Consider the following 55,888-nt stretch of genomic DNA (forward strand, 5'->3'; position numbering starts at 1 on the left):
CGCACCAGGAAGCCCAGAAATCGACGAGTACCACGTCGTTGCCGGTGACTACATCATCGAAATTCTGCTGCGTCAGTGTCTGGGTGGCCATGACGTCCTCTCGTGGTCGGTTTCAGGCTGTAACGCCGGCCCCGGCCGCGGTGTTCCACGGCGGTGTCGTACGCCACCGGCCCCCACCCTACGTGGCGGTGCCGGGCCGCGTGTCCGCCTCCGCTCAGCCGTGTTCGGCGACCGGCCACGCCCGGCGCTGGTCGCCGTCCCAGCGCCTGATCCCCGTCACGGTCGCGGTGCTGTCACGGTCCGTCGCGATCGCCGCGACCGCCGCGCCGATATGTTGCGGCAGGATCCGGCGGGCGAGCGTGACATGCGGTGTCCAATGGTTGGGGCGCACATTCGCCGGTACATCGGGGCACGGCTCCACCACCTGGTGGATACGCCGGTGCCAGGCCAGCAACTGTTCCGAGGGGACCACTGCCCGCACCAGAATGGGCCGTCGCGCCCCGAACACCAACACCCCACCGAGGCGCACCGGGAACGGCCGGAACGGCAACCGGTCGAGATCCTGTTCGATACGCGGCCAGATCTGCCGGGCCACCGCCACGGTGATATGCGGCCGGTGACTTTCGGTATCTCCGTCGCGCCTGCCCTGCCCGAGTCCGGGCAGTCCCGCTTCGGCGAGCAGCTCCCACTGCCGCCGGATGCGTTGCTCTGCTGCTTCGTCGAGCAGTAGTTCCACCGACTGCACCATGACTGCAGACGGTAGCCGGTTCCCACACCCGAGCACTCCAGGCGACCGTTACGCCGCCGCGCCCGGAGATCAATATCGGGTTACTCGGGGTGTTCCACGGCTCACTCTCGCCTACTGTGCCTGACAACGTCGACGATCGGTCGAGGGCCGACGATTCTTCACGAGCGGCAGGTGGTGGCGTGTGGTGTATCGATCCGGTGCCCGGGTGCGGCGGCTACTGTGCGGCCTGGCCGGAGTGCTGCTGGTGGCCGGATGTGTGACCAATATCGAGGACACCGGCCCGGTGCCGCCGAAAGTGCCGGTGCGGACCGTGCCCGAGCTGGCCGCCCGGGTGCCGCCCGATATCGCGGCGGCCGGTGAGGTGGTGGTGGGGGTGAATGTGCCGTACCAGCCGAACGAGTACCGCGACCGGCACGGTGCGATCGTCGGCTTCGATATCGACCTGATGGACGCGGTCACCGCGGTCCTCGGTATCCGGGCCCGCTATGCCGAATCGGCCTTCGAGAAGATCATTCCCGCCGTCCAGGCCGGTACCTACAACATCGGCATGTCCTCGATCACCGATTCGCTGGAACGGGAGGAACAGGTCGATTTCGTCACCTACTTCAGCGCCGGAGTGCAATGGGCGCAGCGGACCGGTCATCCCGTCGATCCCGGGAACGCCTGCGGGAAGCGAGTCGCCGTCCAGGCCACGACTGTCGAGCATATCGACGAGGTCCCGGCCAAGAGCGAGGCGTGTATCGCGGCGGGGCAGGATCCGATCATCATCGATGCCTTCGACGAACAGAGCGCGGTGACCAACGCGCTGGTTCTCGGCCAGGTCGACGCCATGTCGGCGGATTCCCCGGTCACCGCGTATGCGATAAGACAGACCGACGGCAAGATCGAACCGGCGGGCCCGGTCTTCGATTCCGCGCCCTACGGCTGGGCCGTGGCGAAAGGGTCGCCGCTGGCTCCGGTGTTGCGCGACGCGGTGCAGTACCTGATGGACAACGGGCAGTACCGGCAGATCACCGAGAACTGGGGTGTCCAGGAGGGCGCGCTGCGTACCTCCTTGATCAACGGCGCGAGGGAGTCCGCACGATGACCGCCGATCCGAATCCGGCCGCCGGTACCGAACCCGAACCCATCGCCGCGGTACCGCTGCGCCGGCCCGGCCGCTGGATATCGGCCGTGGTGATCCTGGCGCTCGCCGGGCTCTTCGTCTACGGCGCGGCCACCAATCCCGCCTACCGCTGGGACGTGTACTGGAAGTACCTGCGCGACACCCGGATCGCGGCAGGCGCGGTGGTCACCCTCGAACTGACGGTGCTCGCGATGCTCATCGCGGTCGTCCTGGGGACACTGCTCGCGGTCATGCGCCTGTCGCCGAATCCGGTGCTGCGCGCTTCCGCCTGGGCCTACCTGTGGGTTTTCCGCGGTACGCCGGTGTATGTGCAGCTGGTGTTCTGGGGGCTGGTCCCGTCGCTGTACCAGAACGTCGCGTTCGGTGTGCCGTTCGGTCCGCGCCTGCTCGAGGTCGATGTGCAGAGCCTGCAGGCCGGATTCGCGTTCGCCGTGATCGGGCTCGGGCTCAACGAGGCCGCGTATATGGCCGAGATCGCACGGGCCGGTATCAACTCGGTCGGCGAAGGCCAGCGCGAAGCCTCGATCGCCTTGGGAATGTCCTGGTCACAGACCATGCGCCGCACAGTTCTGCCACAGGCCATGCGGGTGATCATCCCACCGACCGGTAACGAACTCATCAGCATGCTCAAGACCACCGCGTTGGTCACCGCCATCCCGCTGAGTACGGATCTGTTCGGTCGTGCCCGCGATATCTACGGGGTGAACTTCTTGCCGATCCCGCTGTTGCTGGTCACCGCGACCTGGTATCTGGCGATCACCAGTGTGCTGATGGTCGGCCAGTACTACCTGGAGAAATTCTATTCGCGCGGTATCTCCCGGCAGCTGACCGCGAAACAACTCCAGGAGCTTGCCGACGCGCGCGGAGAGGTACAGGCGAAATGACGACCACGGGTTCGGAACCCATGATCCGTGCCGAACGGGTCTGCAAGAGTTTCGGGGCGTTGCGGGTGCTCAACGGAATCTCGCTGGAGGTGCGGCACGGGCAGGTGCTGTGTCTCATCGGGCCCTCGGGTTCGGGGAAGTCCACCTTCCTACGGTGTATCAACCACCTCGAACAGGTCGACGCGGGCCGCCTGTACGTGGACGGCGAACTCGTCGGCTACCGCGAGAAGGGCGGCAAACTCTATGAAATGCCCCCGCGCGACGCCGCTCGGCAGCGCCGCGAGATAGGTATGGTGTTCCAGCATTTCAACCTCTTCCCGCATCGCACGGCACTCGCCAACATCATCGAAGCGCCGACCCAGGTGAAGAAGGTGCGTAAGGCCGACGCGGTGGCGCGGGCGAGAGAACTTCTCGACCGGGTCGGGCTGGCGGACAAGGCCAATGCGTATCCGGCACAGCTGTCCGGCGGCCAGCAGCAGCGGGTGGCGATCGCCCGGGCGCTGGCGATGGACCCGAAGTTGATGCTGTTCGACGAGCCGACCTCCGCGCTGGATCCGGAACTGGTCGGTGAGGTGCTCACCGTGATGCGTGAGCTCGCCGCGTCCGGGATGACGATGATCGTGGTCACCCACGAGATGGGTTTCGCCCGTGAGGTGGCCGACCAGCTGGTGTTCATGGACGGGGGAGTGGTGGTCGAGGCCGGGACACCCGGCGATCTGCTGACCCGGCCGGAACACGAGCGCACCAGGGCATTTCTGTCACGATTGCTGTAGTCGCCGCTCACGCGCGGTGCCGACGGAAATCGGAGACGCGCAGCGGCCGTTCGTATTCCGGCCGCGGGTGCGCGCGGCGCCGGGTCGGGCCGGTGCGCCGGGACTGTGTCACCGGCGGTGGATACGTGCGGTGACCTGCTCGGTGAATTCGCTCGTCGATGCCTGGCCACCGAGATCGGCCGTCGCGATTCCCGCGGCGAAGGTCGCCGCGACCGCGCGTTCGATCCGCTCGGCCGCCCGGCTCAGCGCGGCCCGATCGTGCCGGGCGGCCAGCCAGCGCAACAGCATGGCCGCGGACCGGTGCAGGGCGACCGGGTTCGCCCGGTTGTGACCCGCCAGATCGGGCGCTGCGCCGTGCACCGCCTGCGCCATGGCCCGGTCGGCCGAACAGTTCAGGGACGCGGCGGTACCCAATGACCCGCCGAGCTGGGCGGCGAGGTCGGAGAGGATATCGCCGAACAGATTCTCGGTGACCAGCACATCGAAATCACCGGGTGCGCGGACCAGATGGGCGGCGGCCGCGTCGACGTGTTCGTCGTCGACGGTCACGCCGGGGTATTGCGCGGCCACGGCATAGCAGCTGTCGCGGAACAGTCCCATCGTCAGCGGCAGCACGTTGGCCTTGTGCACGATGGTCACCCGCCCCCGCCGGCCGGCGGCCAGCCGGAACGCCTCGTGCGCGATCCGCTCGGAGGCTGCGCGGGTCACCAGCCCGATCGACAGCGCGATATCCGGGGTGGGGCAGAACTCGCCGGATCCGACGGCCATGTTCCGGTCGGCGTAGAACCCTTCGCTGTTCTCGCGGACCACCACCAGATCGATATCCGCCGCGGCCGCCGCGATTCCGGGGAACGCCCGGACCGGCCGGATATTGGCGTACAGGCCGAAATGGCGACGGATCGCGCCGCCGGGCGCGCTGCGGTGCTCCGGTGGATAGGAGGCGTTGTCGTGCGGGCCCAGCAGCCATCCGTCGGTGTCGAACAGGCCGGCGAGGGTGGATTCCGGTAGCGCGGTGCCGAATTCGTCGATCGCGCGGTGGCCCATCGGCAGCGGGACCCAGTCGATCGCCGAGGCTCCGGCCGCGGCCAGGGCCTCGTCCACCACCCGCCGGGCCGAACCCACCACCTCCGGTCCGATCCCGTCGCCCTCGATCAGCCCCAGTTTCAGCCGCTCACCCTGTGCCTGCTCCATTAGCACATGGTCGCAGGGCGCGGGCGGAGCCCGGCCGAGGGCCCGGGCCGCCACGTCGATCGTCGACTATCGGCCTTCGTTGGCAAGATGCTATCTTGGTGATATCACTTTGATAGAGGGAGGATGTCATGACATTCCGGAACGCCGCACGGGTCAACGGGTTCGTCGTACTACTGATCTGGCTGGTGCTCACGATCGCTCTGGCGGCGGTGGCGGTCGCGGGGTTCGCGGCATTCGCCCAGCATCAGAACGCCGTGGCGCTGGTCGGGGCGATCGTCGCGTGCGTGGTGGGGACCGTCCTGTTGCTCGGCATCACCGGCCTGACCGTGGTGAACCCGAACGAGGCCAAGGTCGTTCAGTTCTTCGGCCGCTATATCGGCTCGGTCGGCGAACCCGGATTCTTCTCGGTGCTGCCGCTGACCGACCGGCGCAGTATTTCGCTGCGGGTCCGGAACTTCGAGACCCAGAAACTGAAGGTCAACGACGCGGACGGTAATCCCGTGGAGATCGCGGCGGTGGTCGTCTACAAGGTGGTCGACAGTTTCAAGGCCGCCTTCGCTGTCGACGACTACGAGGAGTACGTCGAAACCCAGTCCGAGGCCGCGGTCCGGCACCTGGCCACCACCCACCCCTACGATGCGCACGATGCCGGCCGCACCAGCCTGCGTGACGGCGCCGAGGTCGCCGAGGAGCTCACCGTGGAACTGCGCGACCGCACCGATACCGCGGGTATCGAGGTGATCGAGGCCCGGATCACCCATCTCGCGTACGCGCCCGAGATCGCGCAGGCGATGCTGGTCCGTCAGCAGGCCGCGCAGGTGGTGGCCGCCCGGACGCAGATCGTCGAGGGTGCGGTGGGCATGGTCGGGCTGGCGCTCAACCGGCTCACCGCCGAGGGCATGGTGGAACTCGACGAGGAACGCAAGGCCACCATGGTCTCGAACCTGCTGGTTGTGCTGTGCGGTGACCGGCCGACGCAGCCGGTGGTCAATGCGGGATCGCTGTACAACTGATGGCCGAACGCAAAAAGGTTCTGCTCCGACTCGACCCGGCGGTCTACGACGCGGTCGCGAAATGGGCGGCCGACGATCTGCGCAGCGTGAACGCGCAGATCGAGTTCGCCATTCGGCGGGCGCTGGAGCAGGCGGGGCGCCCACCGCGCCCGGCCCGCGACGAACCCGGGCCGGGTTCCTGAGCCCGGAGAGTCTGTCCGGGTGCCGAGCAGTCGAACGAGTCGGTGCTCACGCGAAGAAGATCGTGCCGGTGCGATGGACGTAGGAGAGCCGCCACAGCGCCCCGTCGATGGCGCTGTCGCTGAAACGCAGGTCCTCGAGCGCACTTCCCATCCGGTCCGGTGTGATCGCGCCGACTCGTTGCAGCAGCTCGTGGGGAAATTCCTTGCCCGCAAAATTGCGGTGGAAATCCGATCTGAACGAGAATCCTTCGGGCCCCCGGCGGAAGTCCGGCGACTCGGGGAAGGTGTACGCGAGGTCGTAGAGGACCAGATCGTCGGCCGGGTGCTGTGCGTGATTGTCACCCTGGAGTTTCGGGCGACAGTTCCCCGAATGCCCGTCTCCGTTACCGACGAGGAAATGCACCATGGCGCCTTCCGGCTGCTGTTCCGGCCGGTACAGCTTCCAGTTCTTGCTGGCTTTCATCGGAATGTAGAGTTTCGCCGATCCTGGCCCCATGGGGCCGTCGACCAGTGCCGTGGGCGGCACCAGCCGCGAACCCATCAGTTCGGAAACCCGGTAGCCACCCACCTCCCGGAGCGCCAATTGCCCGGGCACCGGTGGGATCCAGTCCCGGCCGTCGAAGATCTCGTGCCGGGCAGGCTTGTACACGTACAGGATCCCGGTGGCGTCCCGGGCGACGTAGACACCGTTCGCGCTGCCCGGCAGCGCCGAGGACATCTCCCAGTCGATGGTGAGGTCCCGGGTCGCTACATGGGCTTCCGTAGCGCTCGGAGAATAGGCGGAGAAGCGTCCGCTCGGCGAAACGGCTCCGCGTGCGCCCGGTGGGGCCGGATCAGTGAACCCCAGCACCAGGGTCCGATCGTTGTCGTCGTGCTGCCGGGCGGCTTCCCGCAGCCTGGACGCGGCGCCACGATTCGTACGGGCACGCTGTTGCGCGACCTCCTCGGTCGCGGTCCGCAGTCGCAGGGTCAGATCGTTCTTTACCCCGGTCCAGCTCCCCAGCCCGCTCACTCGGGCCGGTCCCGCGGGCGGGGGCGCCCTGAACTGCCGGGCGAGGCCGGGATGCTCCCTTCCGGTGCAGTGGCGGCGCCCCGGCTCTCATCCACCACGCGGCAGAAGCTCATCTGTCGGGGACGTAGTGCGGCACGCAGGAAATCGGGGCCGTCCGCGGCGCGGACCGGTTCGGATCGCCCCGGCACTCGGATGCCGTCCTCGAACCATTCCTGCGCCAGTGGGCAGCCGCCCGGCTCCGCCAGTGTGAGTTCCACCTTCCCCGATTCGGCTACGCGGAATTCGGCCACCCGCTGGGCAGTGCCACCGACCAATTCGTAGACCGCTACGACAGTCGGATCCCCGTTCGTCATATCACCACCTCCGCTGCCACCGTCGCGGGAAGCCGGACGGTATCCGGAACATATCCGGGACGGTATCCGGAATATAAGGGTGAACGGCCTCGTAGGAGTGCCTTACGTGCCCCGTCCGGTTCGTGAGGCGGGAATTCCGGTCAGGGCCGATTGCCCGGTTTGTGCGTGACGAATATGGCCGTTCCCGGAAACAGCTGCCCGCGCAGTGGGCTCCACTGACCCCATTCGCGGTCGAGCCATTCCGGCCAGTCCGGTTCGACGATGTCGTCCAGCACCAACCCGGCGGCCACGATTTCCCGGACCCGGTCACCGATCGTCCGGTGGTGCTCCGCATAGGTGCACCGGCCCTCGCTGTCGATCTCGGTGTACGGAGTGCGATCGAAATAGGGGATCACCGCTTCGAGACCTTCCGGCCCGGGATCGTCGCGGAATATCCAGCGCATCGGATGATTCACCGCGAACACCCAGCGTCCGCCCGGCCGCAGCACCCGGGCGACCTCGCGCATCACCAGCGCGGAGTCGGCGACGAACGGGACCGCCCCGAAGGCCGAACAGGCGAGGTCGAACGATTCGTCGGCGAACGGCAGCGTTTCGGCCCCGGCCTGGACCAGTGGCACCCGAGGGCCACCCCGGTCCATGGCGGCGAGCCCGCGGGACAGCATCCCCATCGAGATGTCCAGGCCCACCGGGTGGGCGCCCTGGCCGGCCAGCCAGCGCGCACACGGGGCCGAACCGCAGCCGACCTCGAGAATCCTTTTGCCGGTGATCTCGCCGAGGAACCGCATATCGCCTTCGTGCAGGCCTTCCGGGCACCAGACGAACTCGCCGCCGTCGCTGTCGACCCCCAGGAATTGTCCGTGCGTATCGTGGTACTGGTCGGCGTCGGCATCCCACCAGCGCCGGTTCGCGCGTTCGCTGTCGGCCGAGCCGACCCGCAGGCGCGCCGCGCCCGCGGTCCCCAGCAGTTCGGTGGCCTGAGCGTGGCGATCTTGAACGAGGTCGTCGGACACGACGGGAAGCCTATAGATCCGCTGCGGGGGGTCGTTTGCCCGCCCGGTTCCGGGTCGCGTACGCTGAACGCGCAAGTGATCACACCCGGAGCAGCTGGGTGTATCGCAGCGTACCGAAAGTCTCAATGTCCGCAACCGATCACAATCCGTCCGGAGCAAACCGCCACATGCCCACCACCGTCACCTCGCCGCAGGTAGCCGTCAACGACATCGGCTCTGCCGAGGACTTCCTCGCCGCCATCGACGCCACGATCAAGTACTTCAACGACGGCGATATCGTCGAAGGAACCATCGTCAAAGTCGACCGCGACGAGGTCCTGCTCGACATCGGTTACAAGACCGAAGGCGTCATCCCGTCTCGCGAGCTCTCCATCAAACACGATGTCGACCCGAACGAGGTCGTTTCCGTGGGCGATGAGGTGGAGGCTCTTGTCCTCACCAAGGAGGACAAAGAGGGTCGCCTGATCCTGTCCAAGAAACGGGCGCAGTACGAGCGCGCCTGGGGCACGATCGAGGAGCTCAAGGAGAAGGACGAGGCCGTTCGCGGCACCGTGATCGAGGTCGTCAAGGGCGGTCTGATCCTCGATATCGGTCTGCGCGGCTTCCTGCCCGCCTCGCTGGTCGAGATGCGCCGGGTCCGTGATCTGCAGCCGTACGTCGGCAAGGAGATCGAGGCCAAGATCATCGAGCTCGACAAGAACCGCAACAACGTGGTTCTGTCGCGCCGCGCCTGGCTGGAGCAGACCCAGTCCGAGGTGCGCAGCGAATTCCTGCACCAGCTGCAGAAGGGCCAGGTCCGCAAGGGTGTGGTCTCCTCGATCGTCAACTTCGGCGCCTTCGTCGATCTGGGCGGAGTCGACGGCCTGGTGCACGTGTCCGAGCTGTCCTGGAAGCACATCGATCACCCGTCCGAGGTGGTCGAGGTCGGCAACGAGGTCACCGTCGAGGTTCTCGACGTCGACCTGGACCGCGAGCGCGTCTCGCTGTCGCTGAAGGCCACCCAGGAAGATCCCTGGCGGCAGTTCGCCCGCACCCACGCCATCGGCCAGATCGTGCCGGGCAAGGTCACCAAGCTGGTGCCGTTCGGCGCGTTCGTCCGCGTCGAAGAGGGCATCGAGGGCCTGGTGCACATCTCCGAGCTCGCCGAGCGCCACGTCGAGGTCCCGGACCAGGTCGTGGTCGTGGGCGACGACGCGATGGTCAAGGTCATCGATATCGACCTGGAGCGTCGCCGGATCTCGCTGAGCCTCAAGCAGGCCAACGAGGACTACAGCTCCGAGTTCGATCCGTCGAAGTACGGTATGGCCGACAGCTACGACGAGCAGGGCAACTACATCTTCCCCGAGGGCTTCGATCCCGAGACCAACGAATGGCTCGAGGGCTTCGACAAGCAGCGCGAAGAGTGGGAAGGCCGCTACGCCGAGGCGGAGCGCCGGCACAAGATGCACACCGCGCAGATGGAGAAGATGGCGGCCGACGCCGCGGCCGAGGCCGTCAACGGTGGCGGTTCGTCGAACTACTCCTCCGAGAGCGGCGGCGCGCAGTCCACCTCCAGCCAGCCGGAGTCCGGTGGCGGGTCGCTGGCCAGCGATGCCCAGCTCGCGGCCCTGCGGGAGAAGCTGTCCGGTAACGCCTGAGGCGGATATCGGTAGCCGATAGCTGAAGAAAAGACCCCGGTCCCGAGCGGACCGGGGTCTTTTCGTATCAGTACCCGACGGTGAATCTGCGTTGGACGAACCGCGGCAGCTCCGCTTCGTCGAGCAGCGCCACCGCGAGATCCTCGGCGGAGATATCGCGGCCCCCGGTATCGAGCAGTTGATCGCCGCCGATCCGGAATCGGCCGGTGCGCTCGCCCGGTTCGATCCGGCCCGACGAGGGGCTCACATAGGTCCAGAGGCGATTCGATACGCGGTAGACGTTCAGCGCGTCCCGGAGCGCGGCGACCACACGGTGGTACTCGCGAGGCACGCCGAGATTCGCGGGGAGCTGTTCGGCGAATCCCGGCTCGTCCACGAGTTGCCGTCCGGGAGCCACCTCGAGGCTGCCCGCACCGCCCACCACCAGTACCCGGGTCGCCGGATGCCGGGCCAGCGCCGTCACCATCGCGTGTGCGCCCGTGACGAAATCGGCTGCCCGAGTGATCGTTTCCTCGATTCCGTGCCCCGCGTTGACGGCACTGACCACGATATCCAGGCCGATGAGGGCGCCCGCGATACTGTCCGGGTCGCGCCAGTCGGCAATCCGCCAGTCGACGTCGCCCGGGTCCCGGGGAACGCGGGAGGCATCGGTGGTGAAGGCCCGAACGGGATGGCCGCGGCGCCCGGCCTCCTCGACGACGCGTGAACCGATGACGCCGGTAGCGCCGAAAACTCCGATATGCATGATCACTCCTGCTACATGCCGTGCATTTACTACACGGCGTTCAGAAACTGCACATGGGATCCTAACGGTGCTCGGTAAGGTGTCAACCGTGGCCGAGGTAGTGATGAGCCGCCGGGAACGCCTACGTGCGGAAACGGTCCAGGAGATCAAGACGATCGCGTTGCGCCTGCTCGCCGAGAGCGGGCCCGACGCGATCGCGTTACGCGCGATCGCCCGTGAGATGGGAATGACCGCGGGTGCCGTATACGGCTATTTCGCGACCCGCGACGACCTGATCTCGACCCTGATCGCCGATGTGTACACGGCTCTGGTCGATCGCTTGGAGGCCGCCCGGGACACGATCCCCCCGGACGACCCCGGTGCCCGGATCGTCGCCTGGGGTGAAGGCGTGCGCGACTGGGCGACGGAGAGACCGGCGGAATTCCGGCTCGTCTACGGTGATCCGGTTCCCGGCTATCGGCCACCGCCCGGCGGGCCCGCCGCGGAAGCCGAACTGCGGGCCTGTACCGCATTGGTCGGGCTGGTCGCGGCGGTATGGCCACGCCGGCCGGGCCGGGCCGACGACGACGATTTCGCTTGGACGGATTTCGCGCCGGAGCTCGCCGGGCACATCCGCTCGGACTTCCCCGGACTGCCGCCGGCCGGTCTCGCCCTCGCGCTGCGGATGTGGGGCCGGATGCACGGTCTGGTCGCCCTGGAGGTCTACGGTCATCTGGGCCCCCGCACCGCGGGACCGGCGAAACTGTTCCGTGCCGAGATGGACGCGCTGGTCGCCGAACTGGGACTCTAGGGTGCGCGAACACAACAGTGGCCCGGTCCGAGGACCGGGCCACCGTTGTCCGTCGAGAACTAACCTGCCGGGACCGGGACCCAGCGCGGCCAGACGATCGACGGACGCGGGCGATGAGCGGGGAGACTGTGACGTGACGCGAGGGTGAAGACACGGAACCAGGGGCGGCGGTTCTTCGACAGATAGGCCGCGACGGCCGGGATGGCGAGACAGTGCACCCGGCCCGGCGCCCCCAGCCGGTGCCGGCCTGTGCGGTAGTGCCTGATGCGCATGCTCGTTCCTTTGCTATCCGTGACAGAAGCGGTGAAGCGGGGCCTGCACTCAGGCCGAACACTAGCCCAATACCTGACGTAATAAGGACATTTATGGCGTTCCGCCGTGGCTGGGCGTGTCGAGGGGGTATAGAGGACGGCCTCGCCGGCGGTTCGGCGCTCGCGGATGCGAGACTGAGCGAATGTTACGAATCGGCCTCACCGGCGGTATGGGAGCGGGTAAATCGACGGTCGCGCGGGCGCTCGTACAGCGGGGTGCGGTGCTCATCGACTCCGATGTCATCGCTCGCGAAGTCGTCGCACCCGGGACGCCGGGACTCGCGGCCCTCGCCGAGGCGTTCGGCCCGGATATCCTGGCGGCCGACGGGAGCCTCGATCGTCCGGCGCTGGCGGCCAAGGCCTTTCGCGACGACGAATCCCGCACCACGCTGAACTCCATCACCCACCCGCTGGTCGGGCAGCGCACCGCCGAACTCTTCGCCGCCGCCGCACCGGATGCCATTGTGGTGCAGGACGTTCCACTGCTGGTGGAGAACCATATGGCGCCCTTCATGAACCTGGTGCTGGTCGTGGACGTCGCCGCCGAGACCCGGGTCCGGCGCCTGGTCGAGTTCCGCGGCGTCCCCGAGGCCGATGCCCGTGCCCGGATCGCGGCGCAGGCCACCGACGAGCAGCGTCGCGCGGCTGCCGATGTGCTGCTGGACAACAACGGCCCCGCCGAGTCGGTAGCGGAGGCCGTGGCCCGGCTCTGGGATGAGCGGCTGGTTCCGTTCGAAGCGAATATGCGCTCCGGCGATGTGGTGCGCCCGGCGCCCCGACTGGTGGATCCGGACCCGGAGTGGGCGGCCCAGGCGCAACGGCTCATTGCGCGACTGCAGGTGGCGGCCGGTGCGGCCGCCGTGCGGATCGACCATATCGGCTCGACCGCCGTCCCGGGCCTGCCCGCGAAGGATGTGATCGACCTGCAGATCACCGTCGCCGACCTCGCCGCGGCCGACGGTATCCGCGATGCGCTGGCGGGGGCGGGGTTCCCGCTGATCCCGGGCAGTACCCGGGACAATCCGAAGCCCGCACCGGATGAGCGGTCGCCGGATATCCGGCGCTGGGAGAAGCGGGTGCACGGTAGCGCGGATCCGGGCCGTCCGGCCTATGTCCACCTGCGAGCCGCCGGTAGCCCCGGACAGGAATTCGCACTGGCGTTCCGGGACTGGTTACGCGCGGAACCGGACGTCCGTGCCGAGTACGCCGAACTGAAGCGGAAGGCCGCCGCGGCGGCCGCCGGCACCGACGGTGCCGCGGCGACCGCCGCGTACCTGGAGCTGAAAGAACCCTGGTTCGATTCGGTGTACCGGCGGGTCCTGGACTGGCGCGTCGCGCACCCTGAGTAGTGGAGCGGGTCGTTCCGGCGGCGGGTGGCGGGGACTGCCGGCGCCGGAGTCCCCGCCACCGATATCTCACATCCAGGTGAGCGGCATCTCGAGGGATGCCGTCCAAGCCTGGAAATCGTGGCCGTGGGCGGCGATACCGTCGATCGCGCGGACCGCGGTGGCCACTGCCTTCTCCGCGGTCTCCGCATCGATCAGACCGGCGGTGTGGGCGGCCAGTAGTTCGTCGACGTCCAAGAGCTGGGCTTCGCGACCGGTGCGTACGACCAGGTCGAGGTAATGGTCGACCGACCGCCATTTCTTCGGCTCGACCTCGCCGAATTCGCCTATATCGACGTAGTAGTCCTGGTCGCGCATATGCGCGGGATGGAAATGGAATACCGAAGCGCGCAAATTCAGGGAGGGCAACAACCACGATTCCAGGTAATGGAATTGGGGATGGTCCGCGGTGCGGGCCATGTACAGCCCCCAGGGCTCGACCTGGTAGCGCTCCACTTCGCGGACGAAACCCTTCGGGTCGGTATTGGTCAGTTCCGCGATATCGAAGTACTCCACCTTGGGCCGGTGGACGTCCACGCTGGTTGCCTGTGTCACAGGTGCCGAATCTACCCACTCCGGACGCGATACCGTGCGGCCCGGCTCCGCGGGGGCGCCATCCCGGACGGAAGGCATTCTGTCGGTGGCCGCGCCTAGTCTTGGGGTATGGCATTCGCAACCGAACTCCGTGCGGCCGGCGTCACCGGGACCGAGGCCGACGGGGAGACCCCGCTGGCCAAATCGGATTTCCGCCCGGTCAGCGAGATCGAACGCACCGGTGGTCGGTTCGAGGTGGTCAGCCCGCATCAGCCGGCCGGTGATCAGCCCACCGCGATCGAGGAACTGGAACGCCGGATCAACGCGGGCGAACCCGATGTGGTGCTGCTCGGCGCCACCGGTACCGGTAAATCGGCGACCACGGCCTGGCTGATCGAACGTCTGCAACGGCCGACGCTGGTGATGGCGCCGAACAAGACGCTGGCGGCACAGCTGGCCAACGAACTACGCGAGATGTTCCCGCACAACGCGGTGGAGTATTTCGTCTCCTATTACGACTACTACCAGCCCGAGGCCTATATCGCGCAGACCGATACCTATATCGAGAAGGACAGCTCGATCAACGACGATGTGGAGCGACTGCGCCATTCGGCGACCTCGGCGCTGTTGTCCCGCCGGGATGTGATCGTCGTCGCGTCGGTGTCCTGTATCTACGGCCTGGGCACTCCGCAGTCCTACCTGGACCGTTCCGTGCTGCTCGAAGTGGGCTCGGAAGTCGACCGCGACGCCTTTCTGCGGATGCTGGTGGATGTCCAATACACGCGCAACGATATGGCGTTCACCCGCGGCTCCTTCCGGGTGCGCGGCGATACCGTCGAGATCATCCCCTCCTACGAGGAGCTGGCGGTCCGGATCGAATTCTTCGGTGACGAGATCGAAGAGCTCTATTATCTGCACCCGCTCACCGGGGATGTCGTGCGCAAAGTCGATACGGTGCGTATCTTTCCCGCTACGCACTATGTGGCCGGACCGGAACGGATGGAACGCGCGGTCGTCGAGATCGAGGCCGAACTCGAGGAACGACTGGCCGAGCTCGAACGCAAGGGCAAACTGCTCGAGGCACAGCGGTTGCGGATGCGGACCCAGTACGACCTCGAAATGATCCGGCAGGTCGGATTCTGTTCCGGGATCGAGAACTATTCGCGCCATATCGACGGCCGGCCCGCCGGTTCGGCTCCCGCCACCCTGCTGGACTACTTCCCGGACGATTTCCTGTTGGTGATCGACGAGTCCCATGTGACCGTTCCCCAGATCGGCGGAATGTACGAGGGCGATATGTCGCGTAAGCGCAATCTGGTGGAGTACGGTTTCCGGCTGCCCTCCGCGGTCGACAACCGGCCGCTCACCTGGGAGGAGTTCGCCGAACGGATCGGTCAGGCGGTGTACCTGTCCGCCACTCCCGGCGATTACGAACTCGGCCGCACCGGTGGTGAGGTGGTGGAACAGGTCATCCGGCCCACCGGTCTGGTCGATCCCAAGGTCGAGGTGAAACCGACCAAGGGACAGATCGACGATCTCGTGCACGAGATCCGGCTGCGTACCGAGCGGGACGAGCGGGTCCTGGTCACCACACTCACGAAGAAGATGGCCGAGGATCTCACCGACTACCTGCTCGGGCTCGGCGTGCGGGTGCGCTACCTGCACTCCGAGATCGACACCCTGCGCCGGGTCGAATTGCTGCGGCAACTGCGGCTCGGCGAATACGACGTGCTGGTCGGTATCAACCTGCTGCGCGAAGGTCTGGACCTACCGGAAGTGTCGTTGGTCGCCATTCTGGACGCCGACAAGGAAGGGTTCCTGCGCAGTACGAAGAGCCTGATCCAGACCATCGGGCGTGCCGCGCGCAATGTGTCCGGTGAGGTGCACATGTACGCGGACAAGATCACCGATTCGATGCGGGACGCGATCGACGAGACCGAGCGCCGCCGCGCCAAACAGCTCGCCTACAACGCGGAGATGGGGATCGATCCGCAGCCGCTGCGCAAGAAGATCGCCGATATCCTCGACCAGGTCTATTCCGAGGCCGGCGACGAGGTCGAGGTCGGCGGTTCGGGCCGCAATGCCAGCCGCGGGCGCCGGGCCCAGGGGGAACCGGGCCGGGCGGTCAGTGCGGGAATCGTGGAGGGGCGCGATATCAAGTCCATGCCGCGGGCGGAGCTGGCCGATCTGGTCGCCGAACTCACCGATCAGATGATGAACGCGGCCCGCGAACTGCAGTTCGAGCTCGCGGGCCGGCTACGCGACGAGATCGCCGATCTGAAGAAGGAGCTGCGCGGTATGGACGCGGCCGGACTGCAGTGACCGGATCCGTACCGCGCAGTCCCGGATCAGGACTGGGTGGCCATCCATTCGTCGACGCGGCGTTGGGCCTCCTCTCGGGATACGTCCTCGACCCGGGTCATGACGACCCAGCGATGCCCGAAGGGATCCTTCAGGGCGCCGTAGCGGTCCCCGGTGACGAAGGTCGCCGGGTCCTCCGCGACCGCGGCGCCGTGGGTGCGGGCGCGGGCGATCACGGCGTCCACATCGGGGCAGTAGTGGACGAGGGAGGTGTGCACCCAGTCGCCGGTCGGTGCCAGGACGTTCTGGTCCGGTACCGGGAGCCCCAATTGGATGGTGGAATCACCGATCTTCAGTTCGGCGTGGGCGGGCTGGCCGTCGGGCATATCGTTGCGCGAGACGACCTCGGCGCCGAACACCGCCGTGTAGAAGTCGATGGCGGCATTGCCGTCGGATACCGCGATGAACACGGTGATGGAGTGGTAGCCCGCGGGGATGGGATCGACTGTTTCGCTCATGGGTTCGACTCTGCCGGGCCGCGGCGGCGGATTCTTGTAAGAAAGCGACAGCGGGGCAGCGGCCGTGGCTGACCGGCGGATACCCGCCCCGGAAGTACCCGTGGCCGGGGACCGTAAGGCGATCTTGCATCCGCACGAGCAGGAACGGTTCCGCACCCTGAACCGGCTGCCCGCGGGTGCGGCCGTATCGGACTATGTGGAGTGGTACTGGTCGGTGCGCTGGGATATGCGCGGCCGGGCACCTTATACGGCAGAAGTGCTGCCCTACCCGTGTGTGCACATCACCTTCGAACGTGAGGGCGACCGGTGCGGTGGTTTCGTCAACGGGGTCTGCACCCGGAAGTTCGTCCGTGAGCTCACCGGCCGGGGAGAGACGTTCGGTGTCCGGTTCCGCCCCGGCGGATTCGGAGCCTTCGCCGGTCTCGATGTGGGCGCCCTGCGCGATCGCGCGGTGCCGTTGGACGACGTGCTGTCGGATACCGGGGACCTCGTCGCCCGGGTGCTCACCGAACCCGCCGATCTCGGCCGGCGCCGTCTCGTCGAAGCGCATCTGGGTGCCCGGGCGCGCCGGGACGACCCGAACTATCGCCTCGTGCTGTCGATCGCCGCCGCCATGGCGGCCGATCCCGAACTGACCCGGGTGGATCAGGTGACCGAGCGGTTCGGGGTACCGGTGCGTACGCTGCAGCGACTTTTCCGCCGCTATATCGGCGCGGGACCGAAATGGGTACTGCGCCGATATCGATTACAGGACGGCGCCGATCTACTGGCCCGCGGTCGTATCGCGGATCTGGCCGCACTGGCCGCCGAACTCGGGTATTTCGATCAGGCGCATTTCACCCGAGAGTTCACCGCCGAGGTCGGAATGGCGCCGCTGGAATATGCCAAGAATTCGTTACGCTCGCGCGATGAGGTGACCTCGAAGGTGCTGCCGGCCTCATAATCGGTGTTGGCATCTCACCGAAGCGGTACCCGTCGGCTACAGATGAGGAGCTGAACATGGATGTCGTGGTGTTGATCGGCCGGGTGATGTTCGTCATTCTGTTCCTGAGTTCGGCCCTGGGCCATTTCACCCAGACCAAGGCCATGGCGGGATACGCGCGAGCCAAGGGTGTACCCGTGCCCGAACTGGCCGTGCAGGGGTCCGGGCTGCTCATGCTGCTGGGGAGCATCAGCATTCTGTTCGGGATCTGGGCCGATCTGGGCGCGCTGCTGTTGTTGATCATGCTCGTCCCGACCATGATCATGATGCACAGTTTCTGGAAGGAGACCGAGGCCGAGGCCACCCAGTCCGAGACGATCCAGTTCAACAAGGACCTCGCGCTCGCGGGTGCCTGCGTCATGCTGTTCGCGTTTTTCGCACACACCGATGAATTGGGTCTGACGATAACGGGTCCGCTGTTCTCGCTCTGATCCGATGGAAATGGTGCCGGTGTCCGTCGCTTCCCGGCGGGCATCGGTACTGTGAGGAAAATCCTACGGCGCCAACGATGTTCGCTTTCCTTGTGATCGCTCACAGGTTTACCCGGGCCCGGGAGCGAATCGGCAGGTAGGCGACGCGTCCGCGGTTCGACCGGAGCGAAATGTGAAACACCGCCGCTGTCGGCTACGTATGTGATGTACAACGAATCCGGATATTCGGGCCGAGGTTTCCGGCTATGGTCTACGCAGTCGCTGCGCCGCTGCCCGATTTCCGTCGAGCTTCCGGCGCGGCCGCGTTTATACCCCGCACAGTTGGAGGAGAGAATGACCGCCTACCGGACCATTGTCGTCGGTACCGACGGCTCGGACTCGTCGTACGTCGCCGTGGAGAAGGCCGCTTCACTGGCCGGAGCCGCGGGTTCGACGCTCATCGTGGCCTGCGCCTACTACCCGACCGACGACCGCGACGTCGCCGCCGCGAGCGATATGCTCAAGGACGAGGCGTACCAGGTTCGTGGTTCGGCGCCCACCAACGAGATCTTGCGCACCGCCCGGGACAAGGCCACCGCCGCCGGAGCGAAAGAGATCGTCGAGAAGGCCATCGTCGGTGAACCGGTCGAATCCCTGCTGGATCTGGTCCGGGAGACCCAGGCTGATCTGCTCGTCGTCGGTAACCGGGGCCTGAACACCCTCGCCGGTCGGCTGCTGGGTTCGGTGCCCTCGGATGTGGCGCGCAAATCGAAGTCCGATGTGCTGATCGTGCACACCGTGCGCTGAGACAGCGATCGCGGACACCGCCCCACCCGGAGTACGGCTTCCGGATGGGGCGGACGCGTTCGGGCGGGTGGTCAGCCGGCCAGGCGCCGCAGTTCCGGCGGAAGATCTCCGCTGTGCACCACCGTGAGCCGCTGGGTGGCGCGGGTGATCGCGACGTACAGATCGTTGTGCCCGCGCGGTGATTCGGCGATCACCGCACCCGGCTCCACCAGGTACACCGCGTCGAATTCCAGACCCTTGGCTTCGGTAACCGTCAGCACTCGTACGGATTCGCTTGCCAGACCGGAGAATTCGGCGACGATTTCGGCGGGTGTCAGTACGGCGGCCGTACCCGGTCCCTGCTCCTCGGCGAGCAGGCCGGACAGGGTCGCGACCATCTCCGGCGCCGCCACCCGGTAGGCCCGCGGTCGCTTTCCCGAATCGCGGACCGAACGCGGCACATCGGCGTTGGGATCGATAGTGGCCAGGACATCGGCGGCGACCGCCATGATCTCCGACGGGGTCCGGTAGTTCACGGTGAGCTCGGTGCGTTTCCACCGCTTCGCCACATAGGGTTCCAGCATGTCCGACCAGGAGCGCGCGCCCGCCGGATCGCCGGTCTGCGCGATATCGCCGACGACGGTGATCCACCGGTTCGGGATCCGGCGCATCACCATCCGCCAGGCCATTTCCGACAGCTCCTGGGCCTCGTCCACGATCACGTGCCCGTAGGTCCAGGTGCGATCACCCGCGGCGCGTTCGGCCGTGGTCTGCCGGTTGCGCACCTGCTGGCGTTCGGCGAGCTGGCTCGCGTCGATGAGGTCGTAGGCCATCAGGATCTCCGGATCGAGTTCGTCCTCGAGATCCTGCGGTGCCGATCCGGTGAGGATGTCCAGGGCGTCCTGGGCCTCGGCGAGCTGCGCGCGCCAGCGCCGGCGGGCGCGTTCGCGCTCCTCGGCGTCGTCGGTGCCCAGTAGTTCGGCGAGCTCGTCCAGCAGCGGGGCGTCGGCGGCGCTGAATTCGCCGGTGCCGGTGCGCAGCAACTCGGCTCGGTCGGCCGGGTCGAGCAGTTTGCCGGCGGCCCGATCGAGCCGGCCGGAATCGGCGAACAGATCGCCCAGGACCTGCTGCGGTGTGAGCAGCGGCCACAGTTCGGCCAGGACCCGTTGCACTTTCGCGTCGGCGCGCAATTCGTCGCTGATCTCGGACAGATCGGCGGCGCTGAGCAGGCTGCGGCCGTTACCGGCGGGGTCGGCGCCCATGGTCTGCGCGAGCTGGTCGGTGAGCGCTTCGATCACCATCGACGCGAAGACCGGACGGGCCAGATTGTGCGGGCGCCGCGACGAACGAGCCCGGCCCCGGGCCCGGGTGACGATCTTCCGGTCCAGGGTCACCGGATAGCCGTCGAAACTCAGGGTGATCGGCTCACCCGGTACCTGCTGGCGGTCGCGTACTGCGTTCTTCAAGATCTCGAGCACACTCGTCGAGCCCTTGAGCTCGCCGGCCCGCAGCGAATCCGTCAGGGTGGCCTTCACCCCGGGGTACAGATCACCGATGGTGGACAGCAGCACACCGGTCTCACCCAGTGACGGCAGCACCTGCCCGATGTAGTCGAGGAAGGTGGCGTTGGGACCGATGATCAGCACTCCGCTCTTGGCGAGCTGCTGGCGGTAGGTGTAGAGCAGATAGGCCGCCCGGTGCAGGGCCACCGCCGTCTTACCGGTGCCGGGACCACCCTGCACCACCAGCACGCTCTTGTGCTCGGCGCGGATGATCGCATCCTGCTCGCTCTGGATCGTCTCGACGATATCGGCCATCTGACCGGTACGCGCGGCGTTCAACGCCGTCAGCAGTGCGCTCTCGCTACCGACCCCGCCCGCCGCGGCGGTGACCCCGGCCTGCCGGGCGGCCGCCAGATCCAGGTATTCGTCGTTGACCGCGGTCACCCGGCGGTTGCGGGAGCGGATATGCCGCCGCCGCACTACCCCGTCCGGCGCGGCGGTGGTGGCCAGATAGAACGGCCGGGCCAGCGGCGCGCGCCAGTCCAGCAGCAGCGGTTCGTAGTCGTTGTCCTCGTCGAGGATGCCCAACCGGCCGATATACCGCTGTTCCGGATCGCTGTGATCGGCCGCCAGGTCGATGCGGCCGAAACACAGCCCGTGTTCGGCGGCATCGTATTTGGCGAGATCCTCGGTGTAGAGCTGGGTGAACGACTCCCGTTCGGTGCGGGCCTGGGGGGTCCCCCCGGTCTCCAGCAGAACGGTGCGCAGCCGGTTGTCCGCGTAGGCCCGCATCCCGTCGAGCCGCTCGTAGAGCACCGACAGATATTCCTGTTCGTGGTCGAGGTCCCGCGTCGCCGGATCCGGCGGCGCCGCGTCGGGCGCCGGCTCGATGGGGCGTTCCTCGGTGCGGTTGTCGGGCAAGTTCTGACTCCTTCTCACCCACGGCGGGACGGGCTCGGCGGAACACGGCGGGATCGCGTGCACAGAGTTGTCGATTCTACTGCGGGTTCGTACCGGATGTTGTTTCCGCAGGTCGCGTAGGCGGGATCAGGAGACGTGTGAGTTGTCGCCGCGGACCCCGCGCCCCCGTGAGCCCTCGCGCCGAGTCGGTGATTTGGCCTCGTACATGGCCACATCCGCGTCGTGCAGTACCGCTTCCGGGGTCCGGGTGTCGCCGGGTTCCAATGTGGTCACCCCGATGGACGCGTTGACCGCGATCCGGTGCCCGCGGGCGACGATCGGCTCGGCCATCGCCGAGCGCAATCGCGCGACCAGCGGTTCGAGCTCCTCGTCGCCCGGGCGGCCGGCCAGCAGTACGAGGAATTCGTCACCGCCGAGCCGGCCCACCAGATCATCGGCACGTAGTGCGCGTTGCAGGCGGTGGGCGACGATGCGAAGCACGGTATCGCCGATGGCGTGGCCCATTGTGTCGTTGATCGATTTGAAGCCGTCGAGGTCGATGAACATCACCGTGGACACCCGGTGCGCGCCGCTGGCCGCGAGCGCCCCCGACAGCTGGGACAGGATCAGCGAGCGGTTCGCCAGCCCGGTGAGCGGATCGTGGGTGGCCTGGTACTCGAGTTGGCGACGGCCGGCCAGGTACTCGGTGATATCGGTGAACGAACACACCGCGGCGGTACCCTGCTCGTCGGGATTGAGCAGCCGGCTCGATACGGCCAGCCAGCGCCGCTGACCGTCGGGTCGCACCACGGCGAAGACGTAGGCGGTGACGGTTTCGCCGGTGGACAACGTCCGTGCCACCGGATGACGCTCCCGGGGCATCGACCGCCCGTTCGCGTCCAGTAGTTCCAAGGGGAGTTCGTTGATGTTGGAGCCCACCAGTTGGATCCGGTCGGCTATTCCGAAGATGCGGCGCGCGGCCGGGTTGGCCGAGGCGATGATGCCGTCCCGATAGATGACCGCGACACCCTCCTCGAGTTGTGAGACCACGGTGGTGAAGTGTTGTTCGGCGCGGCGTTGGGCGCGTTCGGCCGCTTTCTGGGCGGTGAGGTCGTGGATCACGACCTGGTAGGCGAGGCGGTCGTGCCAGGCGGTGAGCACCGAGACGGTCTCCACCGGGACCTCGCGTCCGTCCAGGGCCAGTAGCACCATCTCGGTGGGTTCCGACGCGATCCCGGTCGCGGTGAGGCCGGCGATGCGCTCGTACATGGGCTGGCGGAAATCCGGGTGGACGAAACGGGCGATGTGCTGGCCCAGGACCTCGGCGAGGTTCTTGGCGCCCATGATCCGCAGGCACGCCGGATTGGCGTAGACGACGATGCCACGTTCGTGGACGCAGATGCCGTCGGGAGAGTGTTCGACCAGGGAGCGGTACCGATGCGCGAGTTGCTCGGCGGCGGTCGCCCTGCGCTCTCCCATACCAACCCCCATTGTCGGCGGACCCGGACATTCAAACACGGCTCTACTCCGGGATCCACACGCATAAAATCGGACGTAGTGGACGTGATATCGCGATTTATCACGCCATTACGTGTCCCCGGCGGTACCGAGGGCGGGAAACCGGCGAGGGAGATTGTCATGGCGGGGACCGGACTCAGCGTCGATCTTATGACGATTACCGGGATAGGGGCGGTCACCGGATACGGATGGGGCCGGGAAGCATTCTGGGCGGGGGTGACGAGCGGGAAATCGGCGGCCCGGTTCGAACCCGGCTACGGAGTGGATCCGGCGACCGGCGGCTGGGCGGCGCTGGTGCCCGACGGCGGTGATCCGGCGCTCGGAACCCGCTACGGCCGGGCGGTTTTCGCGGCGGTCGACGAAGCCATCGCCGATGCCCGGTCCCGCGGATGGGAACCCGGCCCACGAGTGGGACTGGTGCACGCCGCGGTGCTGGGTGATGTCCGGCACTGGCAGGAGTTCTCCGGTCCGGCCGGTGCCGGATTCCGTGGCCGGGATTTCCTGCGGCTGCTGCCGTCCACACCGGCGTCGGTGGTGACCCAGGCGTTCGATTTCACCGGGCCGGTGCTGGGTGTCTCGGCGGCGTGCAGCTCGGCCAATGTCGCGATGTTGCAGGCGAAGCTGTGGTTCGCCGCCGGACTGGTGGACGATGTGGTGTGCGTGGCTTCGGACCTGTCGGCGACCCCGGAACTGGTCCGGCAGTTCGCGAAGCTGGGTGCCGCCGTCGTCGATGTGGAATCGCTGGAGGGCTGTCGGCCGTTCCAGCGGGGCAGCCGGGGATTCAGTGTGGGGGAGGCGGCGGTGGGGTTCGTGCTCGGCCGCGGGTCCGGTCGGGGCTACGCGTCCGTCCTCGGCGGGGCGATGAACAGCGAAGCTCATCATGTGGTGTCGGTGGAACCGAGCCACGACCGGATCGTGGACTGTGCCCGGCACGCGCTGGCCGATGCCGGGGTCGGCGCGACGGAGATCGATTACTTCAACGCCCACGGGACCGGTACCGCCCAGTGCGACCGGGCCGAACGGGATCTGCTCACCCGGGTGTTCGCCGACCGGCCCGCGGTGTACTCGATGAAGCCACTGGTCGGTCACTGCCAGTCCGCGTCGGGCGCGGTGGAGCTCGCGGCCGCGGCGCTGGGGTACGACCGGGGGATCATCCCCGCACCGCCCGCGGTGGCGCCGGCGCACCACCGCCTGCTGGACGGACCTTCCCCGGCCGGGCCGGGGCTCACGGCCAAATTGTCGCTCGGGATGGGCGGTAACAACTCGATGGTGATCCTGGGTCCGGCCGCCTGAACCGGACTCGGGTACCGCCGGCGGGAGTGGCCGGTGCCACGCTCCCCGGACACCACCTGTTGGCCTACTCTGGAGTGGTGAGCCCGTCCGGCAGGCCTGTGCTGCCGGTTCCGGCGCCCGCTCCGAGATGCCGCCGGGGGTTGCTCCCGTGTGACGGTGGGCGGACAGCCGGGTCACGCACCGTGAACCGCCTCGGACCGGCCGTTCGGCGAAACTTGTCGGTGGCCCGTCCTACTATCGCCGCGGGCCCGCCCCGCGACCCGAGCCGTGGACATCGGCCGGGGTGGATCGGGCTGTGCACCGCGCTGTCGCGGACACGGTGTGCACGCACCCGGTGCGACGGCGGCACTATCGACGACGAACGATGACGAGAAGGGACCGACCTGGTGGCGGAACGCCTGACTGTGCGCGGAGCTCGGGAGCACAATCTCAAGGGGGTCGATCTCGATCTGCCCCGCGACAGTCTCATCGTCTTCACCGGTTTGTCCGGGTCGGGTAAATCCAGTCTGGCGTTCGATACGATCTTCGCCGAGGGGCAGCGCCGCTACGTGGAATCGCTGTCCGCGTACGCCCGGCAGTTCCTCGGCCAGATGGACAAACCGGATGTGGATTTCATCGAGGGGCTCTCACCGGCCGTCTCGATCGACCAGAAATCGACCAACCGCAACCCCCGGTCCACGGTCGGCACCATCACCGAGGTGCACGACTACCTGCGTCTGCTGTACGCCCGCGCCGGTGTCCCGCACTGCCCGGTCTGCTCGGAGCTGATCGCCAAGCAGACCCCGCAGCAGATCGTCGACCAGGTCCTCGCCATGGAGCCGGGCGTCCGGTTCCAGGTGCTGGCGCCGGTGGTGCGTACCCGTAAGGGCGAATTCGTCGATCTCTTCGACCAGTTGCACGCCCAGGGCTACGCCCGGGTCCGGGTGGACGGCGTGGTGTACCCGCTCACCGATCCGCCGAAGCTGAAGAAACAGGAGAAGCACGATGTCGAGGTGGTGGTGGACCGCCTCGCCGTGAAATCGACCGCCAAACAGCGGCTCACCGATTCCATCGAAACCGCGTTGCGCCTGGCGGACGGCATCGTGGTGCTCGATTTCGTCGACCGGGACGAGCACGCGCACGACCGGGAGCGGCGTTTCTCCGAGAAATTGGCCTGCCCCAACGGCCATCCCCTCGATATCGAGGATCTCGAACCGCGCTCGTTCTCCTTCAACTCGCCCTACGGCGCCTGCCCCGATTGCACTGGCCTGGGTATCCGCAAGGAGGTCGATCCGGAACTGGTGGTTCCCGATCCCGAGCTGAGTCTGGCCGCCGGCGCGATCGCGCCGTGGTCGCGCGGGCAGAGCGCCGAGTACTTCCTGCGGCTGCTGGCCGGATTGGCCGCGGCGCAGGGGTTCGATCTGGACACACCCTGGCAGGACCTGCCGCCGCGGGCGCGTAAGGCGGTGCTCGAGGGCAGTTCCGATCAGGTACATATCGTCTACACCAACCGCTACGGCCGGAAGCGTTCCTACTACGCCGATTTCGAAGGTGTTATGCCGTTCCTGCAGCGGCGGCTGGACTCCACCGAGTCCGAGCAGATGAAGGAGCACTACGAGGGCTATATGCGCGATGTGCCGTGCCCGGTGTGCAGCGGGGCGCGGCTGCGGCCGGAGATTCTCGCGGTCACCCTCGCCGCCGATGCGGAGCGGAAGTCGATCGCCGAGGTCAGCGAACTGTCCATCCGCGACTGCTCGCAATTCCTCAACGCGCTGACCCTGGGTGAACGGCAGGCGGCCATCGCCGGACAGGTGCTCAAGGAGGTACAGGCCCGGCTCGGCTTCCTGCTCGATGTCGGTCTCGACTATCTGACCCTGTCCCGGGCCGCGGCCACGCTGTCCGGCGGTGAAGCGCAGCGGATCCGGTTGGCGACCCAGATCGGTTCGGGCCTGGTGGGGGTGCTCTATGTCCTGGACGAGCCGTCCATCGGTCTGCACCAGCGCGATAACCGGCGGCTCATCGAAACCCTGACCCGGTTGAAGAATCTGGGCAACACCCTGATCGTGGTCGAGCACGACGAGGACACGATCCGGGCCTCGGACTGGGTGGTCGATATCGGCCCGCTCGCCGGCGAGCACGGTGGTCGCGTGGTGCACAGCGGGATCTACGCGGATCTGCTCACCGATGAACACTCGCTGACCGGCGCGTACCTATCCGGCCGGGAACGGATCGAGATCCCGATGATGCGGCGCCCGGTGAACAAGAAGCGGCGGGTCACCGTGGTGGGCGCGACGGAGAACAATCTGCGGGGTATCGATGTGGCGTTTCCGCTGGGCGTGCTCACCGCCGTCACCGGTGTCTCCGGTTCCGGTAAATCCACGCTGGTCAACGACATCCTGGCCACCGTCATGGCGAACAAGCTCAACGGTGCCCGGCAGGTCCCCGGCCGGCATACCCGGGTCAACGGACTCGACCAGCTGGACAAGCTCGTACGGGTGGACCAGTCACCGATCGGGCGTACGCCGCGGTCCAATCCGGCTACCTACACCGGCGTGTTCGACAAGATCCGCAGCCTGTTCGCCTCCACCACCGAGGCCAAGGTGCGCGGATACCAGCCCGGCCGGTTCTCCTTCAACGTCAAGGGCGGTCGCTGTGAGGCGTGCTCCGGTGACGGCACCCTCAAGATCGAGATGAACTTCCTGCCGGATGTCTACGTCCCGTGCGAGGTCTGTCACGGCGCCCGCTACAACCGGGAAACCCTCGAGGTGCACTACAAGGGCAAGACCATCGCCGAGGTGCTCGATATGCCCATCGAGGAGGCCGCCGAATTCTTCGAACCCGTGACCTCCATCCACCGGTACCTCTCGACCCTGGTCGATGTGGGGCTGGGGTACGTACGGCTGGGGCAGAGCGCGACCACACTGTCCGGTGGTGAGGCGCAGCGGGTGAAGTTGGCGGCCGAACTGCAGAAACGCTCCAACGGGCGGACGGTCTACATTCTCGACGAACCGACCACCGGCCTGCATTTCGAGGACATCCGCAAACTGCTCGCGGTGATCAACGGCCTGGTGGACAAGGGCAATACGGTGATCGTCATCGAGCACAACCTGGATGTGATCAAAACCGCGGACTGGGTCATCGATATGGGGCCCGAGGGTGGTTCCGGGGGCGGCACGGTGGTCGGTGACGGTACTCCGGAGGAGATCGCCGCGAACCAGGACAGCTACACCGGCCAGTTCCTGAAGGAGATCCTCGCCGAACCCGCGGTCCCGGCCACGACTCCGGCGAAGAAGGCGGCCACCGCGCGGAAGACACCGGCGAAGAAGGCGGTCGCGGCGAAGAAAGCGGCCGCCGCGGCGGAACCGGCCGCGAAGGCCGCGGACCCGCAGAAGGCGAAACGCCTGGCCCGCAAGGCCGCCGCCCTGCGCTGATCCCGGCTCGGTATCGCGTCCGGCGCCGCTGCACCGCCGTCGTCCGGCCGGATCAGCAGAGCGGCGCCGGGAAACCGATCAGTGGACGGGTCCGGTGTACTTCTCGCCCGGGCCGGTACCGGGGGCGTCGGGAACGGCGGAACTCTCGCGGAATGCCTTCTGCAGCGACTGGAGGCCTTCCCGCAGCGGCCCGGCGTGCGGGCCGAGGTATTCCACCGACGCGGTGATCAGCCCGGCCAGCGCGGTGATGACGCGGCGTGCTTCGTCCATATCCCGGCGCGGGCTGTTGTCCGGGTCGTCGTCGCCGAGCCCGAGCTTCTCCGCGGCCGAGCTCATCAGCATCACGGCCGCGCGGCTGATCACCTCCACGGCGGGGATATCGGCCAGTTCGCGCACATCGCCTTCGGGCTGTTCGGTCATGCGTCCCAGGCTAGAGAACCCGTGGTGGGGTCAGCGCGCCGGTCCGGCTGCGCGCAGCATCCGCAACTGGCCGATCTCGGTCACGTTCTTCGTCAATTCCATATTCACCCACGCGGCCAGGTGGGCGACGGTCAACCCGGCTTCGACGGGCCACGGGTAGGAGGCGACGGTGTCCAGTTCGGGATCCGCGACGCGATCGAGAACTCCGAGCCATTGCTCGCGCAGCGTGTTCAGCCAGTCGAGGGCCGCAGCGGTATCGCCCGGCCAGTACACCTCGGTGCGGTCGGGTACGTCGCGGCCCTCGGCGTGCGCGATCGCCGAACTCCACCACCAGCCGATATGCCAGGTGAGCCAGCCGATTGTCGGTACCGGCACCGGTTCGGGTTCGACCTCCGCGAAATCCGGGCGCCACCGCCCATCGGTACCGCGATGCACCGTCCAGGTCGCCGTGGCGGGCGTCCAGTGCGTATCGTCGTCGGTCAGGGCTTCGAAATGCAGCTGGGCAAGTGACCAGGTCAGGTCGAAATGCCAGCGCAGCAAATCACGTCGGCTGCTCACGGCCGTCGAGCCTGGCACGATGCCCCGAATGAGAGCAACCGGTTTTGCCGGGGGTGTTCCCGGGGCGATTCGGAGATCCGAACCGCAGCTGTTAAACTTCTCGGCGACGACCGCCCCGGGCCTGTCCGGGGCAACCAAGTGGAGCCCGACTCCCACCGTTGCCGGCGAGTGATCGCCTGGTCAAACGGTCCGGTCGCCCGCCCGTACGGGCGGGTTTCGCGATACCGTTCCGGCGGATCGTGGTGCACGGGTAAGACCTGCACGGACCGGTCGACATCGGGCCTCGTGGCGGCGAAATACCGCGACGGGGCTTTTGTGTTGAACAAGGGGTTCATTTCGAGCGGTCGTCGAACGAGACCGCTAGACCTAGGAGGCCCCATCAGCACTGAGACCCGCATCAACGATCGCATCCGTGTTCCCGAGGTCCGGCTCATCGGACCCGGCGGTGAACAGGTTGGGATCGTGCGTGTTGAAGATGCACTACGCGTCGCCCTGGAAGCAGATCTCGACCTCGTAGAGGTCGCGCCGGATGCACGTCCGCCGGTCTGCAAGATCATGGATTACGGCAAGTTCAAGTACGAGACCGCGCAGAAGGCGCGCGAGTCCCGGAAGAACCAGGTCCAGACCGTGATCAAGGAACAGAAGCTGCGGCCCAAGATCGACGATCACGACTACGAGACCAAGAAGCGCAATGTGGTGCGGTTCCTGGAGGCGGGGTCGAAGGTCAAGGTCACCATCATGTTCCGGGGGCGCGAGCAGTCCCGGCCCGAGCTCGGTTTCCGGCTGTTGCAACGGCTGGCCTCCGACGTGGCGGAATTGGGTTTCGTCGAGACCTCGGCCAAGCAGGACGGCCGCAACATGACGATGGTCCTCGCCCCGCACAAGGGCGCGAAGACGCGGGCCAAGGCCGCCGAGGATTCGGTCCGGTCGCAGCCCGGTAGCGCGGCGCCGAATGCCGGTCGGCCGGTCGCGCAATAAACAACGGCTTCTGCCGTGCACACTGCGGCGCTCCGCCGCACAGATCGCGGCGAACGCCGCAGCGGTATTGCGTCGAGCCCGCAATAACGCTGATCAGTACACCTGGTCCGCCCCTGCGCGGGCACGACACAGATTGAGGTTGCCATGCCGAAGATGAAGAGCCACAGCGGCGCTTCGAAGCGTTTCAAGGTGACCGGTAAGGGCAAGCTGCGCCGTCAGCAGGCCAACCGCCGGCACCTGCTCGAGCACAAGTCCTCCCGCCGGACTCGTCGTCTGGAAGGCACGGAGTCGGTCTCCGCACCCGACGTCCGCCGTGTGAAGAAGCTGCTGGGTATCTGATCCCCTTTCCGGGACCGATACCGTCCGGTACCGCATCTGCGACCGGACGCCGAAGAACCGACCCACTCGGGTGCGCTCGACCGGGCACCCCCAAGATCGATTAGGACTGACCAGTGGCACGCGTCAAGAGGGCCGTCAACGCTCAGAAGAAGCGCCGTTCCATCCTCGAGGCCTCGAAGGGCTACCGCGGACAGCGCTCGCGCCTGTACCGCAAGGCCAAGGAACAGCAGCTGCACTCGCTCACCTACGCCTACCGGGACCGCCGGGCGCGTAAGGGTGACTTCCGTAAGCTGTGGATCGCCCGGATCAACGCCGCGGCCCGCGCCAACGACATCACCTACAACCGCTTCGTGCAGGGCCTGAAGGCCGCCGGTGTGGAGGTGGACCGTAAGAACCTCGCCGAGCTGGCCGTCTCCGACCCGCAGGCGTTCGCCGGCCTGGTCACGGTCGCCAAGGCCGCGCTGCCCGAGGATGTCAACGCTCCGGCCGCCTGAGTCGTTATCCGGATCCGGACGCTCGTCCGGCAGGATATTCGGAAGGCCCCCTCCCGACGGGAGGGGGCCTTCCTGCTGTTCGGGAGTCTTCGGGACCGCTGCCGCGACGATGTGCGGGTCGTGTCGGCCGGGGCCCGTATCGGGATTCGCGGCCCGTCGCCGCCCCTGGGCGAGTGCCGGGATTCCTGCGACAATGCCTGTGCCTGGTTACCCACGTTGTACGACGATGAGCACGTCGAGGTGGCGCTGGAGGTCGAGGTGGTCCTGGAGAACGGGGCCGACCATATGATCAACACCCGCGGTAGGTCGGCCGACGGGGTACGTGCGGTGCTGGAGGGCCTGACCGGCCGGCCGGAGTCGACGCGGTGATCGAATGCGCGGGCTCGGCGGAGTCGATCCGGCCGGCCTTCGATCTGCTCGCCACCCAGGGCGCGGTGGCCTCGGTGGGTCTCATCGGCAATCGCATCGATATTCCGCTGCTTCCCTTCGTCGCCCGGGAGTTCAGCTGTTTCGGGTCGTTCTGGGGTAACTACAACGACCTCACCGAGGTACTCGACCTCGCGGAACGCGGCCGGATCCGGCATACCGTGTACACCGTCCGGTTCGAGGAGGTGAACGAGACGATCCACGCACTGGGCCGCGGCGATGTCATCGGCCGGGCCGTACTGGTCTACGACTGAATCCCTGGTCACGCGGTGAATGCCCGGGGTGGCTCCGGCCGGGTATGCCGACGGGCTTGCGGTGGCGGGGTTGCTCGGTTAATACTTAGCCACATGGCTAAGTATTCGGAGTCGCTGGACACCGTGTTCGCCGCGCTGTCGGATCCCTCCCGGCGGACGGTGGTCCAGCGGCTCGGGGCCGGTCCGGCCAGCGTCGGTGAACTGGCGCAGGACCTGCCGATCACGTTGCCGTCGTTCATGAAACATATTCGCGTGCTGGAGGACAGCGGACTGATCCGGACGGCCAAGACCGGACGGGTACGGCACTGCGAGCTCGATCGCGAACGGTTCGCCCTCATCGACGGCTGGCTGGCCGAACAGCGCCGTCTCTGGGAAGACCGCACCGATCGACTCGAACACTTCCTTCTCGAAACCCAGGAGCCCACTGATGAACCCTGACCTCGACCTCACCGTGCACCGCGTGATCCGGGCGCCGCGGACGAAGGTGTGGAACGCCTGGACCGATCCCGGCAGCCTGGCCCGCTGGTGGCTGCCGGCCCCGGCCCGCTGCCGGGTCGAACGACTGGAGGTCCGTCCGGCCGGCGCCCTCGTGACCACGATGAGCGACGGCGACGGCGAATTCGTTCCGCACCTCGACGCGTGTTTCCTGGTGACCGAGGAGCCCGAACGCCTGGTCTTCACCACCGCACTGGACAGCGGTCTGCGCCCGGCAACCGGGGAGATCGTGATGACCGCGGAGATCACCCTGCGTGATCACCCGGACGGTACGGACTACCACGTACTGGTCCGGCACGCCGATCCGGCCGCACGGGCCCGGCACGAAGAGCTCGGGTTCGAATACGGGTGGGGCACGGTCACCGACCAGCTCGCCGCGCTCGTCGAGAGCGGGGCCCGGGTATGAAACTGGTGCTCACCGAATTCAGCACGCTCGACGGGGTGAGTCAGGGGCCGGGTTCCCCGGCGGAGGACACCAGCGATGGTTTCGATCGCGGCGGCTGGCTGGTGCCGTATCTGGACGAGACCTTCATCCGGCGCACCTCCGAATGGCTCGACGCCGCCGACGGCCTGCTGTTCGGCCGCCGGACCTACGAGGCGTTCGCGCGTGACTGGCCCGCGATCACCGATCCCGGTGACCCGTTCGCCGAGCGGATGAACACGCTGCCCAAGTATGTGGTCTCGAGCGTCCTGACCGAGGGGGAATGGAATCCGACGACGGTGCTGCCGGGAGATCCGGTGGCCGCGGTCGCCGGCCTGTTGCGGCGCCCGGGCCGGGAATTGCAGATCCACGGTAGTTCCCGGCTGGGCGACGCACTGCTCGCCGCCGGACTCGTCGATACTGTCCGGCTGGCCGTTGCGCCCACTGTGCTGAGGACGGGGCGACGGCTGCTCGCCGGGACCGGACCGGCCACCGGGCTCCGGTTGACCCGCCACGAGGCCACCGACCACGGCCTGCTCCTGCTCGAATACGACGTGATCGGTGCCGCGCCACTCGCCGAATTCGACGGTGTGACCCAGTTCCTGTGAACCGGTTCGGTCGGAGCGGGTTCCCGGTGGCGTACCGTCGAAGGACTGCGCCGCCGTCGCGGGATTGCTACAGTGGCGGCTCATCCGTGGACGCCGAGGAGGACGCATGCGCCGAATGTTCCTGAATATCAGTGCCGCGCTCGCGGTTTCCCTGGCGATCGGTCTGCAGCCGGCGACGGCGGCCGCCGCGGGGATACCGGTGGTACCCGCCACGCCGTCCGGACCGGTCGAGGCCACGACAGCGCCGTTCGATCCGATCTGCCCGCTGTGCTTCGTGCGCGAATTCCTGGAGAGTCTCTCCTAGATCGAATCGCCGGCTGCCCACCGTTCGGCGCGGTGCGCAGTTGCCTGCTCTCACCGACCGGGTGTGATCCATGTGGAGGAGGCGGGCTGTGCCCCGGGAGCCGTTGTACCGGTATCGACTACGGATGTGCTGGGCCGATCGAGGTGATCGAATGGTACCGACAATGTATTGCCGGACCCGGGAGCAACTGTGGCAAAGACCGATCGAGTGGTGACGGTGTCGGCCCGGTGGCCCGAGGTGGGTGTTCGGCCGACCCCAGTGCCGGGGCGTACGCCTATCCGTGAGAGCAGTGCGCAACCCGGACGCTGCGAAACGATCGGTGATGATCCGAACTGATGTCCGGGGGTTACGAACGTCTGATCACGCTGGACGAAGCGGACGTACTCGGGCGGCATCGGGTGCGGGTCGATATCGCGTGGCTCTTCCGAGAGGCGAACGAACGGGTGGCCACTACACTCGACGGCGCGAGCCGAGTGCTCGAACGTCACTATCGAGCCCATGGTTCCACCACCGGGGAAGGTAGCGATGGGCTTGTCGATGCCCAGGTCGAAGGCGTGGCGGGACTTCGGGTGATCGACGGAGACGCGCCTGGGCGAGGACCGTCGGCGGGCTATCGGCCGAGTCCGGCCGAACTGCGGGTGCAGGGCCTCCGGCTCGACGGGGAGGTGCGGAATTGGCTTCCGGATGGAGAAAGTCCGACCAACCAGGTCCATCTCATGCGAGTCGTCGGCGACGATGAGCTCTACATCTACAAGCCCATATCAGGAGAGAAGCTGGGCCGGCGCTGGGGAATCCCGCCCGTGCCCGGCGAGGCTGCCAAGAGAGAGGTGGCGGCTTTTCGTCTGAACGAGTTGCTCGGATTCCGTTTGGTGCCACCGGCGGCTCTGGTCGACGGACCGCACGGGCCGGGATCGCTGCAACGGTTCGTGCCGGATACCTCCGATCCCCTGATGCCGACGGCCTATCCCGAGTTGCAGCAACATCAGATGGCCGTGCTCGACTTCGTGCTGGGAAACTCCGATCGCGGTTACACCAATTTCCGGACCACTTCGGAGGGCGATCTCGTTGCGTTCGACCACGAGATGACGCTGCCCGATTCGCCCGCACCGTTGTTCGGGGATCTGCAGGCAAGCCACTATTCGCATTTTCTCCGTAGCCCCGACACCGAGCCGATGCCACTGCACGAAGATGTGATGCGTGCCGTCAGTTCGGTCGACCCGGAACAGATCCGGGCGGCGTTCACAGACCTCGGAATCAGCGATGACGCGATACAGGGGGCGTTGACCAGGCTGGAGCTCGTACGGTCGGACGGTATGGTCCCCAGCGCGCCGTATATCTTCCGGTCGCCGAGAATTGTCGGAATAACCCCGGCCGTGGGATGAAAGCCGAAGGTGACCGGTCGCCGGAGGGTGGGCCGTATCGGTGGCCGACGCAGCGGTACGCAGCTCGCCGGCTCGGACGACCGAGGCGGATCGGTGATCGGGTCGCGTTTCTGCCGGGGTAGTGGCTTCGTGCGGGACGCTTCGCGGGACCCTCTACGATCGCTTGGTGCCCGGCCGACAACAACCTGCAGACGTGCGGAATTCCCATGTGATCGCCGCTGTCAAACTCCATCGTGGTGCTGCGCGGAAGCGGGCCGGGCTGTTCCTGGCCGAGGGCGCCAACTCCGTCGGTGCCGCGCTCGGATCCGGCCGGGTTCGCGAACTCTTCTATTCCGCCGACGGTGCGACGCGGGAGCACGCGTTGATCGCCGGTGCCGAAGCCGGTGGGGTGCGCACGACGCTGGTCACCGACCGGGCCGCGCAGGCGCTGGGCGAGACGGTTACCCCGCCCGGGCTGGTGGCGGTCTGTGAGCTCGTCGACGTACCGCTGGACGAGGTGGTGCCGGCGGCCGGAACCGGCGTCCCGCGCATGCTGGCTGTGCCGGTCGGTATCGCCGACCCCGGTAATGCGGGCACGCTGATCCGGGTGGTCGACGCGGTGGGTGCGGACGCGGTGGTGCTGGCGGGGGACAGTGTGGACCCGCACAACGGAAAATGCGTGCGATCCTGCGCGGGCAGCCTCTTCCACGTACCGATCGTCCGGGAACGCGATACCGCCGCCGTGCTGGACTGTATCGAATCCGCGGGGATCACCACCGTGGCGACCGCGGCCGACGGTGAGATCGATCTCGACGCCGCCGACGACCTGTTCGCGCGACCGGTCGCCTGGTTGTTCGGTAACGAGGCACACGGTCTGGATACAGAGGTGGCCCGGCGGGCGCACCATCGCGTCCGTATTCCGATCCGGGGTCGCGCCGAAAGTCTCAATCTGGCGACCGCCGCCGCGATCTGTCTCTATGCCAACTCGCGTATCCGATTCGGCCGTCACTGATCTCGCCGCCACTACCGGATCGGCCCCCGTGCTCACAGCGCCAGGGGCTCGCGCGGTGGATCGGTCAACGGGTTTCCGAGTACGGAGGGTTCACGTCGACCGGTCGCCGGATCGGATGGGCCTCGGGCCGCTGGCGTGCTCTCCTGTGCCCGGTGGCCCGCCGTGTCGTGATCAGTTGCCGTATTCGGCCAGGTTGTCGAGAAGTTCGGTGGCCCAGTCGGCGGGAATCGAATCGGGTCCGGCGACCTGTAGGGCCGCCATCACCGTGAGCAGCATCCCGGCGGAGAGGAACCGCCGCCGCTCGGTGATCGAGGCGCCGGTCAGTTCGCCGATCAGGTGATAGATCCGGCCGTAGCGTTCACGGACGACCGGGCCGATCTCGGGATCGGCGGCGGCGGCGAACGCGTGCAGGAGGACCTGGAGGAGTTCGCGTTCGGCCAGGAACCTGTCGTAGGCGTGCGACATGGCATCAATAGGCCCGGCCGGCCCGGCCGCCGCGGCGGCTTCGGTGAACACCGCCTCGATACGATCGCAGACCTGCGCGACCGCCGCCAGGAACAGCCGCTGTTTGGAGCCGAAGAGGCGGATGACGTAGGGCTGGGAGACCCCTGCCCGGCGGGCGATCTCGTCGGTGCGGGTAGCCGCGTAGCCGGTTTCCGCGAAAGCGGCGACCGCTGCGGTCAGTACCTGCGCTCCGCGTTCGCCGGCGGTCATCCTGGTCCTGGTCGATTCCGGCATGGCCCTCCTGTCGTCTGTCCGCTGTTGACATGTTATCAGTCGATGCATACCGTTGGATCCAGTGTAGTTATCAGTCGATTACAACAAGGACTGGATATGACCGAGATGCTGAGCCCACCGGCCACGACCGCGCCGCACCCGGCCACGCCGGTGCCCGATACGGAGCCCCGGCGACCGCTGGCCGCCGTTCTCGCCGCGGTCGGGATTCCGATGTTCATGGTCACCCTGGACAACCTGGTGGTCACCAACGCGCTCCCGGTGATCCGCACCGAGTTGAACGCCTCGCTCGGCGATCTCCAGTGGTTCGTCAACGCCTACACACTGTCGTTCGCAGCGCTTCTGCTCACCGCGTCGGCCCTCGGCGACCGGGTGGGCCGGCGCCGGGTGTTCCTGGCGGGTATCGCCGTCTTCACCCTCGCCTCGGCGGCCTGCGCGCTCGCCACCGATCCGGGCACGCTGGTCGCGGCCCGGGTGGTGCAGGGGTTCGGTGGCGCCGCGGTCATGCCGCTGTCGCTGACCCTGCTCTCGGACGCGGTACCCGAACGCCTGCGCAGCGCGGCCATCGGGATCTGGGGCGGGATCGCCGGGCTGGGGGTCGCGGTGGGGCCGTTGCTCGGTGGGGCCGTGGTCGACGGGCTGAGCTGGCAGTGGATCTTCTGGGTCAATGTACCGATCGGGGTGCTGGTCCTGCCGCTGGTGTTCTGGTCGCTGCGTGACACTCACGGGGGTGGGGGCCGCCTGGATCCGATCGGGCTGGTGCTGGCCTCGGCCGGAGTGCTGGCGGTCGTCTGGGGCATTGTCCACGGGGCCGACGACGGCTGGGGTTCCCGCGGTGTCCGCACGGCGCTGATCGGCGGTGCGGTCCTGCTGGGCGCGCTCATCGCGTGGGAGCACCGGGCGGCCGCCCCCATGCTCGCGCCGCGACTGTTCCGGGTCCGGGCATTCAGCGTGGCCAATGTGGTGGCCTTCGCCTTCTCCGTCGGTGTGTTCGGATCGATCTTCCTGCTCGCCCAGTTCTTCCAGGTGGTGCAGGGACATACGCCGCTCGAATCCGGTATCCGGACCATGCCCTGGACCATGGCGCCGATGGTGGTGGCCCCGCTGGCCGGTCTGGTGATCGACCGGGTCGGTGCGCGGATACTGCTCGTTACCGGGCAGGCGCTGCTGGCGGTGGCACTGGCCTGGATGGCCGCGATCATCGCGGTGGACCTCGGCTACGGCACCTTCGTGGCGCCGCTGCTGCTGGCCGGAGTCGGGATGGGGTTGACCTTCGCGCCCCTGGCGACCGTGGTGATGGGTGCGGTGCCGGAGGCGGATCGTTCGGTGGCCTCCGGCACCAACAACACGGTCCGGGAGGTCGGCGTGGCCATGGGTATCGCGGTTCTGGCCTCGGTGTTCGCCTCGTACGGCGCGTACACCGACCCACAGAGCTACGTGGACGGACTGGTGCCGGCGGTCTGGGTCGGCGCGGGGGTCGTCGCCGCCGGGGCGCTGGCGGCCGCGCTGCTACCGGGGCGGTCCACCGTGCGGGAAGTGGTGCATTGATGGTCGCGGGTCCGCCGTAGCGGGTCGCCCGACCTCGCACGGGACCGATCGGCGGTGCGTACCGGCGCGCCGCCGATCAGCGTTCGCGGACCGAAACCAGCGATTCGCCGGCACCCGCGGGCGCGGGCCGCGGCAGGGTCCGCTGCCGCCGGCTCGCGGTCGCGTAGAGCACCACCAGCAGCACGCTGAACCAGACGTAGCCGTTGCCGATCACTTTCTGCCAGGTCGACCAGTCGAGTTCCCGGCCGTCGTTGCCGGGCAGATCGTTGTGTTTCGCCAGGACGAAGACCACGGCGGTGGCCACCGCCGCCGCGTACCAGCCGCGCACCTCGGACCAGGGCCGGGTGGTGGCGTAACCGATCATCGCCAGCAGTGCCGGTGCCACCCATACCCAATGGTGCGACCAGGAGATGGGGGAGACGAGCAGCGCGACCACCGCGTTTACCGCCAGCGCGATCATCGGCGGCGTGCCGGTACGCCGGATGGCGGCCACTGCCACCGCGACGAGTGCGATCGCGGCGAGCAGCCAGAGCGCGGTGGCCAAGGTGCCGGTGATCTCGAAACGGGCCAGCACCGCCTGGATCGACTGGTTGGTCTGGAACTCCGATCCGCTCAGACCGCCGACATTGCCGAACCCGCCGAACCAGTACCGCACCGACTCGTCGGGCATCACCGCGAAACCGATCGCCGTGGCGACGGCGCCGCTGATCGCGGCCGTCGCGGCGGCCTTGTAGTCCTTGCGGATCAGGAAGAACAGAACGAAAGCCGCCGGGGTCAGCTTGATCGCCGCGGCGATGCCGAGCAGCATCCCGCGCGGCCAGCGCGGGCTGCGGGTCAGGCAGTCGGCGGCGACGAGGCCCATCAGGATCAGATTGACCTGGCCGAAATCGAGGGTCGACCAGACCGGTTCCAGCAGCAGCGACAGCGGGGTCGCGCTCGCGGTCACCACCACCGCGAGTTTGCGCTGATCCTGCTGCGGCCAGATCTGGCGGGCCACCAGGAACAGGGTGACCGCCAGCGCGCCGATCGAGACCACCAGATAGGTGATCACCGAGGCCGCCCACGGCAGCAGTGCGTAGATACCGAGGGCCAGCGCCGCGAACGGCGGGTAGATGAACGGCAGGCTGATATCGGCACCCGTCTCGGGCAGATGGCCGTAGAGGTCGCCACCCGAGCGCCACTCCTCGACCCCGAGGCGGTAGACCTCGAGGTCGATGTATTCGCCGCTGATGCTGCGGAACGGATCGATCGGGTGCGAGATACACACCCACGTCACGAGCACCGCCAGAAGCGGCAGCAGCCAGACCGCCTGCTGGCGGGCACGTCCGGCGAGCGTCTCGGTGCGGGTCAAGGCGTTCGTCATCGGAGGGGACTTTACCGGTTGCGGGTGTCCGCGCACCGGGCAGTGATCGGCGGGGGATATCGGCGTGAGCCGGGTGGGGGCCATCGAATACGATTCCACCAGCAGCAATACGGGCGCCGGAGCCGACCGCGCCCGCTCACCGATGCCCAGGGGAGAGACGAGTAGACCGTGGCCGACGACACCGACGCAGGCGCAGCGACCGGCGGGCAGGAATCCGCCCTCACCGAAGAAGCCCTGGCCGCCGCGGCCGCGGCGGCCGAGAAGGCCTTTGCGGCCGCCGCCGATCTGGACGCGCTCGCCGCCGCGAAAACCGAGTACATGGGTGGCCGGTCGCCGATCGCGCTGGCGCAGCGATCGCTGGGGTCGTTGCCCAAATCGGAGAAGGCGGACGCCGGTAAGCGGGTGAACAAGGCCCGGTCGCGGGTCTCGGAGGCCTTCGAGGAACGCCAGCGGGTACTGCTCGCCGAACGCGATGCCGCGGTGCTGGTCGCCGAGGCGATCGATGTCACACTTCCGGCGAACCGGGGTCCGGTGGGTGCCCGGCATCCGATCACCGTCATCTCCGAGCAGGTCGCCGATGTGTTCGTCGGGATGGGCTGGGAGATCGCCGAGGGCCCGGAGGTGGAAACCGAGCATTTCAACTTCGACGCGCTCAACTTCCTGCCCGACCACCCCGCCCGCACCATGCAGGACACCTTCCATATCGCACCGGCCGGTTCGCGCCAGGTGCTGCGCACCCACACCTCGCCGGTGCAGGTGCGGTCCATGCTGGAACGGGAGTTGCCGATCTATGTGGTGTGCCCGGGTCGAACCTTCCGCACCGACGAACTGGACGCCACCCACACTCCGGTGTTCTCCCAGGTCGAGGGGCTGGCCATCGATAAGGGCCTGACCATGGCCCATCTGCGCGGCACCCTGGACGCGTTCGCGCGGGCATTGTTCGGCCCCGACACCACCACCCGGATCCGGCCCAACTACTTCCCGTTCACCGAACCCTCGGCCGAGGTCGACGTGTGGTTCCCGGACAAGAAGGGCGGCGCCGGCTGGGTCGAATGGGGCGGCTGCGGCATGGTCAACCCGAAGGTGCTGATCGCCAGCGGTATCGATCCCGATGTGTACAGCGGTTTCGCCTTCGGGATGGGGTTGGAGCGGACACTCCAGTTCCGCAACGGCATTCCCGATATGCGCGACATCGTCGAGGGCGATGTGCGGTTCACCCTGCCCTTCGGCATCCGGTCCTGATCTTTTCCGAGCGAGAGAGCGAACGTCACAGTGCGAGTAGCGCAGTCCTGGCTGACCGAAACGATCCGCCGCACCGTTCCCGGCTGGGAGGTGACGCCGGAGGAACTCGACGCCGGATTCGTCCGGGTCGGACTGGAAGTCGAGGAGATCGACACCCTCGAACGAGTGGGCGGCGAGATCGAGCATCCGCTGGTGGTCGGCCGGGTGGCCGAGATCACCGAACTCACCGAGTTCAAGAAGCCGATCCGGTTCTGCAAGGTCGATATAGGTACCGGCGAACCCCAGGAGATCGTCTGCGGCGCGTCCAATTTCGCCGTCGGTGATCTGGTGGTGGTGGTGCTGCCGGGCGGTGTGCTGCCGGGCGGTTTCGCCATCTCCTCGCGCAAGACCTACGGGCATATCTCCAACGGCATGATCTGCTCGGTCGCCGAACTCGGTATCGGCAAGGACCATTCGGGCATCCTCGTGCTGGAACCCGGTACGGCCGAACCCGGTACCGACGCCAACGAACTGCTCGGCCTCGGCGATACCGTCGTCGAACTGAACATCACTCCCGATCGCGGCTACTGCTTCTCCGTCCGTGGTCTGGCCCGTGAACTGGCCTGCGGTTTCGACCTCGAATACGCCGACCCGGCCGTCCGCACGCTGGGTGACGGCGACGAGGCGTGGCCGGTCCGCGTGGAACCGGAAACGCAGTGCACCCGTTTCGGGGTCCGCCGAGTGACAGGTATCGACCCGCACGCGGTGAGCCCGTGGTGGTTGCAGCGCCGGCTGCTGCTGTCCGGAGTACGGCCGATCTCCCCGGCCGTCGATGTCACCAATTACGTGATGCTGGAACTCGGACAGCCGCTGCACGCCTTCGATGCCGCGAAACTCAGCGGTGGGCTGGTGGTGCGCCGGGCCGCCGCCGGCGAAACGCTGCGCACGCTCGACGAGGTCGAACGCGAACTCGACGCCGAGGATGTGGTCATCGCCGACGACACGGGTGTTGTCTCCCTGGCCGGTGTGATGGGTGGTGCGTCCACCGAGGTGGGCGCGGAATCCACCGATATCGTGCTGGAAGCCGCGACCTGGGATCCACTGTTCATCTATCGCACCGCGCGCCGCCACAAACTGGTGTCCGAAGCGAGCAAACGCTACGAGCGAGTGGTCGATCCGGAACTCAACCTGGCCGCGCTGGACCGGGCCGCGAGCCTGCTCGCCGAAATCGCCGGGGGCACGGTGGAGCCCACCCTCACCGATATCCGGCTGCCGTTGTCCGCACCGGCGGCCATCCGCATGGATATCGATCTGCCAGATCGCGTCGCGGGGGTGCAGTACGCCCCGGGTACTTCCGCGCGCCGCCTGACCCAGATCGGCTGCCATGTCGAGGTCGCGGTCGACGAGACCAGCGGGCACGGCCAGTTGGTGGTCACCCCGGCGAGCTGGCGGCCCGATCTCACCCAGCCCGCCGATCTGGTGGAAGAAGTCCTGCGGCTCGAGGGCTTGGAGCAGATCCCGCTGGTACTACCGCAGGCACCGGCCGGACGCGGTCTCAGCCCGGTGCAGCGCCGCCGCCGCGCGGTGAGCCGGGCGCTGGCCTTCGCCGGTTGCGTCGAGGTGCCGCCGCCGGTATTCCTGCCCGCGGATGTCTTCGACACCTGGGGCCTGGACGAGGACGACCCCCGGCGGACGACCACCCGGGTACTGAACCCGCTGGATGTCGAGCGGGCCGAACTCGCCACCACCTTGCTGCCGGGGCTGCTCGAGATCGCGGTCCGCAATATCTCCCGCGGCGCGCGTGATCTGTCGCTCTACGGGATCGCCCAGGTGGTGTTGCCGGGGCCGGATACCAAACCCGTGGCACCGCTGCCGGTGGATCGCCGCCCGACCGATTCCGAGATCGGCGAACTGCTGGCCTCGCTGCCCGAGCAGCCGCAGCATGTCGCGGTGGTGCTCACCGGTCGCCGGGAGCCCCGTGGTCCGTGGGGGCCGGGCCGTGCGGCAGAGGCCGCCGACGCCTTCGCGCTCGCGGATGTGATCGCCGAGGCCGCCGGGGTCGTGCTCGACCGCCGACCGGGCAAGCAGCTGCCGTGGCATCCCGGGCGGTGCGCCGAGCTGACGGTGGACGGCACCGTGGTCGGCTACGCCGGTGAACTGCATCCGGGTGTGCTGGAACGGTCCGGGCTGCCGCCGCGCACCTGCGCGCTGGAACTCGATCTGGACGCACTACCGCTGCGCGAGTCCCGGCCGGCGCCGGCCATCTCGCCGTTCCCGGCCGTACTGCAGGATGTATCGGTCAGCGTCTCGGCCGATGTTCCCGCGGCGGCCGTCGAGTCGGCGTTGCTGAGCGGCGGCGGTGAACTGCTCGAGGATATCTCGCTGTTCGATGTGTACGCGGGTGCGCAGGCCGGGGCGGGACGTAAATCGCTCACCTACGCCCTGCGTTTCCGGGCCGCCGATCGCACCCTGACCGAGGACGAGGCCAGCGCCGCCCGCGACGCCGCCGTAGCCGCCGCTTCGGACGCGGTGGGCGCGGCGATCCGGGCCTAGGCAGAGCTGTTCGCGGTCAACGTTGTCCGGTCCGTCCGAACGGACGGACCGGACGTCGTAGGGTGGTCGCATGAGTGAACCGAGCGCAGGCGATCCGGGCGCGCTCGCCGCGCGGTTGGCGGCCCTGCCCGACGAGCAGTTGCTGGCCGTCCTGGTGGTGGCCGCCGCGGGCCGCGACAAGCTGGCCCCCCTGTACGAGGCCGCTACGAGACTGCTGTCGGAAACCGGGCAGAGCGGGCCGGAAAAAGGTGTGATTCCCGGCACCCCCGGTTCGACCGGCTATGGATCCACATCCGATATCACGGCATCATCGCAGGTGGACGCCGGTATCGGCGCGGCAGCCGGGCAGGGCGCGGCAGCCTCCGGTCCGGTCGGTGGCTACACCCGCTCCGGTGTGCCGACGTTCGGTTCCGTACGCGATAAGGTCGAGCGGCGTATCGGCACCGCGTTCGGCGCCCGGGCACTCGATCGGCAGAGCCCGGCCGGCCGCGGAGCCGACGAACAGTGGGAAGCGCGTGAACAGGCTGCGCGGGATCGTCTGGCGCAGATTCGCACCTCCCTGCACGAGGGCGAAGAGGCCTGATCCCGCCCGGCCCGCGCCGGAGCGACAGGGGACCGATCCGATGAGGCGATACCTCCGCCTTCGCTGCGACCTCCGCGGACCGCATGAAGCCGCTTCGAAGGAGAATTTGTGAACGAGGTCGATACTGCGCGTGTGCTTGCCGACCGGCTGCTCGACGCTCAGGTGCAGTGGCTGCTCGACGAAGTGAGCGGCGACCGGTTCGCCGAAGTCGTCGCCCGTGATGTGGCCGCTGTGCTCGAGGTCGCGGGCACGGTGGACGCGGGCGAGGTGGTCGAGGTGGAGCGGCTCGAACAGACCGTGGCCACCCTCGTCGACAAGGTCGGCGGCAGCGCCGTACTGGCCGATACCGTCGGCCTGTTCGCCGACGCGATCTACGACAGTATCGCCGCCAACGAGGATCACACCCTCGGTGAACTGGTGGAACGGGAACCGGTCGAAGCGCTCCTGCAGAAGATCGTGGATATGCACCGGACCCAGGAACGGGTCCTGGAACGCCTGACCGACAGCCCGCTGGTCGCTACCGTCGCCTCGAAATTCGTCGACAAACTGGTCGGGGATTTCGTGGAGGTCAACCGGCAGCGCGCGGAGAAGATCCCCGGTATGGGCACGCTCATGTCGATCGGGCAGTCCGCGGCCGACCGCGCCCGTAAGGCCGCCGAATCCAATACGATCCTCGGCGATATCGCCGGCAAGAGCGCCATGTACGCGCTCAAACGCACCAACAGCGCGATCCGCGAAATGCTGCGCGACGCTCCGGTACACGACGCGACCATGGAGTTCTGGGATCTGCACGCCGACGAACCGATCAGCGGCCTGCGGGAGTACCTCACCAAACAGGATCTCAACGATCTCGTCCGGCTCTGCTACCGGATCGCGGTGACGACGCGGGAGAAGGAGTATTTCGGACTGCTGGTGGCCGAATGCGTCCAGGTCTTCCATGAGAAATACCGTGACCACACGCTTGCCGCGATGCTCGGCGAACTGGGGCTCACCGGCGAGGATATCGTCGCGGAGATCCTGCGCTACGGGCCCGCTGTGGTGGAGGCCGCCGCACGGGACGGGGTGCTCGCCGGGCTGATCCGGGAACGATTGGAACCGTTCTACTACTCGGATGAGGTGCTGAAGATCCTGACGCCGGCCGGTTGAGCGGGGGAGGGCCCTTCCGCATCCGGGCCCCGGGTCACCGCCGGGCCACGACCGCCCGTTCCACCGCTCCGAAGGTGATATCGCTGAGCTTGCCGAGCCCGGCCAGCGCGATGATGGCCAGCAGCATGACGTCGGTACGGCCGGTGTTCTGGCTGTCGATCAGCAGGAAGCCCAGCCCCTTCGACGAGGCGATGAGTTCGGCCGCGACGAGGAACAGCCAGCCGTTGACCAGTCCGAGCCGCAACCCGTTGAGGATGGACGGCGCCGCGGCGGGCAGCATGATCCGGGTGAGCAGGGTCGCGCCGCGCAGACCGTAGGCACGGCCGACCTCGATCAGATGCGGATCCACCTGCGACAGCGCCGAGGCGGTGGTGGTGTAGATCGGGAAGAACGCGCCGATGGCGACCAGCATGATCTTGGGTTGTTCGCCGATCCCCAGCCACAACAGCAGCAGCGGAACCCAGGCGAGTGACGGTACGGTGCGCAGGATCTCGACCGTGGGCGCGAGCATCCGGCGCGCGAGATCGGACAGGCCGATCAGCGCGCCCAGCGCCAGTGCGGCCGCCGCGCCGGTGAGATATCCGATGATCTCGCGCTGCACGCTGATGGCCAGGTGGTTCCACAGCGCACCGTCGCCGAGCAGATCACCGGCGGCGCTGCCGACATCGGCCGGCGGCGGCAGCTGCGAGGGCGAGTACAGCCCGGCCGCGGTCACGACCTGCCAGAGCACGAGCAGTGCGAGGGGCACGATCAGCCCGAGTCCGAACCGCGTCCACCACCGCCGGGCCGCCGGCCGCTCGTCGGCGGTATCGATATCCGGGCCGGCGAGTGGCGCCGTGCTCACCGAGTGGCCCGGTTCGCGAATTCCGGTTCGAACAGCGATTCCAGCGAGGTGGTCGCGGCCTCCGCCGACCGCACACTGCCGTCACCGACGATGATGGGTACCACCCGTTCCAGGACACCGCGCAGTTCCGGGCCCGGTACCGGGTCGTTGTCCAGCCCGGTCCGTTCCAGTTCCTCGGCCGCGACCTCGGGGGTCACCCCGGCCTCCCGGGCCAGCAACGCGGCCAGTTCCGCCGGATGGGCCAGCGCCCAGTCGCGCGCTTTCTCGTACGCGTCCACGACCGCCTGCGCGCGGTCCGGATGTTCGGCGAGGAAATCCTCCCGGGCATCGAGGGTGCCGTAGGTGGCGAAATCCGGGTTCCGGTAGAGCAGTTGCGATTTGCCTTCCTGCCGGCTCTGCGCCATATACGGGTCGAGCGCGGCCCAGGCCGCCACCGCTCCGCGTTCCAGCGCGACCTTGCCGTCGGAGTGCTGGAGATTGACGATATCGACGTCCTTGCCGGTGAGCCCGGCGGTAGCGAGCGCCTGCAGCAGGAAGAAGTAGGGGTCGGTGCCCTTGGTCGCCGCGATCTTCCGGCCGCGCAGCTTCGCCACCGAATCGATCGGCGACCCCGGTGCCACCGCCAGCGCCGTCCATTCCGGTTTCCCGTACAACGACACCACTTTGATCGGAGTGTTGTTGGCCCGCGCCAGCAACGCCGCCGAGCCCGCGGTCGACCCCATATCGATGGCCTCGGCGCGCAGGTTCTCATTGGCCTTGTTGCTACCCGCCGACAGCACCCAGGTCACGGTGTATCCGTCGTTCTCCAGCAGCTTCTGGTCCCGGACCACCAGACTGAGCGGGTTGTAGTAGGCGTAGTCCAGCCGGATATCGGCACCGCTCGCGGCACCGGACCCCTCACCCTGGACACATCCGGCGGTCAGCGCGGCCGCCGCCGAGGTCAGGATCGCCCATACGGTACGGAACTTCATCGGGCGGTCTCCTTCACGAGAACATCGGCGGCCGGAACCGCGCCGGGCTCGGGGACTCCGAGCCGGTCGAGCAGGGTGGTGCGCAGCGCGGTGAGCCGGCTGTCGGAACGTTCCCGCGGGCGAGAGCCGGGCACTTCGAAGACATCGCCGATACCGGAGCCGCGGCCGGATTCGGATTCCAGCAGCACGATGCGGTCGGCCAGCAGCAGTGCTTCGTCGATATCGTGGGTGACCAGTACTACGGTGGTCGCGATCTCGGTGTGCACATCGACCAGCAGTTTCTGCATCTTCAGCCGGTTGAGCGCGTCCAGTGCCGCGAACGGTTCGTCCAGCAGCAGCACCCCCGGTCGGCGTACCAGCGCCCGCGCCAGAGCCGCCCGCTGGGCCATCCCGCCCGAGATCCGGCGTGGCCGGTACTCCGCGAACCCGGTGAGCCCCACGATATCCAGCCAGTCCCGGACCGCCGCCGCCCCGGCCGCGCGGCCGGTTCCGGCGGGCAGTCCGAGTGCCACATTGCCGGCCACGTTCCGCCACGGCAGCAGGCGCGGCTCCTGGAAGACCACCGCGCAGCGTGGGTCGACGCCCGCGATGGGCTGCGCGTCGATGGTCACCGAACCTGCCGAGGGCCGATCGAGCCCCGCGATGAGGCGCAGCAGTGTCGATTTCCCCGATCCGGACGCGCCGACGAGGGCGACGATCTGCCCGGGCGCGATATCGAGATCGATATCGCGCAGCACGGTGGCAGATCCGAAGCTGCGTCGCACCCCGCGCAGCGTGAGAGCCGCGGGATGGCGGACGATCGAGGTCACCGGGCGAAGATATGCCCCCGGTCAGCGTCCGAACAGGTTTATCCGACGCGTGATTCGAATGAGCGGGTGCGCTCTCCCGGATTCAGGAGGAATGCACCTGCTGGGTGTCCTTGGTGAGTGCTTCGGGCCGTTCGGCCCGCTCGGCGAGTAGATCGCGGATCTCGGTCAGCAGCGCGATATCGGCCGGTGTGGACGGTTCGGCCTCGACATTGTTCTTGGCGTAGAAACGTTTCTGCATGGTCTTCATCGGCAGGATGAGGGCGAAGTACAGCACCGCGGCGACCATGATGAAATCGATGGCGGCGCTGATGATCGGGCCGAGCGCGATGAAGGTCGCGGGTTTGCCCGCCAGCAGAGTGATACCGAAGCCGAACTGGCTGCTGCCGCCGAGCACAGCCAGCAACGGCTCCACCACACCCTTGGTCACCGAACTCACCACCGCGGTGAACGCTGTGCCCATCACGACCGCGACGGCCAGATCGATGACGTTCCCGCGCATGAGAAAGTCTTTGAAACCTTTGAGCATCAACCCACTCCGTATCGAACGCTGCTTCTCCCGCCGGTTCCGGTCTCGGCCGATGAGCGGTATCGCTGCGATCGAGGTCCCGGCGCTATACCGCAGGTGATAGTGGCAGCCGGGCATGTCCCGCGCAAACCGGCAGCGATCCCGGCCTCCGCCGGCCCGCCCCGAGATCCCGGGTGACGGAGTTCGCCGCGGTCGGCGGCTGCCCTGGACGCACGTTAGGGTCGGGTTTCGGACAGGCGGATATCGAGCAGGAGGAACCTGTGACATCGACGACACTGCTGGGCCGGGCGGTCCGGGGTTTCAACACCGGCGTAGTGGCCCTGCTCGACATCCCGGTACTGGGGTCGCTGCTGGGCAAGGGGTTCGTGCAGATCGAGTACGTCGGCCGCCGGTCGGGACAGACCTTCCGCACCCCGGTCAACTACCTGAAGAAGGACGACGGCCTGCTGATCGGTGTCGCCATGCCGGACAAGAAGAGCTGGTGGCGGAACTTCCTGGGCGAGGGCGCCCCGATCCTGCTGCACTTCCGCGACGGCGACCGGCGCGGCCACGCGACGGCGCGACGCGACGAGAAGGGCCGGGTCACCGTCCGGGTCCGGCTCGACGATCCGAGCTGAGTACTTCCGGAGTTCGGCACGGGGCCGGAAATCGTGGTGCGGAGACCCGCCCGAATCACTACGCTCTGTCCCATGTCGAGCCCCGAGGCATCCAGAGCAGGGCTGCCGGTCATCCCCGTCAGCCCCTGAACTCTCGCTGTGCAGCCACCGTGCCGTATCCCGGTGATTCGCTGATTCCCGGGCGCTGACCGGGGTGACGAGACGTTTCCTGTCTCTTCCACCTCGGAGTACTTCATGCCCTTCGCTCTCTATCTGCTCGCCCTGGCGGTCTTCGCCATGGGTACCTCGGAATTCATGCTGGCCGGGCTGGTCCCGGATATCGCGGCCGATCTCGGCGTGGGTCTCGGCGCCACCGGCCTGCTGACCTCGGCGTTCGCGGTCGGCATGGTCGTGGGTGCACCGCTGATGGCGGGTCTCGCCCGGAACTGGCCGGTCCGGTCGAGCCTGCTGGGATTCCTGCTGTTGTTCCTGGTCGCGCATATCGCCGGAGCCGTGACCGGAAGCTTCCCCGTGCTGGTGGCGACCCGGGTACTGGCCGCTGTCGCCAACGCCGGGTTCCTCGCGGTCGCGCTGACCGCGGCCGCCGCTCTGGTTCCGGCCGGGCGCCAGGGCCGGGCCCTGGCGGTCCTGCTGGCCGGTACCGCCGCGGCCACCGTCGCGGGGGTACCCGGCGGCGCGTTGCTCGGCGCGGTACTCGGCTGGCGCGCGACGTTCTGGGCGATCGCGGTGATCTGCCTACCGGTGGCGGCCGGGGTCCTCGCCGGAATCCCCGGGCGAGCGACCGATACCGGCGCGCGCCCGCGGCTGCGCCGTGAACTCGCCCAGTTGCGACGCCCCCGTCTGCTCGTGGTCATGCTGCTGGGAGCTCTGGTGAATGCCGCCACCTTCGGCAGTTTCACCTTCCTCGCGCCGCTGGTGACCGGTCCGGCCGGGCTCGCCCCGCTCTGGGTGCCGGTGGCGCTCGTGCTCTTCGGGGTGGGTTCCTTCGCCGGTGTGACGGTTGCCGGGCGGCTGTCCGATCGTCGTGCCGGGACGGTCATCGCGGTAGCGGGACCGCTGCTGTGTGGCGGGTGGTTCCTGCTCGCGCTGACGGCCGGCTGTCCCCTCGCCCTGCTCCTCTCGGTCGGGGTCCAGGGAGCGTTGTCGTTCGCGGTCGGGAGCACCGTCATCACACGGGTGCTCTACGAGGCCGCGGCGGCGCCGACCATGGCGGGTTCCTACGCGACCGCGGCGCTGAACGTCGGCGCGGCAGCCGGACCGATGCTGGCGGCCCTCGCTCTGGATACCGGAGCGGGTGAGCTGGGCCCGGTCTGGACGAGCGGAGCCCTGGTCGCGCTGGCGCTGCTGCTCGCGGCGAAGTTCCGCGGCGTACTCACCGCCGACCCGGACCCGGTGCCGGTCGGCCGGTAGTTCGCGTGTCCGGCGGAGCCGGGAAAGGGAGATCCGCTGCCGCGATACCTTTTCCGGCACGACCGGCCGGGATTACCGAACGGTTAACAGCGGGTGGTGTAAACGGAACGTAACAGTGTCCAGAGTTCGACGACACGCGACCGGAACCGGTGTGCCGACCCTGTCCGATTCGTTAACCTCGGCATCACCATCCGGAGTGGCCGAGTGGTGTGGCAACGGCCGAGGGTGATGGAGGTACCAGCAGTGGGTACACCGCTCGCGATCGATATGCGGGGCCGCGGACCGCGGCTGTATCACGTGCACCAGGACCATCCGCTGGCCGTCGCGTTGCTGGCGGAACTCGCTATCGACTACAGCATCCGGTACGGCGCTACCGCGGGCGCGATCCACCGCCGGTTCCGGGACAGTCCGGCCGCCGATTTCGCGGCTCCCGACGGTGATCTGCTGGTGCTGGTGGACCACAGTGGCCCGGTCGCCGGGGGTGCTTTCCGTCGTGCCGATGCCACAACCGCCGAGTTGAAACGCGTATGGACCGCGCGCGAGCACCGCCGCTGCGGGCTGGCGACCCGGGTGCTCGCCGAATTGGAGGCGGAGATGGTCCGGCTCGGGTACGTGCGGGTGGCCGCGGCTACCGGCGATCGCCAACCCGAGGCCCGGGCGCTCTACGCGGCGGCGGGGTTCGCCGAGGTGGCTTCCGGTGCCACCCGGCGCTTCCGGTTCGAGAAGGTGCTGGGTGCCGGTGCGCGGCCGTTCGGTGCGCCGGCGTCCGGCACAGCCGTGGAGATGCGGGCACACCGGCGCCGGTACCGCTGAGCTCGGGGCGGCCACCGGTCCGGATCTCCGGCCCGGGGGACCATCCCGGGCGGAGTCCGGGATCACGCGGTGACGACCACGGTCGTGGTCTCCGATATCGGTAACGTGATCGCCGGGCGTGGTGACCGCGTCCGGAAAGGACGCCTGTGCTCGCCTCCGTTCTGTTCGCGGTGCTCGCCGCCGGACAACTGGCACTTTCCGGCCGGTGTCTACTGCTGATCCGGTGGACCGGCGACAGGTTGCCGATCGTGCCCGCGATGGTGTGCGTGGCGCTGGCCTACGACAACGCGGTGCTCGCGGCGGGGCGCTGGGCCGGGGCGGGCCCGGCCCTGGAGACCTGGTCGGTACCTCGTTTCGTGGCGCATCTCGTACTCACACCACTGCTGATGCCGTGGGCGCGGGCCGCCGCGGACCGGGCCGGGGTCGGCTGGGTGCGGGCCCGCTGGGTGCGGGCCGGGGTCTGGGTACTGACCGCGGCGGTGCTCGCGATGGGTGTGTTCGGGGAACTGACCGGGCTCACACTGGAGCCGCGGGAATGGGCGGGCACCGTCCGCTACACGACCGCGCACGCGTCGGTCGCCGGTGTGCTGTCACCGGTCGTGACCGTGCTGGTGGTCCTCGTGGCGGCGATCGCGGTATGGCGGGTCCGGGGCTATCGGCTGTGGACGGTGACCACCGTGATCATGACGGCGGTGTCGGCCGCGATGCCGCCCATGTTGCTCACCAACTGTGCCGAACTGGTGTTCACCGTCGGCGTCGTCGCGACCGCCGGATGGCTGGTGCAGGGGCGCCGGGCGGGCATGCCCGCGGCCGAAGAGGATTCCGAGCTGCTGAATTGAGGAAGGGGTCACACCTGTGCCGGTAGCCCGGGCTCGCGGGGTCCGGCACATCCGGTTCGCCCGGGGCGTGTGCGTCGTCACAGCTACCGGCGCGGTGGCCGTCCATACTGTCTGATCATGGGCGATGCGCAGACCGCTGCAGGAAACGACGCGACCCTTCCGCTCCGTGAGGACATCCGGTTCCTCGGTGGCGTGCTCGGTGACACGATCCGCGACCACGAGGGCCCTGAGGTTTTCGACCTCGTCGAGCAGGTGCGGGTGGAAGCGTTCCGGGTGCGGCGCGAGGAGGTGGAGCGCAGCGCCGTCGGTGAAATGCTGGCCGGGGTCGATATCACGGTCGCACTACCGCTGATCCGGGCGTTCAGCTATTTCGTGCTGCTGGCCAACCTCGCCGAGGATATCCAGCGCGACCGCCGCCGCGCCGCGCACGAGGCGGCGGGGGAGGCGCCGCAGGACTCCTCCCTCGCGGCCACCTACCGGAAACTGGACGCCGCGGCCGTACCGGGAGAGCGGGTGGCGGAATTGCTGTCCGACGCGCTGGTGTCGCCGGTGATCACGGCACATCCGACCGAGACCCGGCGCCGGACGGTATTCGACACGCAGAGCCGTATCACCGAACTGATGCGGCAGCGGCTGCGTGCCCCGGAGTCCGAACGGGCGGCGCTGGAGATCGAGATCCGGCGGCAGGTGCTCACCCTCTGGCGCACCGCCCTGATCCGGCTGTCCAGGCTGCGTATCCAGGACGAGATCGCTGTCGGGCTCCGGTACTACGAACTCACCCTGCTCGATGTCATCCCCGAGATCAACGCCGGTGTGCGCGCGGCCCTGGGATCACGCTGGCCGGAGCAGCGGCTGCTGCCGAAACCCGTGCTGCGACCCGGTTCGTGGATCGGCGGCGACCGGGACGGGAACCCATATGTGACGGCGGCGGTGGTGCGGACGGCCGCTGCTCAGGCCGCAGGGGTGGCGTTCGGGCGCTATCTGCGCGATCTGGTGCGACTGGAGAAAACCCTGGCCCTGTCGGCGCGGCTGGTCCCGGTGACTCCGGCGCTGCAGGCACTCGCCGAGCGCGGCTACCCGGATCCGCGAACCTACGCTGACGAACCGTATCGACGGGCCCTGTACGGGATCCGGGTCCGGCTCACCGCGACGGCGCGACAGGCCGTGGCCACGCTGGATCCCGATGCGGCGGGCCCCTGGGAGTTCGAGTCCCACGGTGCGGGCGACTCCGCCGGTGTCACCGGGTATCCGACACCCCAGGACCTGCTCGACGATCTCGACGCGGTGGACGCCTCGCTGCGGGCCGGTGGCGACGCGCTGCTGGCCGACGACGCGCTCGCCACCCTGCGCTATTCGGTGGAGACCTTCGGATTCCACCTCCAGGGCCTGGATATGCGCCAGAATTCCGAAACCCACGAGCAGGTCGTCACCGAACTGCTGGCCTGGGCAGGCGTGCACCCGGACTATCCGAGCCTGCCCGAGTCCGAACGGGTGGAACTGCTCACCCGGGAACTGCGCACCCGCCGGCCACTGCTGAGTCCGCGCGCGCGGCTCAGCGAACAGTCGGACAAGGAGCTGGGCATCGTGCGCGCGGCCGCCGCTGTGGTGGCCGCGCTCGGTCCGGACGCGGTACCCAACTACATCATCTCCATGTGCACCTCGGTCAGCGATCTGCTCGAAGCGGCGTTGCTGCTGAAAGAGGGTGGGCTGCTGGATCCGGGCGGTACGGACAGCGGACCCTCCTGCCCCGCCGGTATCGTCCCGCTGTTCGAAACCATCGAGGATCTCGCGGCCGGCGCCTCGACCCTGGCCGCGGCCCTGCGGGTTCCCGAGTACCGGGAGCTGGTGGCCGCCCGCGGTATGCGGCAGGAGGTGATGCTCGGCTACTCCGATTCGAACAAGGACGGCGGCTATCTGGCCGCGAACTGGGCGCTGTACCGCGCCGAACTGGATCTGGTCGAACTGGCGCGCGAACACGGTATCCGGCTACGCCTGTTCCACGGTCGCGGCGGTACCGTCGGCCGCGGTGGGGGACGCAGTTACGACGCGATTCTCGCCCAGCCCGCGGGCGCGGTGCGCGGTTCGCTACGACTGACCGAACAGGGCGAGGTCATCGCGGCGAAATACGCCGAACGCGGGTCGGCGCATCGCAATCTCGAATCGCTCATCGCGGGCACCCTCGAATCGACGCTGCTCGATGTCGAGGGTCTGGGCGCCGATGCCGAACCCTCCTACGCGCTCATGGACGAACTGGCCGGCCGGGCGCGCGCCGCCTATGCCCAGCTGGTCCACGAGACGCCCGGTTTCGTGGAGTACTTCCGGCAGTCGACTCCGGTCGCCGAGGTGGGCGATCTCAATATCGGCAGCCGGCCCGCGTCGCGTAAACCCACCAATTCGGTCTCCGATCTGCGGGCCATCCCGTGGGTGATGTCGTGGAGTCAGGCCCGGGTGATGCTGCCGGGCTGGTACGGCACGGGTACCGCGCTCGAGGAGTGGATCGACGGCGACCCGGAGCGGCTGGCCCGGCTCGCCGATCTGTACCGCCGCTGGCCGTTCTTCCGGACCGTGCTGTCGAATCTCGCGCAGGTGATGGCCAAGAGCGATCTCGATATCGCCGCCCGGTACGCCGAACTGGTCGACGATGCCGAGCTGCGGAAACGTATTTTCACGATGATCGAGCGGGAGCACGCCCGGACGGTGGCCGTCCACGCCGCCATCACCGGTAACGACCATCTACTCGCCGACAACCCCTCGCTGGCGGAATCCATCCGCAACCGGTTCCCGTACCTGGAACCGCTGAACCAGCTGCAGGTCGAACTGCTGCGCAGGCTACGTGCGGGAGATGATTCGGAACTGGTCAAACGCGGCATCCTGCTGACCATGAACGGATTGGCCACGGCATTGCGCAACTCCGGGTGAGGCCCGATCTCGCGTGCCCCGGGTCTCGATCCGGCTCGTCCTGACCTGCGCATGCGGTGGGAGGTCGTACCGTCGCCTGTATGACGACATGGAGTGAGTTCACCGCCGAGGCGCCGCGGATCAGCGAGATATTCCGTCGTCGCCACACCGCGACCAGCAATCTGTGCATGCTCGCCACCCTGCGTTCGGACGGGTTTCCCCGGATCAGCCCGGTGGAACCGCTGATCTTCGAAGAGAAACTGGTGATCGTCGGAATGCCGGGCACCACCAAATTCCGGGATCTGGTCCGTGATCCCCGCTTCTGCCTGCACACCGCGACCGAGGACACGATGGTGGCCGAGGGCGACGCGAAACTCTTCGGCGTGGTGGTCGACGATCCGGATACCGCATTGCACGCGCGGTTCGCCGAGTACCTCTACGAGGACAGCGGCCTGGATCTGCGGAACCAGCCGTTCGACCATTTCTTCGTCGCCGACCTGACCTCGGCCTCGTCGGTGGAGGTCGACGACGATCTGCTGAAGGTCACCATCTGGAAACCGGGTGAGGGGGAGCGGGTGGTCGAGAAACAGTAGGCCGGTGGTGTGTTCGCGCGCGGGGTGGTCAGGGCACACCCGACAGGCGCAGGACGCCGGTCGCGGTGGCCGCGGCCCCGAGTACCAGCGGTAGGGGCGCCCGGTACCGGTGGAGCACACCGGCCAGCAGGACTCCGGCCGGGCGGGCGATTCCGGCCGAGCCGCCTTCCTCGGTCAGGCCGGTGGTGACCACCAGGGCCGCCAGCACGACGACAGAAGCGTTCTCCAGCAGCTCCGCGGCTCGGTCGGATACGGTGATCCGCGATCCCAGCGCGGGTCCGGCGAGCCGGAAGGCGAAGGTGCCGACCGCCAGGACCAGGGCGGCGGCGACCAGGTATCCGAGATCGTTCACCGACGCTCCCGTCGCGGAATCGTGAAAATCGCGCCGAGGCCGGCCAGCAGGATCGGCAGGCCGGGCGGAAGTACGGGGGTGGTCAGCAGTGCGAGTCCTGCCCCGGCGAGGGCGCCGCGCCGGAGTCGCGGCGTATTCAGCGCGGGCGCGATGAGGGTGAGCAGTACCGCCGGGAATACGGCGTCCACTCCGAACGCACCGGGATCGGGGACCGCGGTGCCGAGCAGGCTGCCCAGCAGGGTTCCGGCGGGCCAGGCCGCGAGGATGCCGAATCCGCAGGCCAGGTAGGCGGCCCGGCGGTGCCCGGCCGAGCGTTGCGCCAGTGCCACGGCGACGGTTTCGTCATTGAGCAGGTGGGCACGGCGGACCCGCCGCCATCCGGTGCCGAGGACCTCGGGGACCCCGAGCCCGTAACCGATATGGCGGGCGTTGATCAGCAGGCCCGCGAGCAGCGCGGTGAGCGGGCTGCCACCGGCGGCGACGATTCCGAGGAACAGGAATTCCGAGCCGGCGGCCAGGACGAGCACACCCAGTACGACCGGAAACCACACGGGTAGTCCGGCCGCGGTGGCCGTGGCGCCGTAGGACAGGCCGGCGACGGCTACCGCGACGCAGAGGACGCGGATCAGTGATCGGGTCGGCCGATCGACCGTTCGCCAGAACGAACACATGGCTACCATAGTGAACATGGACACGACCGTTCGTCAAACCGAACAGAATGACGATGAATCGAACAACGCTCGGACGGTGCGCGCCGGGGCAGCTGTGGAACGGACTCCGCAGCAGGTGATCGCCACCGCGCTGCGGCGCGAGCGTGCACGGGCGGAGCTCTCCCTGACCGAGGTCGCCCGGCGCGCCGGTATCGCGAAATCGACCCTCTCGCAGCTCGAATCGGGAACCGGAAACCCCAGCCTGGAAACTCTGTGGGCGCTGTGTCTCGCGCTGGAGGTGCCCTTCTCCCAACTGCTGGACCCACCGCGGACGCCGACGCGGGTGATCCGGGCCGCGGAGGGTCCGGCGGTGTACGCCGCCGAAGCCGACTACCGGGCCACGCTGCTGGCGGTGAGCCCGACCGGTGTCCGC

Annotated in this window: 59 protein-coding genes (2 of these 59 only partly in view); 37 read left to right on the top strand and 22 right to left on the bottom strand. The window is 67.9% G+C overall.

Annotated elements, in window-relative coordinates; translation table 11 throughout:
• Together trxA and ACWEWT_RS14370 are read right to left on the bottom strand one after the other, a co-directional pair.
• Positions 1–91, bottom strand: the beginning of a protein-coding gene (trxA, locus tag ACWEWT_RS14365; RefSeq protein WP_452559043.1) for a thioredoxin. Its footprint begins 293 nt before the window's first position; the window shows 91 of its 384 coding nt (coding positions 1–91); it begins with the start codon at positions 89–91; the stop codon falls past the left edge of the window.
• A gap of 123 nt (positions 92–214) precedes the next feature.
• Positions 215–748 carry a 2'-5' RNA ligase family protein gene (locus ACWEWT_RS14370; RefSeq protein ID WP_452559044.1) on the bottom strand — a complete coding sequence of 178 codons (534 nt, stop codon included), beginning with the start codon at positions 746–748 and terminating at the stop codon, positions 215–217.
• A gap of 181 nt (positions 749–929) precedes the next feature.
• Between ACWEWT_RS14370 and ACWEWT_RS14375 the strand changes: the two genes are divergently transcribed.
• The 3 genes from ACWEWT_RS14375 to ACWEWT_RS14385 are packed head-to-tail and all read left to right on the top strand — an operon-like array spanning position 930 to position 3,531.
• A complete protein-coding gene (locus ACWEWT_RS14375) occupies positions 930–1,835 on the top strand; it encodes an ABC transporter substrate-binding protein (protein WP_452559046.1) in 906 nt (301 codons plus the stop codon).
• On the top strand, positions 1,832–2,758 hold the full coding sequence (locus tag ACWEWT_RS14380) for an amino acid ABC transporter permease (RefSeq protein WP_452559048.1): 927 nt from the start codon (positions 1,832–1,834) through the stop codon (positions 2,756–2,758). The genes ACWEWT_RS14375 and ACWEWT_RS14380 overlap by 4 nt, the downstream gene beginning before the upstream one ends.
• Positions 2,755–3,531, top strand: a complete 777-nt coding sequence (locus ACWEWT_RS14385; RefSeq protein ID WP_452559049.1) for an amino acid ABC transporter ATP-binding protein — start codon at positions 2,755–2,757, stop codon at positions 3,529–3,531. Before ACWEWT_RS14380 ends, ACWEWT_RS14385 begins: the two co-directional genes overlap by 4 nt.
• Before the next feature lie 108 nt (positions 3,532–3,639).
• On the opposite strand, the gene ACWEWT_RS14390 is transcribed toward ACWEWT_RS14385, so the two are convergent.
• Positions 3,640–4,722 carry an isocitrate/isopropylmalate dehydrogenase family protein gene (locus ACWEWT_RS14390; RefSeq protein ID WP_452559051.1) on the bottom strand — a complete coding sequence of 361 codons (1,083 nt, stop codon included), beginning with the start codon at positions 4,720–4,722 and terminating at the stop codon, positions 3,640–3,642.
• Positions 4,723–4,850: 128 nt separating this feature from the next.
• Here ACWEWT_RS14390 and ACWEWT_RS14395 point away from each other — a divergent pair, with 128 nt between their 5' ends.
• Together ACWEWT_RS14395 and ACWEWT_RS14400 are read left to right on the top strand one after the other, a co-directional pair.
• On the top strand, positions 4,851–5,735 hold the full coding sequence (locus tag ACWEWT_RS14395; protein ID WP_452559052.1) for an SPFH domain-containing protein: 885 nt from the start codon (positions 4,851–4,853) through the stop codon (positions 5,733–5,735).
• On the top strand, positions 5,735–5,917 hold the full coding sequence (locus tag ACWEWT_RS14400; RefSeq protein ID WP_452559054.1) for a hypothetical protein: 183 nt from the start codon (positions 5,735–5,737) through the stop codon (positions 5,915–5,917). The genes ACWEWT_RS14395 and ACWEWT_RS14400 overlap by 1 nt, the downstream gene beginning before the upstream one ends.
• Positions 5,918–5,963: 46 nt before the next feature.
• Here ACWEWT_RS14400 and ACWEWT_RS14405 read toward each other — a convergent pair whose 3' ends face one another.
• From ACWEWT_RS14405 to ACWEWT_RS14415, 3 genes are all read right to left on the bottom strand, one after another.
• A complete protein-coding gene (locus ACWEWT_RS14405) occupies positions 5,964–6,929 on the bottom strand; it encodes a hypothetical protein (protein WP_452559056.1) in 966 nt (321 codons plus the stop codon).
• Positions 6,926–7,282: a hypothetical protein gene (locus ACWEWT_RS14410; RefSeq protein WP_452559057.1), complete on the bottom strand. Its 357-nt coding sequence runs from the start codon at positions 7,280–7,282 to the stop codon at positions 6,926–6,928. Before ACWEWT_RS14410 ends, ACWEWT_RS14405 begins: the two co-directional genes overlap by 4 nt.
• Positions 7,283–7,422: 140 nt before the next feature.
• Positions 7,423–8,292, bottom strand: a complete 870-nt coding sequence (locus ACWEWT_RS14415; RefSeq protein WP_452559059.1) for a class I SAM-dependent methyltransferase — start codon at positions 8,290–8,292, stop codon at positions 7,423–7,425.
• 167 nt (positions 8,293–8,459) lie between these two features.
• Between ACWEWT_RS14415 and rpsA the strand changes: the two genes are divergently transcribed.
• The gene (gene rpsA / locus ACWEWT_RS14420) at positions 8,460–9,929 is read left to right on the top strand and encodes a 30S ribosomal protein S1 (protein WP_452559061.1); all 1,470 of its coding nucleotides are present in this window, start codon (positions 8,460–8,462) and stop codon (positions 9,927–9,929) included.
• A gap of 67 nt (positions 9,930–9,996) precedes the next feature.
• Here rpsA and ACWEWT_RS14425 read toward each other — a convergent pair whose 3' ends face one another.
• Positions 9,997–10,674: an NAD(P)-dependent oxidoreductase gene (locus ACWEWT_RS14425; RefSeq protein WP_452559062.1), complete on the bottom strand. Its 678-nt coding sequence runs from the start codon at positions 10,672–10,674 to the stop codon at positions 9,997–9,999.
• 88 nt (positions 10,675–10,762) lie between these two features.
• On the opposite strand from ACWEWT_RS14425, the gene ACWEWT_RS14430 reads away from it, so the two are divergent.
• Positions 10,763–11,464 (top strand): TetR/AcrR family transcriptional regulator, encoded by a 702-nt coding sequence (locus ACWEWT_RS14430; protein ID WP_452559063.1) that lies wholly within the window; start codon positions 10,763–10,765, stop codon positions 11,462–11,464.
• 59 nt (positions 11,465–11,523) lie between these two features.
• Here the strand turns inward: ACWEWT_RS14430 and ACWEWT_RS14435 are convergent, their stop codons facing one another.
• On the bottom strand, positions 11,524–11,736 hold the full coding sequence (locus tag ACWEWT_RS14435) for a hypothetical protein (RefSeq protein ID WP_452559065.1): 213 nt from the start codon (positions 11,734–11,736) through the stop codon (positions 11,524–11,526).
• Positions 11,737–11,918: 182 nt separating this feature from the next.
• Here ACWEWT_RS14435 and coaE point away from each other — a divergent pair, with 182 nt between their 5' ends.
• Positions 11,919–13,124 (top strand): dephospho-CoA kinase, encoded by a 1,206-nt coding sequence (gene coaE / locus ACWEWT_RS14440; protein WP_452559066.1) that lies wholly within the window; start codon positions 11,919–11,921, stop codon positions 13,122–13,124.
• Positions 13,125–13,190: 66 nt separating this feature from the next.
• Here coaE and ACWEWT_RS14445 read toward each other — a convergent pair whose 3' ends face one another.
• A complete protein-coding gene (locus tag ACWEWT_RS14445) occupies positions 13,191–13,715 on the bottom strand; it encodes a DUF402 domain-containing protein (protein ID WP_452559067.1) in 525 nt (174 codons plus the stop codon).
• Positions 13,716–13,823: 108 nt separating this feature from the next.
• On the opposite strand from ACWEWT_RS14445, the gene uvrB reads away from it, so the two are divergent.
• On the top strand, positions 13,824–16,016 hold the full coding sequence (uvrB, locus tag ACWEWT_RS14450; protein WP_452559068.1) for an excinuclease ABC subunit UvrB: 2,193 nt from the start codon (positions 13,824–13,826) through the stop codon (positions 16,014–16,016).
• A 26-nt stretch (positions 16,017–16,042) separates the two neighbouring features.
• Here the strand turns inward: uvrB and ACWEWT_RS14455 are convergent, their stop codons facing one another.
• Entirely contained in the window at positions 16,043–16,513 is a 471-nt protein-coding gene (locus tag ACWEWT_RS14455) for a VOC family protein (protein WP_452559070.1), read from the bottom strand.
• A 100-nt stretch (positions 16,514–16,613) separates the two neighbouring features.
• Here ACWEWT_RS14455 and ACWEWT_RS14460 point away from each other — a divergent pair, with 100 nt between their 5' ends.
• The 3 genes from ACWEWT_RS14460 to ACWEWT_RS14470 all read left to right on the top strand — a co-directional run bounded on the left by ACWEWT_RS14460 (position 16,614) and on the right by ACWEWT_RS14470 (position 18,712).
• Positions 16,614–17,456: a DUF6597 domain-containing transcriptional factor gene (locus tag ACWEWT_RS14460; RefSeq protein WP_452559072.1), complete on the top strand. Its 843-nt coding sequence runs from the start codon at positions 16,614–16,616 to the stop codon at positions 17,454–17,456.
• Between the two features lie 56 nt (positions 17,457–17,512).
• Positions 17,513–17,926, top strand: coding sequence for a DoxX family protein (locus tag ACWEWT_RS14465; protein WP_452559073.1), 414 nt, complete (start codon positions 17,513–17,515; stop codon positions 17,924–17,926).
• A 333-nt stretch (positions 17,927–18,259) separates the two neighbouring features.
• Complete coding sequence (locus ACWEWT_RS14470) at positions 18,260–18,712, top strand: universal stress protein (protein ID WP_452559075.1); 453 nt, start codon at positions 18,260–18,262, stop codon at positions 18,710–18,712.
• Positions 18,713–18,783: 71 nt separating this feature from the next.
• On the opposite strand, the gene ACWEWT_RS14475 is transcribed toward ACWEWT_RS14470, so the two are convergent.
• Together ACWEWT_RS14475 and ACWEWT_RS14480 are read right to left on the bottom strand one after the other, a co-directional pair.
• Positions 18,784–21,114 carry a HelD family protein gene (locus ACWEWT_RS14475; RefSeq protein ID WP_452559077.1) on the bottom strand — a complete coding sequence of 777 codons (2,331 nt, stop codon included), beginning with the start codon at positions 21,112–21,114 and terminating at the stop codon, positions 18,784–18,786.
• Between the two features lie 126 nt (positions 21,115–21,240).
• Entirely contained in the window at positions 21,241–22,572 is a 1,332-nt protein-coding gene (locus tag ACWEWT_RS14480) for a diguanylate cyclase domain-containing protein (RefSeq protein WP_452559078.1), read from the bottom strand.
• Between the two features lie 189 nt (positions 22,573–22,761).
• On the opposite strand from ACWEWT_RS14480, the gene ACWEWT_RS14485 reads away from it, so the two are divergent.
• Both ACWEWT_RS14485 and uvrA read left to right on the top strand, forming a co-directional pair.
• Positions 22,762–23,904 (top strand): beta-ketoacyl synthase N-terminal-like domain-containing protein, encoded by a 1,143-nt coding sequence (locus ACWEWT_RS14485; protein ID WP_452559080.1) that lies wholly within the window; start codon positions 22,762–22,764, stop codon positions 23,902–23,904.
• Positions 23,905–24,290: 386 nt separating this feature from the next.
• Entirely contained in the window at positions 24,291–27,314 is a 3,024-nt protein-coding gene (uvrA, locus tag ACWEWT_RS14490; RefSeq protein WP_452559082.1) for an excinuclease ABC subunit UvrA, read from the top strand.
• Positions 27,315–27,392: 78 nt separating this feature from the next.
• Here uvrA and ACWEWT_RS14495 read toward each other — a convergent pair whose 3' ends face one another.
• On the bottom strand, positions 27,393–27,734 hold the full coding sequence (locus tag ACWEWT_RS14495) for a DUF1844 domain-containing protein (RefSeq protein WP_452559083.1): 342 nt from the start codon (positions 27,732–27,734) through the stop codon (positions 27,393–27,395).
• 30 nt (positions 27,735–27,764) lie between these two features.
• The gene (locus tag ACWEWT_RS14500; protein WP_452559085.1) at positions 27,765–28,292 is read right to left on the bottom strand and encodes a DinB family protein; all 528 of its coding nucleotides are present in this window, start codon (positions 28,290–28,292) and stop codon (positions 27,765–27,767) included.
• A gap of 333 nt (positions 28,293–28,625) precedes the next feature.
• On the opposite strand from ACWEWT_RS14500, the gene infC reads away from it, so the two are divergent.
• The 11 genes from infC to ACWEWT_RS14555 all read left to right on the top strand — a co-directional run bounded on the left by infC (position 28,626) and on the right by ACWEWT_RS14555 (position 34,984).
• Complete coding sequence (gene infC / locus ACWEWT_RS14505; protein WP_452559179.1) at positions 28,626–29,270, top strand: translation initiation factor IF-3; 645 nt, start codon at positions 28,626–28,628, stop codon at positions 29,268–29,270.
• A gap of 144 nt (positions 29,271–29,414) precedes the next feature.
• Positions 29,415–29,609, top strand: coding sequence for a 50S ribosomal protein L35 (gene rpmI / locus ACWEWT_RS14510; protein WP_452559087.1), 195 nt, complete (start codon positions 29,415–29,417; stop codon positions 29,607–29,609).
• A gap of 113 nt (positions 29,610–29,722) precedes the next feature.
• Positions 29,723–30,103 (top strand): 50S ribosomal protein L20, encoded by a 381-nt coding sequence (gene rplT / locus ACWEWT_RS14515; protein ID WP_452559088.1) that lies wholly within the window; start codon positions 29,723–29,725, stop codon positions 30,101–30,103.
• Between the two features lie 120 nt (positions 30,104–30,223).
• The gene (locus ACWEWT_RS14520; RefSeq protein WP_452559090.1) at positions 30,224–30,472 is read left to right on the top strand and encodes a hypothetical protein; all 249 of its coding nucleotides are present in this window, start codon (positions 30,224–30,226) and stop codon (positions 30,470–30,472) included.
• A complete protein-coding gene (locus ACWEWT_RS14525; protein WP_452559091.1) occupies positions 30,469–30,783 on the top strand; it encodes a zinc-binding dehydrogenase in 315 nt (104 codons plus the stop codon). The genes ACWEWT_RS14520 and ACWEWT_RS14525 overlap by 4 nt, the downstream gene beginning before the upstream one ends.
• Positions 30,784–30,876: 93 nt before the next feature.
• The gene (locus ACWEWT_RS14530) at positions 30,877–31,221 is read left to right on the top strand and encodes an ArsR/SmtB family transcription factor (protein WP_452559092.1); all 345 of its coding nucleotides are present in this window, start codon (positions 30,877–30,879) and stop codon (positions 31,219–31,221) included.
• Positions 31,208–31,684 carry an SRPBCC domain-containing protein gene (locus ACWEWT_RS14535; protein WP_452559181.1) on the top strand — a complete coding sequence of 159 codons (477 nt, stop codon included), beginning with the start codon at positions 31,208–31,210 and terminating at the stop codon, positions 31,682–31,684. The genes ACWEWT_RS14530 and ACWEWT_RS14535 overlap by 14 nt, the downstream gene beginning before the upstream one ends.
• Complete coding sequence (locus tag ACWEWT_RS14540) at positions 31,681–32,307, top strand: dihydrofolate reductase family protein (RefSeq protein WP_452559094.1); 627 nt, start codon at positions 31,681–31,683, stop codon at positions 32,305–32,307. Before ACWEWT_RS14535 ends, ACWEWT_RS14540 begins: the two co-directional genes overlap by 4 nt.
• 106 nt (positions 32,308–32,413) lie before the next feature.
• Positions 32,414–32,611: a hypothetical protein gene (locus ACWEWT_RS14545; protein ID WP_452559095.1), complete on the top strand. Its 198-nt coding sequence runs from the start codon at positions 32,414–32,416 to the stop codon at positions 32,609–32,611.
• Positions 32,612–32,946: 335 nt separating this feature from the next.
• On the top strand, positions 32,947–33,993 hold the full coding sequence (locus tag ACWEWT_RS14550) for a hypothetical protein (protein ID WP_452559097.1): 1,047 nt from the start codon (positions 32,947–32,949) through the stop codon (positions 33,991–33,993).
• A 193-nt stretch (positions 33,994–34,186) separates the two neighbouring features.
• Positions 34,187–34,984 (top strand): TrmH family RNA methyltransferase, encoded by a 798-nt coding sequence (locus tag ACWEWT_RS14555; RefSeq protein WP_452559098.1) that lies wholly within the window; start codon positions 34,187–34,189, stop codon positions 34,982–34,984.
• Positions 34,985–35,155: 171 nt separating this feature from the next.
• Here ACWEWT_RS14555 and ACWEWT_RS14560 read toward each other — a convergent pair whose 3' ends face one another.
• Positions 35,156–35,722, bottom strand: coding sequence for a TetR/AcrR family transcriptional regulator (locus ACWEWT_RS14560; protein ID WP_452559099.1), 567 nt, complete (start codon positions 35,720–35,722; stop codon positions 35,156–35,158).
• Between the two features lie 96 nt (positions 35,723–35,818).
• On the opposite strand from ACWEWT_RS14560, the gene ACWEWT_RS14565 reads away from it, so the two are divergent.
• Positions 35,819–37,267: an MFS transporter gene (locus ACWEWT_RS14565; protein WP_452559101.1), complete on the top strand. Its 1,449-nt coding sequence runs from the start codon at positions 35,819–35,821 to the stop codon at positions 37,265–37,267.
• A gap of 76 nt (positions 37,268–37,343) precedes the next feature.
• Here the strand turns inward: ACWEWT_RS14565 and ACWEWT_RS14570 are convergent, their stop codons facing one another.
• Entirely contained in the window at positions 37,344–38,630 is a 1,287-nt protein-coding gene (locus ACWEWT_RS14570) for a glycosyltransferase 87 family protein (RefSeq protein ID WP_452559103.1), read from the bottom strand.
• A gap of 168 nt (positions 38,631–38,798) precedes the next feature.
• Between ACWEWT_RS14570 and pheS the strand changes: the two genes are divergently transcribed.
• From pheS to ACWEWT_RS14590, 4 genes are all read left to right on the top strand, one after another.
• A complete protein-coding gene (gene pheS / locus ACWEWT_RS14575) occupies positions 38,799–39,872 on the top strand; it encodes a phenylalanine--tRNA ligase subunit alpha (protein WP_452559104.1) in 1,074 nt (357 codons plus the stop codon).
• Between the two features lie 30 nt (positions 39,873–39,902).
• A complete protein-coding gene (pheT, locus tag ACWEWT_RS14580) occupies positions 39,903–42,404 on the top strand; it encodes a phenylalanine--tRNA ligase subunit beta (RefSeq protein WP_452559106.1) in 2,502 nt (833 codons plus the stop codon).
• A 70-nt stretch (positions 42,405–42,474) separates the two neighbouring features.
• Positions 42,475–42,987, top strand: a complete 513-nt coding sequence (locus ACWEWT_RS14585) for a hypothetical protein (protein ID WP_452559107.1) — start codon at positions 42,475–42,477, stop codon at positions 42,985–42,987.
• 108 nt (positions 42,988–43,095) lie between these two features.
• Complete coding sequence (locus ACWEWT_RS14590) at positions 43,096–44,133, top strand: hypothetical protein (RefSeq protein WP_452559108.1); 1,038 nt, start codon at positions 43,096–43,098, stop codon at positions 44,131–44,133.
• 34 nt (positions 44,134–44,167) lie between these two features.
• Here the strand turns inward: ACWEWT_RS14590 and ACWEWT_RS14595 are convergent, their stop codons facing one another.
• The 4 genes from ACWEWT_RS14595 to mscL form a co-directional block, all read right to left on the bottom strand.
• A complete protein-coding gene (locus ACWEWT_RS14595; protein ID WP_452559183.1) occupies positions 44,168–44,863 on the bottom strand; it encodes an ABC transporter permease in 696 nt (231 codons plus the stop codon).
• Between the two features lie 110 nt (positions 44,864–44,973).
• The gene (locus ACWEWT_RS14600) at positions 44,974–45,948 is read right to left on the bottom strand and encodes an aliphatic sulfonate ABC transporter substrate-binding protein (RefSeq protein WP_452559110.1); all 975 of its coding nucleotides are present in this window, start codon (positions 45,946–45,948) and stop codon (positions 44,974–44,976) included.
• Positions 45,945–46,757 (bottom strand): ABC transporter ATP-binding protein, encoded by an 813-nt coding sequence (locus ACWEWT_RS14605; RefSeq protein WP_452559111.1) that lies wholly within the window; start codon positions 46,755–46,757, stop codon positions 45,945–45,947. The genes ACWEWT_RS14600 and ACWEWT_RS14605 overlap by 4 nt, the downstream gene beginning before the upstream one ends.
• A gap of 82 nt (positions 46,758–46,839) precedes the next feature.
• Positions 46,840–47,283, bottom strand: coding sequence for a large conductance mechanosensitive channel protein MscL (gene mscL / locus ACWEWT_RS14610; protein WP_452559112.1), 444 nt, complete (start codon positions 47,281–47,283; stop codon positions 46,840–46,842).
• Between the two features lie 260 nt (positions 47,284–47,543).
• Between mscL and ACWEWT_RS14615 the strand changes: the two genes are divergently transcribed.
• The 6 genes from ACWEWT_RS14615 (at position 47,544) to ACWEWT_RS14640 (ending at position 54,453) form a co-directional block, all read left to right on the top strand.
• Positions 47,544–47,900 carry a hypothetical protein gene (locus tag ACWEWT_RS14615; protein WP_452559113.1) on the top strand — a complete coding sequence of 119 codons (357 nt, stop codon included), beginning with the start codon at positions 47,544–47,546 and terminating at the stop codon, positions 47,898–47,900.
• Positions 47,901–48,134: 234 nt separating this feature from the next.
• A complete protein-coding gene (locus ACWEWT_RS14620; RefSeq protein ID WP_452559114.1) occupies positions 48,135–49,310 on the top strand; it encodes a Cmx/CmrA family chloramphenicol efflux MFS transporter in 1,176 nt (391 codons plus the stop codon).
• Between the two features lie 243 nt (positions 49,311–49,553).
• A complete protein-coding gene (locus ACWEWT_RS14625; RefSeq protein ID WP_452559115.1) occupies positions 49,554–50,123 on the top strand; it encodes a GNAT family N-acetyltransferase in 570 nt (189 codons plus the stop codon).
• Between the two features lie 146 nt (positions 50,124–50,269).
• Positions 50,270–50,962 (top strand): hypothetical protein, encoded by a 693-nt coding sequence (locus tag ACWEWT_RS14630; RefSeq protein WP_452559116.1) that lies wholly within the window; start codon positions 50,270–50,272, stop codon positions 50,960–50,962.
• Positions 50,963–51,079: 117 nt separating this feature from the next.
• Positions 51,080–53,881: a phosphoenolpyruvate carboxylase gene (ppc, locus tag ACWEWT_RS14635; RefSeq protein ID WP_452559117.1), complete on the top strand. Its 2,802-nt coding sequence runs from the start codon at positions 51,080–51,082 to the stop codon at positions 53,879–53,881.
• Between the two features lie 80 nt (positions 53,882–53,961).
• Complete coding sequence (locus tag ACWEWT_RS14640) at positions 53,962–54,453, top strand: pyridoxamine 5'-phosphate oxidase family protein (RefSeq protein ID WP_452559118.1); 492 nt, start codon at positions 53,962–53,964, stop codon at positions 54,451–54,453.
• Between the two features lie 28 nt (positions 54,454–54,481).
• On the opposite strand, the gene ACWEWT_RS14645 is transcribed toward ACWEWT_RS14640, so the two are convergent.
• Together ACWEWT_RS14645 and ACWEWT_RS14650 are read right to left on the bottom strand one after the other, a co-directional pair.
• A complete protein-coding gene (locus ACWEWT_RS14645) occupies positions 54,482–54,805 on the bottom strand; it encodes an AzlD domain-containing protein (protein WP_452559119.1) in 324 nt (107 codons plus the stop codon).
• Positions 54,802–55,494 (bottom strand): AzlC family ABC transporter permease, encoded by a 693-nt coding sequence (locus ACWEWT_RS14650; protein ID WP_452559121.1) that lies wholly within the window; start codon positions 55,492–55,494, stop codon positions 54,802–54,804. The genes ACWEWT_RS14645 and ACWEWT_RS14650 overlap by 4 nt, the downstream gene beginning before the upstream one ends.
• Between ACWEWT_RS14650 and ACWEWT_RS14655 the strand changes: the two genes are divergently transcribed.
• Positions 55,493–55,888 carry the 5' portion of a helix-turn-helix domain-containing protein gene (locus ACWEWT_RS14655; protein ID WP_452559122.1) on the top strand. The gene runs 234 nt beyond the window's last position, so the window shows 396 of its 630 coding nt (coding positions 1–396); the start codon lies at positions 55,493–55,495; its stop codon lies beyond the right edge, outside the window. The genes ACWEWT_RS14650 and ACWEWT_RS14655 overlap by 2 nt on opposite strands.

Source organism: Nocardia sp. NPDC003963 (assembly GCF_053605105.1).

Coding starts and splice junctions, on each gene's coding strand:
- ACWEWT_RS14370 (WP_452559044.1), bottom strand. CDS start 748: ATGGTGCAGTCGGTGGAACTACTGCTCGACGAAGCAGCAGAGCAACGC.
- ACWEWT_RS14380 (WP_452559048.1), top strand. CDS start 1,832: ATGACCGCCGATCCGAATCCGGCCGCCGGTACCGAACCCGAACCCATC.
- ACWEWT_RS14385 (WP_452559049.1), top strand. CDS start 2,755: ATGACGACCACGGGTTCGGAACCCATGATCCGTGCCGAACGGGTCTGC.
- ACWEWT_RS14390 (WP_452559051.1), bottom strand. CDS start 4,722: ATGGAGCAGGCACAGGGTGAGCGGCTGAAACTGGGGCTGATCGAGGGC.
- ACWEWT_RS14395 (WP_452559052.1), top strand. CDS start 4,851: ATGACATTCCGGAACGCCGCACGGGTCAACGGGTTCGTCGTACTACTG.
- ACWEWT_RS14400 (WP_452559054.1), top strand. CDS start 5,735: ATGGCCGAACGCAAAAAGGTTCTGCTCCGACTCGACCCGGCGGTCTAC.
- ACWEWT_RS14410 (WP_452559057.1), bottom strand. CDS start 7,282: ATGACGAACGGGGATCCGACTGTCGTAGCGGTCTACGAATTGGTCGGT.
- rpsA (WP_452559061.1), top strand. CDS start 8,460: ATGCCCACCACCGTCACCTCGCCGCAGGTAGCCGTCAACGACATCGGC.
- ACWEWT_RS14425 (WP_452559062.1), bottom strand. CDS start 10,674: ATGCATATCGGAGTTTTCGGCGCTACCGGCGTCATCGGTTCACGCGTC.
- ACWEWT_RS14435 (WP_452559065.1), bottom strand. CDS start 11,736: ATGCGCATCAGGCACTACCGCACAGGCCGGCACCGGCTGGGGGCGCCG.
- coaE (WP_452559066.1), top strand. CDS start 11,919: ATGTTACGAATCGGCCTCACCGGCGGTATGGGAGCGGGTAAATCGACG.
- uvrB (WP_452559068.1), top strand. CDS start 13,824: ATGGCATTCGCAACCGAACTCCGTGCGGCCGGCGTCACCGGGACCGAG.
- ACWEWT_RS14455 (WP_452559070.1), bottom strand. CDS start 16,513: ATGAGCGAAACAGTCGATCCCATCCCCGCGGGCTACCACTCCATCACC.
- ACWEWT_RS14465 (WP_452559073.1), top strand. CDS start 17,513: ATGGATGTCGTGGTGTTGATCGGCCGGGTGATGTTCGTCATTCTGTTC.
- ACWEWT_RS14470 (WP_452559075.1), top strand. CDS start 18,260: ATGACCGCCTACCGGACCATTGTCGTCGGTACCGACGGCTCGGACTCG.
- ACWEWT_RS14480 (WP_452559078.1), bottom strand. CDS start 22,572: ATGGGAGAGCGCAGGGCGACCGCCGCCGAGCAACTCGCGCATCGGTAC.
- ACWEWT_RS14485 (WP_452559080.1), top strand. CDS start 22,762: ATGACGATTACCGGGATAGGGGCGGTCACCGGATACGGATGGGGCCGG.
- ACWEWT_RS14495 (WP_452559083.1), bottom strand. CDS start 27,734: ATGACCGAACAGCCCGAAGGCGATGTGCGCGAACTGGCCGATATCCCC.
- rpmI (WP_452559087.1), top strand. CDS start 29,415: ATGCCGAAGATGAAGAGCCACAGCGGCGCTTCGAAGCGTTTCAAGGTG.
- ACWEWT_RS14530 (WP_452559092.1), top strand. CDS start 30,877: ATGGCTAAGTATTCGGAGTCGCTGGACACCGTGTTCGCCGCGCTGTCG.
- ACWEWT_RS14540 (WP_452559094.1), top strand. CDS start 31,681: ATGAAACTGGTGCTCACCGAATTCAGCACGCTCGACGGGGTGAGTCAG.
- ACWEWT_RS14545 (WP_452559095.1), top strand. CDS start 32,414: ATGCGCCGAATGTTCCTGAATATCAGTGCCGCGCTCGCGGTTTCCCTG.
- ACWEWT_RS14550 (WP_452559097.1), top strand. CDS start 32,947: ATGTCCGGGGGTTACGAACGTCTGATCACGCTGGACGAAGCGGACGTA.
- ACWEWT_RS14560 (WP_452559099.1), bottom strand. CDS start 35,722: ATGCCGGAATCGACCAGGACCAGGATGACCGCCGGCGAACGCGGAGCG.
- ACWEWT_RS14565 (WP_452559101.1), top strand. CDS start 35,819: ATGACCGAGATGCTGAGCCCACCGGCCACGACCGCGCCGCACCCGGCC.
- ACWEWT_RS14570 (WP_452559103.1), bottom strand. CDS start 38,630: ATGACGAACGCCTTGACCCGCACCGAGACGCTCGCCGGACGTGCCCGC.
- ACWEWT_RS14585 (WP_452559107.1), top strand. CDS start 42,475: ATGAGTGAACCGAGCGCAGGCGATCCGGGCGCGCTCGCCGCGCGGTTG.
- ACWEWT_RS14600 (WP_452559110.1), bottom strand. CDS start 45,948: ATGAAGTTCCGTACCGTATGGGCGATCCTGACCTCGGCGGCGGCCGCG.
- mscL (WP_452559112.1), bottom strand. CDS start 47,283: ATGCTCAAAGGTTTCAAAGACTTTCTCATGCGCGGGAACGTCATCGAT.
- ACWEWT_RS14620 (WP_452559114.1), top strand. CDS start 48,135: ATGCCCTTCGCTCTCTATCTGCTCGCCCTGGCGGTCTTCGCCATGGGT.
- ppc (WP_452559117.1), top strand. CDS start 51,080: ATGGGCGATGCGCAGACCGCTGCAGGAAACGACGCGACCCTTCCGCTC.
- ACWEWT_RS14640 (WP_452559118.1), top strand. CDS start 53,962: ATGACGACATGGAGTGAGTTCACCGCCGAGGCGCCGCGGATCAGCGAG.
- ACWEWT_RS14650 (WP_452559121.1), bottom strand. CDS start 55,494: ATGTTCACTATGGTAGCCATGTGTTCGTTCTGGCGAACGGTCGATCGG.